At 55.0% G+C, this 57,671-nt stretch carries 54 protein-coding genes and 1 tRNA gene (1 of these 55 running past the window's edge); 31 read left to right on the forward strand and 24 right to left on the reverse strand.

The annotated features are described in order from the left end of the window. The 4 genes from ACR0BD_RS06040 to pedF form a co-directional block, all read right to left on the reverse strand. The coding region (locus ACR0BD_RS06040; protein ID WP_480829865.1) for a (2Fe-2S)-binding protein at positions 1-460 on the reverse strand (460 nt) is incomplete at its 3' end. A 24-nt stretch (positions 461-484) separates the two neighbouring features. Further along, on the reverse strand, positions 485-1,051 hold the full coding sequence (locus tag ACR0BD_RS06045; RefSeq protein ID WP_480829425.1) for an SRPBCC family protein: 567 nt from the start codon (positions 1,049-1,051) through the stop codon (positions 485-487). A gap of 70 nt (positions 1,052-1,121) precedes the next feature. Next, positions 1,122-2,018 carry a substrate-binding periplasmic protein gene (locus tag ACR0BD_RS06050; protein ID WP_480699858.1) on the reverse strand — a complete coding sequence of 299 codons (897 nt, stop codon included), beginning with the start codon at positions 2,016-2,018 and terminating at the stop codon, positions 1,122-1,124. Positions 2,019-2,036: 18 nt separating this feature from the next. Next, positions 2,037-2,717, reverse strand: coding sequence for a cytochrome c-550 PedF (gene pedF, locus ACR0BD_RS06055; protein ID WP_480829428.1), 681 nt, complete (start codon positions 2,715-2,717; stop codon positions 2,037-2,039). A gap of 159 nt (positions 2,718-2,876) precedes the next feature. On the opposite strand from pedF, the gene ACR0BD_RS06060 reads away from it, so the two are divergent. The 7 genes from ACR0BD_RS06060 (at position 2,877) to ACR0BD_RS06090 (ending at position 8,113) form a co-directional block, all read left to right on the forward strand. Further along, positions 2,877-4,043 carry an ABC transporter substrate-binding protein gene (locus tag ACR0BD_RS06060; RefSeq protein ID WP_480829430.1) on the forward strand — a complete coding sequence of 389 codons (1,167 nt, stop codon included), beginning with the start codon at positions 2,877-2,879 and terminating at the stop codon, positions 4,041-4,043. A gap of 5 nt (positions 4,044-4,048) precedes the next feature. Further along, positions 4,049-5,011 (forward strand): YVTN family beta-propeller repeat protein, encoded by a 963-nt coding sequence (locus tag ACR0BD_RS06065; RefSeq protein WP_480699855.1) that lies wholly within the window; start codon positions 4,049-4,051, stop codon positions 5,009-5,011. 21 nt (positions 5,012-5,032) lie between these two features. Next, on the forward strand, positions 5,033-5,479 hold the full coding sequence (locus ACR0BD_RS06070; RefSeq protein WP_480829431.1) for a cupredoxin domain-containing protein: 447 nt from the start codon (positions 5,033-5,035) through the stop codon (positions 5,477-5,479). Continuing rightward, entirely contained in the window at positions 5,476-6,195 is a 720-nt protein-coding gene (locus tag ACR0BD_RS06075) for an ABC transporter ATP-binding protein (protein ID WP_480829432.1), read from the forward strand. Before ACR0BD_RS06070 ends, ACR0BD_RS06075 begins: the two co-directional genes overlap by 4 nt. Next, on the forward strand, positions 6,192-6,983 hold the full coding sequence (locus ACR0BD_RS06080; RefSeq protein WP_480829433.1) for an ABC transporter permease: 792 nt from the start codon (positions 6,192-6,194) through the stop codon (positions 6,981-6,983). The genes ACR0BD_RS06075 and ACR0BD_RS06080 overlap by 4 nt, the downstream gene beginning before the upstream one ends. 84 nt (positions 6,984-7,067) lie before the next feature. Continuing rightward, positions 7,068-7,598: an SEL1-like repeat protein gene (locus tag ACR0BD_RS06085; RefSeq protein ID WP_480829434.1), complete on the forward strand. Its 531-nt coding sequence runs from the start codon at positions 7,068-7,070 to the stop codon at positions 7,596-7,598. A 122-nt stretch (positions 7,599-7,720) separates the two neighbouring features. Further along, positions 7,721-8,113: a c-type cytochrome gene (locus tag ACR0BD_RS06090; RefSeq protein ID WP_480699850.1), complete on the forward strand. Its 393-nt coding sequence runs from the start codon at positions 7,721-7,723 to the stop codon at positions 8,111-8,113. 4 nt (positions 8,114-8,117) lie between these two features. Here ACR0BD_RS06090 and ACR0BD_RS06095 read toward each other — a convergent pair whose 3' ends face one another. Continuing rightward, a complete protein-coding gene (locus ACR0BD_RS06095; protein WP_480829435.1) occupies positions 8,118-8,666 on the reverse strand; it encodes a hypothetical protein in 549 nt (182 codons plus the stop codon). A gap of 171 nt (positions 8,667-8,837) precedes the next feature. On the opposite strand from ACR0BD_RS06095, the gene ACR0BD_RS06100 reads away from it, so the two are divergent. From ACR0BD_RS06100 to ACR0BD_RS06115, 4 genes are all read left to right on the forward strand, one after another. Next, positions 8,838-10,604 carry a PQQ-dependent methanol/ethanol family dehydrogenase gene (locus tag ACR0BD_RS06100; protein WP_480699848.1) on the forward strand — a complete coding sequence of 589 codons (1,767 nt, stop codon included), beginning with the start codon at positions 8,838-8,840 and terminating at the stop codon, positions 10,602-10,604. Positions 10,605-10,742: 138 nt separating this feature from the next. Next, positions 10,743-11,426 carry a response regulator gene (locus ACR0BD_RS06105; RefSeq protein ID WP_480699847.1) on the forward strand — a complete coding sequence of 228 codons (684 nt, stop codon included), beginning with the start codon at positions 10,743-10,745 and terminating at the stop codon, positions 11,424-11,426. 44 nt (positions 11,427-11,470) lie between these two features. Next, positions 11,471-12,649: an FIST N-terminal domain-containing protein gene (locus tag ACR0BD_RS06110; RefSeq protein WP_480829437.1), complete on the forward strand. Its 1,179-nt coding sequence runs from the start codon at positions 11,471-11,473 to the stop codon at positions 12,647-12,649. After that, positions 12,642-14,861: a hybrid sensor histidine kinase/response regulator gene (locus tag ACR0BD_RS06115; RefSeq protein WP_480829438.1), complete on the forward strand. Its 2,220-nt coding sequence runs from the start codon at positions 12,642-12,644 to the stop codon at positions 14,859-14,861. Before ACR0BD_RS06110 ends, ACR0BD_RS06115 begins: the two co-directional genes overlap by 8 nt. A gap of 53 nt (positions 14,862-14,914) precedes the next feature. On the opposite strand, the gene ACR0BD_RS06120 is transcribed toward ACR0BD_RS06115, so the two are convergent. The 6 genes from ACR0BD_RS06120 to ACR0BD_RS06145 form a co-directional block, all read right to left on the reverse strand. Then, positions 14,915-16,270: a TRAP transporter large permease gene (locus tag ACR0BD_RS06120; protein ID WP_480699844.1), complete on the reverse strand. Its 1,356-nt coding sequence runs from the start codon at positions 16,268-16,270 to the stop codon at positions 14,915-14,917. Between the two features lie 3 nt (positions 16,271-16,273). Continuing rightward, positions 16,274-17,605 (reverse strand): TRAP transporter small permease subunit, encoded by a 1,332-nt coding sequence (locus ACR0BD_RS06125; RefSeq protein ID WP_480829441.1) that lies wholly within the window; start codon positions 17,603-17,605, stop codon positions 16,274-16,276. 76 nt (positions 17,606-17,681) lie between these two features. Beyond that, the gene (gene dctP / locus ACR0BD_RS06130) at positions 17,682-18,782 is read right to left on the reverse strand and encodes a TRAP transporter substrate-binding protein DctP (RefSeq protein ID WP_480699842.1); all 1,101 of its coding nucleotides are present in this window, start codon (positions 18,780-18,782) and stop codon (positions 17,682-17,684) included. Positions 18,783-19,243: 461 nt separating this feature from the next. Next, positions 19,244-21,136: a DEAD/DEAH box helicase gene (locus ACR0BD_RS06135; protein ID WP_480829443.1), complete on the reverse strand. Its 1,893-nt coding sequence runs from the start codon at positions 21,134-21,136 to the stop codon at positions 19,244-19,246. Between the two features lie 227 nt (positions 21,137-21,363). Continuing rightward, positions 21,364-21,440: transfer RNA gene (locus tag ACR0BD_RS06140), tRNA-Pro, on the reverse strand. An 87-nt stretch (positions 21,441-21,527) separates the two neighbouring features. Beyond that, on the reverse strand, positions 21,528-22,643 hold the full coding sequence (locus tag ACR0BD_RS06145; protein ID WP_480829444.1) for a THUMP domain-containing class I SAM-dependent RNA methyltransferase: 1,116 nt from the start codon (positions 22,641-22,643) through the stop codon (positions 21,528-21,530). 291 nt (positions 22,644-22,934) lie between these two features. Between ACR0BD_RS06145 and ACR0BD_RS06150 the strand changes: the two genes are divergently transcribed. From ACR0BD_RS06150 to nqrF, 6 genes are read left to right on the forward strand one after another with little or no spacing between them, the layout of a single operon-like run. Then, positions 22,935-24,278, forward strand: a complete 1,344-nt coding sequence (locus ACR0BD_RS06150) for a Na(+)-translocating NADH-quinone reductase subunit A (RefSeq protein ID WP_480829445.1) — start codon at positions 22,935-22,937, stop codon at positions 24,276-24,278. A gap of 5 nt (positions 24,279-24,283) precedes the next feature. Continuing rightward, a complete protein-coding gene (locus ACR0BD_RS06155) occupies positions 24,284-25,492 on the forward strand; it encodes an NADH:ubiquinone reductase (Na(+)-transporting) subunit B (protein WP_480829446.1) in 1,209 nt (402 codons plus the stop codon). Next, a complete protein-coding gene (locus ACR0BD_RS06160) occupies positions 25,485-26,312 on the forward strand; it encodes a Na(+)-translocating NADH-quinone reductase subunit C (protein WP_480699838.1) in 828 nt (275 codons plus the stop codon). Before ACR0BD_RS06155 ends, ACR0BD_RS06160 begins: the two co-directional genes overlap by 8 nt. After that, positions 26,312-26,965, forward strand: a complete 654-nt coding sequence (locus tag ACR0BD_RS06165) for an NADH:ubiquinone reductase (Na(+)-transporting) subunit D (protein WP_170495196.1) — start codon at positions 26,312-26,314, stop codon at positions 26,963-26,965. The genes ACR0BD_RS06160 and ACR0BD_RS06165 overlap by 1 nt, the downstream gene beginning before the upstream one ends. Next, entirely contained in the window at positions 26,965-27,573 is a 609-nt protein-coding gene (gene nqrE, locus ACR0BD_RS06170) for an NADH:ubiquinone reductase (Na(+)-transporting) subunit E (RefSeq protein ID WP_480520774.1), read from the forward strand. Before ACR0BD_RS06165 ends, nqrE begins: the two co-directional genes overlap by 1 nt. A 10-nt stretch (positions 27,574-27,583) precedes the next feature. Further along, positions 27,584-28,807, forward strand: a complete 1,224-nt coding sequence (gene nqrF / locus ACR0BD_RS06175) for an NADH:ubiquinone reductase (Na(+)-transporting) subunit F (RefSeq protein ID WP_480829447.1) — start codon at positions 27,584-27,586, stop codon at positions 28,805-28,807. A 36-nt stretch (positions 28,808-28,843) separates the two neighbouring features. Here nqrF and tviB read toward each other — a convergent pair whose 3' ends face one another. From tviB to ACR0BD_RS06190, 3 genes are all read right to left on the reverse strand, one after another. Next, positions 28,844-30,127, reverse strand: a complete 1,284-nt coding sequence (tviB, locus tag ACR0BD_RS06180) for a Vi polysaccharide biosynthesis UDP-N-acetylglucosamine C-6 dehydrogenase TviB (protein WP_480829448.1) — start codon at positions 30,125-30,127, stop codon at positions 28,844-28,846. Between the two features lie 5 nt (positions 30,128-30,132). After that, positions 30,133-31,146 (reverse strand): GDP-mannose 4,6-dehydratase, encoded by a 1,014-nt coding sequence (locus tag ACR0BD_RS06185; protein WP_480829450.1) that lies wholly within the window; start codon positions 31,144-31,146, stop codon positions 30,133-30,135. 85 nt (positions 31,147-31,231) lie between these two features. Next, positions 31,232-31,756, reverse strand: coding sequence for a CBS domain-containing protein (locus ACR0BD_RS06190; RefSeq protein WP_480699834.1), 525 nt, complete (start codon positions 31,754-31,756; stop codon positions 31,232-31,234). Positions 31,757-31,865: 109 nt separating this feature from the next. On the opposite strand from ACR0BD_RS06190, the gene ACR0BD_RS06195 reads away from it, so the two are divergent. The 7 genes from ACR0BD_RS06195 to ACR0BD_RS06225 all read left to right on the forward strand — a co-directional run bounded on the left by ACR0BD_RS06195 (position 31,866) and on the right by ACR0BD_RS06225 (position 39,235). Further along, positions 31,866-32,051, forward strand: a complete 186-nt coding sequence (locus tag ACR0BD_RS06195) for a hypothetical protein (RefSeq protein ID WP_480829451.1) — start codon at positions 31,866-31,868, stop codon at positions 32,049-32,051. Between the two features lie 67 nt (positions 32,052-32,118). Next, a complete protein-coding gene (locus ACR0BD_RS06200) occupies positions 32,119-33,144 on the forward strand; it encodes an FAD:protein FMN transferase (protein ID WP_480829453.1) in 1,026 nt (341 codons plus the stop codon). Positions 33,145-33,156: 12 nt separating this feature from the next. Then, positions 33,157-33,399: a (Na+)-NQR maturation NqrM gene (gene nqrM, locus ACR0BD_RS06205; protein ID WP_480699831.1), complete on the forward strand. Its 243-nt coding sequence runs from the start codon at positions 33,157-33,159 to the stop codon at positions 33,397-33,399. 65 nt (positions 33,400-33,464) lie between these two features. Continuing rightward, positions 33,465-35,138 carry a sulfatase-like hydrolase/transferase gene (locus tag ACR0BD_RS06210; protein WP_480829454.1) on the forward strand — a complete coding sequence of 558 codons (1,674 nt, stop codon included), beginning with the start codon at positions 33,465-33,467 and terminating at the stop codon, positions 35,136-35,138. 102 nt (positions 35,139-35,240) lie between these two features. Then, entirely contained in the window at positions 35,241-36,758 is a 1,518-nt protein-coding gene (gene gpmI, locus ACR0BD_RS06215) for a 2,3-bisphosphoglycerate-independent phosphoglycerate mutase (protein ID WP_480829455.1), read from the forward strand. Then, on the forward strand, positions 36,755-37,885 hold the full coding sequence (locus ACR0BD_RS06220; RefSeq protein WP_480829456.1) for a murein hydrolase activator EnvC family protein: 1,131 nt from the start codon (positions 36,755-36,757) through the stop codon (positions 37,883-37,885). The genes gpmI and ACR0BD_RS06220 overlap by 4 nt, the downstream gene beginning before the upstream one ends. 6 nt (positions 37,886-37,891) lie before the next feature. Further along, positions 37,892-39,235, forward strand: coding sequence for a S41 family peptidase (locus ACR0BD_RS06225; RefSeq protein ID WP_480699827.1), 1,344 nt, complete (start codon positions 37,892-37,894; stop codon positions 39,233-39,235). A gap of 42 nt (positions 39,236-39,277) precedes the next feature. Here ACR0BD_RS06225 and ACR0BD_RS06230 read toward each other — a convergent pair whose 3' ends face one another. From ACR0BD_RS06230 to ACR0BD_RS06240, 3 genes are all read right to left on the reverse strand, one after another. Further along, positions 39,278-40,804, reverse strand: a complete 1,527-nt coding sequence (locus ACR0BD_RS06230; RefSeq protein ID WP_480829460.1) for an MFS transporter — start codon at positions 40,802-40,804, stop codon at positions 39,278-39,280. 77 nt (positions 40,805-40,881) lie between these two features. Next, positions 40,882-41,241, reverse strand: a complete 360-nt coding sequence (locus tag ACR0BD_RS06235) for a hypothetical protein (protein ID WP_480829461.1) — start codon at positions 41,239-41,241, stop codon at positions 40,882-40,884. 11 nt (positions 41,242-41,252) lie between these two features. After that, entirely contained in the window at positions 41,253-42,014 is a 762-nt protein-coding gene (locus ACR0BD_RS06240) for a DUF6478 family protein (RefSeq protein WP_480829463.1), read from the reverse strand. A gap of 244 nt (positions 42,015-42,258) precedes the next feature. Between ACR0BD_RS06240 and ACR0BD_RS06245 the strand changes: the two genes are divergently transcribed. The 4 genes from ACR0BD_RS06245 to ACR0BD_RS06260 are packed head-to-tail and all read left to right on the forward strand — an operon-like array spanning position 42,259 to position 48,497. Further along, complete coding sequence (locus ACR0BD_RS06245; protein WP_480829465.1) at positions 42,259-45,351, forward strand: ABC transporter transmembrane domain-containing protein; 3,093 nt, start codon at positions 42,259-42,261, stop codon at positions 45,349-45,351. Beyond that, a complete protein-coding gene (locus tag ACR0BD_RS06250) occupies positions 45,338-46,234 on the forward strand; it encodes a CPBP family intramembrane glutamic endopeptidase (protein ID WP_480829466.1) in 897 nt (298 codons plus the stop codon). Before ACR0BD_RS06245 ends, ACR0BD_RS06250 begins: the two co-directional genes overlap by 14 nt. 59 nt (positions 46,235-46,293) lie before the next feature. After that, positions 46,294-47,226, forward strand: coding sequence for an acetyl-CoA carboxylase, carboxyltransferase subunit beta (accD, locus tag ACR0BD_RS06255; protein WP_480829467.1), 933 nt, complete (start codon positions 46,294-46,296; stop codon positions 47,224-47,226). Further along, entirely contained in the window at positions 47,223-48,497 is a 1,275-nt protein-coding gene (locus ACR0BD_RS06260) for a bifunctional folylpolyglutamate synthase/dihydrofolate synthase (protein ID WP_480829470.1), read from the forward strand. The genes accD and ACR0BD_RS06260 overlap by 4 nt, the downstream gene beginning before the upstream one ends. Before the next feature lie 62 nt (positions 48,498-48,559). On the opposite strand, the gene zapE is transcribed toward ACR0BD_RS06260, so the two are convergent. Beyond that, the gene (zapE, locus tag ACR0BD_RS06265) at positions 48,560-49,618 is read right to left on the reverse strand and encodes a cell division protein ZapE (protein ID WP_480829472.1); all 1,059 of its coding nucleotides are present in this window, start codon (positions 49,616-49,618) and stop codon (positions 48,560-48,562) included. Positions 49,619-49,764: 146 nt separating this feature from the next. Here zapE and ACR0BD_RS06270 point away from each other — a divergent pair, with 146 nt between their 5' ends. Next, a complete protein-coding gene (locus ACR0BD_RS06270; RefSeq protein ID WP_480829473.1) occupies positions 49,765-51,006 on the forward strand; it encodes an MFS transporter in 1,242 nt (413 codons plus the stop codon). On the opposite strand, the gene ACR0BD_RS06275 is transcribed toward ACR0BD_RS06270, so the two are convergent. The 6 genes from ACR0BD_RS06275 to ACR0BD_RS06300 form a co-directional block, all read right to left on the reverse strand. Then, on the reverse strand, positions 51,007-51,915 hold the full coding sequence (locus ACR0BD_RS06275) for an ornithine cyclodeaminase family protein (protein ID WP_480829475.1): 909 nt from the start codon (positions 51,913-51,915) through the stop codon (positions 51,007-51,009). Further along, on the reverse strand, positions 51,912-52,532 hold the full coding sequence (locus ACR0BD_RS06280) for an HAD family hydrolase (RefSeq protein ID WP_480829476.1): 621 nt from the start codon (positions 52,530-52,532) through the stop codon (positions 51,912-51,914). The genes ACR0BD_RS06275 and ACR0BD_RS06280 overlap by 4 nt, the downstream gene beginning before the upstream one ends. A 142-nt stretch (positions 52,533-52,674) precedes the next feature. After that, positions 52,675-53,130 (reverse strand): YaiI/YqxD family protein, encoded by a 456-nt coding sequence (locus ACR0BD_RS06285; protein ID WP_480829477.1) that lies wholly within the window; start codon positions 53,128-53,130, stop codon positions 52,675-52,677. Continuing rightward, entirely contained in the window at positions 53,127-54,575 is a 1,449-nt protein-coding gene (gene sthA, locus ACR0BD_RS06290; RefSeq protein WP_480699814.1) for a Si-specific NAD(P)(+) transhydrogenase, read from the reverse strand. Before sthA ends, ACR0BD_RS06285 begins: the two co-directional genes overlap by 4 nt. A gap of 3 nt (positions 54,576-54,578) precedes the next feature. Next, entirely contained in the window at positions 54,579-55,412 is an 834-nt protein-coding gene (fghA, locus tag ACR0BD_RS06295) for an S-formylglutathione hydrolase (protein WP_480699813.1), read from the reverse strand. A 105-nt stretch (positions 55,413-55,517) separates the two neighbouring features. After that, positions 55,518-56,447: an AEC family transporter gene (locus tag ACR0BD_RS06300; protein ID WP_480829478.1), complete on the reverse strand. Its 930-nt coding sequence runs from the start codon at positions 56,445-56,447 to the stop codon at positions 55,518-55,520. Positions 56,448-56,634: 187 nt separating this feature from the next. On the opposite strand from ACR0BD_RS06300, the gene ACR0BD_RS06305 reads away from it, so the two are divergent. Further along, positions 56,635-57,252 carry a TetR/AcrR family transcriptional regulator gene (locus ACR0BD_RS06305; RefSeq protein ID WP_480829479.1) on the forward strand — a complete coding sequence of 206 codons (618 nt, stop codon included), beginning with the start codon at positions 56,635-56,637 and terminating at the stop codon, positions 57,250-57,252. 166 nt (positions 57,253-57,418) lie between these two features. Next, positions 57,419-57,671, forward strand: partial view of a sugar phosphorylase gene (locus ACR0BD_RS06310; protein WP_480829480.1) — the 5' portion only. It continues 1,460 nt past the right edge of the window; 253 of the gene's 1,713 nt are visible here — the first part of the coding sequence; it begins with the start codon at positions 57,419-57,421; its stop codon lies beyond the right edge, outside the window.

A 57,671-nucleotide genomic window follows, 5' to 3' on the forward strand; every position in this document is an offset into this window, starting at 1 on the left:
CCTGACCCGATGCGGCCATGATCGCCTTGACGATGTTATGATAGCCCGTGCACCGGCACAGGTTGCCTTCCAGATAATGCCGGATCTCTCCCTCCGTCGGGCGCGGGTTCTCTTTCAACAGCGCCGCCGCACTCATCACCATGCCCGGCGTGCAGAACCCGCACTGAAGTCCGTGATGATCCTGAAACGCCTGCTGGATCACGTTCAGAGACCCATCCGCATTCGCCTGACCCTCAATCGTTCCAACATCCGCACCATCCGCCTCAAGCGCCAACATGTTGCACGACTTCACAGCCTCGCCATTCACATGCACAACACACGCACCACACTGCGCCGTGTCACACCCAACATGCGTCCCTGTCAAACTCAAATGATCACGCAAAAATCCAGACAATAACGTCCGACCCTCAACTTCACCGCTCACAGCTACGCCGTTCACAGTCATCGAAATCTTCATCAGATTTTCCTCCCTAGCATTCTCGGATCAACCGCCAAAAAGGCGCTTGAACCATCCTTTTTTCTCTTCCGGTGCCTCTGCTTTCTGAGCGGGCTCGGGTTCCTTGGCCGGTGCTGCAGGTTCAGGTGTTGCAGCGGTCTCTGCAGGCTGCTGTTCCTCTTCGACGGCACTTTGGAAGTTTTCAAAGAATTGATCGGCCATCTTTTTCGCGACGCCGTCGATTACCCGACCGCCAAGTTGTGCCAGCTTTCCTCCGACACGGGCATCAACGTTGTACGTCAGCAACGTCCCTTCCGGCACATCCGATAGCGTGACATCTGCAGCGCCTTTGGCAAATCCCGCGGCGCCGCCTTTGCCCTCGCCAGACAGTTTGACGCTTTCCTGAGACACCATGTCCGACAGCGTTACTGCGCCTTTGAACGTGGCCTTCACGGGGCCTACTTTTTGAACAACGGTGGCGTCGAACCCTTCCTCTGCTGTTCCGGACATCTCTTTGCATCCCGGCACACAGTCTTTCAGAACATCAGCAGATAGCAACGCGTCCCAAACTTTGGCGCGCGAAGCGGCGATGACGCGGCTGTCATGTAGCTCCATGTCACTCCCTCCAGTATTTTTGTTAAGCTAAGCGGTGTTATGCGCGCTGCCTATAAGACCTTGGGTGTAGTCAGCGCAGTTTCGGTGGCGAATGGGTCAGGCCATGGTCGGCGAAAATCTCGGCGATTCTGCCATCTTGCAAGGCCGCGTAAATAGCGTCGTCCACAGCATAGCTTAGACCGCGATAGGCGAAGTGAACGGCGACGCCGCTGGTCCAAGTGCTTACTGCGAAACCGGGTAGCGGTGGTGTATGAATCCCCAATTCCGATGTTAGTCCGGCTTCTAGTTGCGCGCGCGCGCCCATTGCGGCTTTCGTTTCTCCGGCCGCTAACGCTTGCATGGCTTCCTCAGCGGTGGGGAAACGGCGCATGTTCTGGGCAAGCTGACCCCCCGGAAAAGCAGACAGGTAAAAATCAGCGATCGAGTCGTTTTCAACCGCGACCGTATCGAACCTGAAATATGCGGGAATAGGGGGGTCCTCGGGGTATTCGTCAAGGCGAAAGGCGATCGCTATTTCTTCGTCATGGTACTGCCCGGTGAAGACGACTTGTTCCACGCGGCATGCAAATTCGCTGTCGTATGGTACATGCAGCATCACATTCGCCACGCGCCCGTTGATCAACGGACCTTTCCATATCCAGTTGCGAAGATCGGCTTCCAGGTCTTCGCCTGCTGCGACAAGATTGAAACGCGCGTCTACGCCAAGATCTGCGGCGATCAGTTTTCCGATCTCGATGTCGACACCTTGAATTTCGCCGTCCCGCTCAAAAGACCAAGGCGCAAAGTCTTCGTAAGCCGCGAATTCTATATAGCCGCGTTCGATGATCGTATCGAGGTCTGCCCCAACGATGTCCCGGCTGGTGTTTTGTGGCTTGGGTTGGGGCACATGATCTTCACACCGGGCCAGTGCCATTCCGGTTGAAAGGGTGGCGGCCAACAGGGAGAAAACGAAAAGGTGTCTGATCATGTGCCCCAGTCTGCCGCGCTATTGCGCAGCAGACAATCCGATCGTTAGTTGTTCGGCGGCTTCAGCGAAATTTGGTTCATCGCCTGAGATCAACACTGCGGCGCGCAACGCGACACTGTCGGCAACCGGCGCCCCGGAGCCGGTCTCGATGGTTTCGGCGATTTGCGTTAGCTCGGACTGCAACGCGTTAGCATCCCCGTCACCGCCTTCGGCCATTGCAGCCAGCAGATCGCGAATTTCCTTAAGGCGATCTGAATGGTCGTCGAGTGCCCCATCGTCAGGCCGGGTCTCAATATAGGTGCGGATGGCCCAAGCTGCTTTTTGTCCAAGCAGTTCACCAAATGCGGGCATCTTGGTGATACCGTTCTGCGTGTACCCTTCGCGGAACCGTTCAACGTACCATTCATCGCCGTATTCTTCGGCCTCGAGGTATCGCAGATCGGGGGCCAACCCACCCGACACCACTCCCAACCCGTGGCAGCGTGCGCAGTTCTGGTTGTACCCCGAATCTCCGATTTCGATCGCGGCTTGCCATACTTCTTCACCCTGGTCGCGATAGGGATTTTCGATCAACCACTCGTCCCCTACATCGGGTAGAGCATCCGTGTTCACCGGCTGTGGGGCGACATCGCCATGGGCCAGCGCCATACCTGCGGCGGTGATGGTGCCTAAGACTGCACCATAAAAACCTAGACGCATCTTCTCCTCCTATACGATGCTTTTCCCGGTGATAACGCAGACAGAATCGGTTCGAAATTCGACCTTGGTTGCAGACGTCGCAGGGCCTGCGACTAAGGTCGAATGGCTTGTCGCGCACTGGGGCGGTTTTACTGTTTCTGCCTGGGAGGAGGCACAACTATGAAGATAATTTCGCGCGCGGTCGCGGCTCTGCTTCTGATGCCGGGATTGGCTTGGGCTGATATCGGTATTTCAGTTACTTACCTGCAGCAGCAGGTCGACCGTCCGCCGGTTTTATCAAACCTCGATCCTGTGCCTGATGACCTAGGATATGCCGGGGCTGACCTCGCCCTTGCCGATAACCTGACGACGGCAAAATTCCTGGGCCATGACTATGAACTTACTGTGACGTCGGTGCCGCAAGACGGTGATTGGCTCGCCGCGGCACGACAAGCTTTGTCAGATAGCCCATATGTGATTCTGGATGCGCCAGCATCTGCGCAGCTGCAAGTGGCGGACCTGCCTGAGGCCGCAAACGCTGTCTTATTCAATGTGTCTGCCCCGGACTTGGACCTGCGTGATCAAGAATGTCGAGCGAACCTGCTGCATACTTTACCGTCGCACGTGATGCGTTCTGACGCGTTGGTTCAGTTTCTGGTTAAACGTCGCTGGGATGATGTGGTCATGATTTCGGGGGAACACCCCGGTGATCAGGCTTTCGCTTCGGCCATGAAACGATCGCTTGCGAAATTCCGACTGGAACTACAGGCCGAAAAGACATGGACGTTTGACGCGGACCTTCGGCGGAACGCTGCGCAAGAAGTTCCTCTCTTCACGCAGGAGTTCGGCGATTACGATGTTCTGCTGGTCGCCGATGAATTGGATGACTTCGGTCGGTACATCGAATTCAATACGTGGGAAGCGCGTCCTGTTGCTGGATCCGAAGGTCTGCAGCCGGTTACGTGGTCGCGCGTTGTTGAGCAATGGGGCGCTGTTCAGATGCAAAACCGTTTTCAGGAAATGGCAGGCAGGGCGATGCGCCCCAGAGACTATGCAGCCTGGGCTGCCTACAGAACTCTGGGTGAAGCAGTAACGCGCACGCAGTCGGATAATCCGGAGGTTTTGCGCGACTATATACTGTCTGATCAATTCGAACTGGCCGGCTTTAAGGGTCGTGCGATGAATTTCCGGCCATGGAATGGTCAATTGAGGCAACCGATCCCATTGGTCACAGATCGCGCAGTTGTCGCGATGGCACCGCTGGAGGGTTTCTTGCATCAACGCTCTGAACTGGACACGCTTGGCATTGATCAGGCGGAAAGCCAGTGTGGCGCTTTCAGGGAGTAATTGGAATGAGATTAACCGCCCTCTTGGGAACGATAGCGCTCTGCGCTCCGGCCTATGCAGATGAGATTTGGATTAGCAATGAAAAGGACGACACGCTAAGTGTGATCGACATCGAAACGCTTGAGGTCATCCGTACCATAGATACAGGTGAACGCCCTCGCGGGATCACATTCTCAAAAGACTATTCGGTGCTTTATATCTGTGCTTCTGACAGCGACGCGGTCCAAGTCATGGACCCCGAGACCGGAGAGATTTTGCACGATTTGCCATCGGGAGAGGACCCCGAACAGTTTGTTCTGCACCCAAACAACCGTCATCTTTATATAGCCAACGAAGATGACGCCATCACCACGGTTGTGGATACGGAAACCCGTCAGGTTATCGCGCAAATTGATGTTGGGATCGAGCCCGAGGGCATGGCGGTTTCTCCTGACGGGAAGATCGCAATCACGACCTCGGAAACGACCAATATGGCCCATTGGATCGACACCGAGACGCGCGAGCTTTTTGCGAATACCCTTGTCGACTCTCGCCCGCGTCATGCTGAGTTCGTCAAAGACGGAACCGAGCTTTGGGTCAGCTCTGAGATTGGCGGCACGATCACGGTATTCGACGTCGAAACTCAGACCGAAAAAGCCAAGATCGAATTCGAAGTGGAAGGTGTCCACCCAGATCGGGTTCAACCTGTCGGGTTTGAACTGTCCAACGGGGATGAAACCGCTTTTGTAGCACTTGGGCCGTCGAACCATATCGCGGCAGTCAACGCCGAGACGTACGAGGTTGAGGACTACATCCTAGTCGGTCGGCGCGTCTGGCATATGGATTTCAATGCGGACAAATCGTTGTTGTTCACCACGAATGGCGTGTCTGGTGATGTGACCGTTATTGACGTGGCCAAACGTGAGCCCATCAAAACAATCAAGGTCGGACGGTTCCCTTGGGGTGCAGCCTTCCGTCCGACAAACTAGAACAAAATAAGGAGATTTTAGATGAACCGGTTGATCCGTTTTGCTGCTGTGTTGGCACTGACGCTGCCGACAGCAGCGCTGGCAGATGATGATGACAATGGTTTTGGATTGGCAGGAATTCTGTCCGCCAAGAATAAAGAGGATTTACCGCCAATTACCTTATCCGCCGGCGTGCCTCTGGCCGAAGCCCCCTGGGAATTGAAATCTGGCACCTATTACGAATTCGAAATTCAGGGCGACGGCAGTCAGGAACTGGCCATTGTCGGGCCCGAGTTTTTCCGCGCTATCTGGGTGGACGAGATCGTCGTTGAAGGGTTGGAAATCCGCCCACTTGGGGTCGATTCCATCGAATTCGACGAAGCGGGGGAAATGGAAATAGGCTTTGTCGCGATCAAGCCGGGCAGTTACTATCTGAAAGTACCGGGAAGTACCGGCGAGACACAGCGACTGGAGATTACCATTAAGTGACCGGGCTTTCTGTCCGCAATGTCAGCTACACCTATGGTGAAAAACGCGCCCTTGATGACGTGAGCTTTCATGTCCCGAACGGCGCGTTTTGCGCGTTGTTGGGGCCGAACGGGGCAGGAAAATCCACTCTTTTTTCTTTACTGACGCGCCTGTTCACGACCGCCGAGGGTACGATCGAGATCGCGGGTTTCGATATTTCGAAAAATCCGCGCCGTGCGCTGGCTCAGATCGGGGTGGTGTTTCAGCAACCAACTTTGGACTTGGATCTGACTGTACACCGTAATCTAACTTATTTTGCGGCCTTGCACGGGTTGTCCGGCAAACAGGCAGATACCCGGATAGCCGCCGCGTTAGAGCGATTGGACATGGCTGAGCGCGCGCGTGAACGGACGCGCGATTTGAATGGCGGACATCGGCGGCGATTGGAAATCGCGCGATGTCTGATTCATTCGCCTTCGGTTCTTTTGCTGGACGAACCCACTGTTGGTTTGGACGCTGCGGCCAGAAACTCGATAACGAAACATGTGCATGATCTGTCCTCGCAAGACGGACTCACGGTCCTATGGGCCACCCATTTGACCGATGAGATAGAGCCTGACGACGACGTCGCCATTCTGCACAAAGGACGGATGCTCAAACGCGGCACATGCAATGAGATCACGCAGGGCGCACCGCTACAGCAGGTGTTTCTGACGCTCACAGGAGCCGCAGCATGAGGGCCGCTCTGATCGCCTTGCGCGCCATTCTGATCCGAGAGGCGTTGAGGTTTGTCCGTCAACGCAGCAGGTTTATCGCGGCTTTAGTGCGCCCTCTGGTTTGGTTGATTGTGTTCGCGGCAGGGTTTCGCGCCGCGCTGGGGCTGTCGATCACGCCGCCTTATCAGACCTACATCACTTACGAGATCTACATTGTGCCCGGCCTGTGCGGGATGATCATGCTGTTCAATGGGATGCAAAGCTCGCTTGGGCTTGTGTATGACCGCGAAATGGGGTCGATGCGTTTGCTTTTGACCAGCCCCTTGCCGCGTTGGTGGTTGTTGTTTTGTCGCCTATTGGCCAGTACCGCGATCTCTGTCCTGCAAGTGTATAGCTTTCTTGCCGTGGCCGCTGTCTATGGGATTGATATGCCGTGGTACGGCTATCTGTTTGTTTTACCTGCGCTGATTGTCAGCGGCCTGATGCTGGGTGCGTTGGGGTTGGCGCTGTCATCGGCCATCAAGCAACTAGAGAACTTTGCCGGTGTGATGAACTTTGTCATCTTTCCAATGTTCTTTCTTTCGTCGGCGCTCTACCCGTTGTGGAAAATGGCCGAAAGCTCAGCCATTTTGCGCGACATTTGTGCGGCCAACCCATTTACGCACGCGGTCGAATTGATCCGGTTTGCACTTTACGGGCAGTTCAACGCGTCTGCGTTGGGTTGGACCATTCTTGCTGGTGCGGTGTTTCTCGCCCTTGCTGTTTGGGGCTACAATCCTGCGCGCGGTATGAAAAGACCCAGGGGATGATTGCGTCTACGACCATGGCAGACGTGAAAAACAGTCAGTGATGCGCTATGCTGTAATCTATCGGAGGGTTCTGACATGTTCCGCATGGCGTCATTTTTTCTGTTCATAGCGTCCGCTTCCTTGGCTCAAACGGTCGAGGATGAATTCGGCACGCTAAACCCACAGGATACGGGATGGGGCAAAGTCCTGAGCAATATCGAAAACGGTATTACCGACATGACGACCTGTGCGTCGGGGTATTACATGACGAAATCGGGTCGTCATGATTTGGCGCGCACTTTGTTCAATACCTGCGCCGAGGCGGGATATACCGGTGCGATGACCTGGATGGGTCAACTGGATAACAACGGTTTGGGCGGTCCCTATGACCCGGATGCCGCGGCTGCCTGGGATAAGCGCGCAGCGGATCTGGGCGATCCTGTCGGGAAGTTCAACTACGGTCTGAACCTATTGCGGGGCCACGGTGTTCCCAAGGACGAACAGCTTGGCCGCGCTTATGTGGACGAGGCTGCGCGCGAGGGGTTGAAGGTTGCCAAACGGTTGCAGGAATCGGGCTATGATCCGAACGAAGTGACGCCGGATGCAGACGAATGGAAATACGCGCCTTTGTTCTGACCTAAGCTTAATCCCGATTTTCTACGACCAAAGGATGAGGTCCGGCATCTGATTACTTGATGTGCGTCAAGCCGGTGCTCACGCCGCAGAAAGTATACTTCGACAAACGTTCGGAGGATCTAATGAAACACGTCATCCTAACCCTTGGCCTTGCAACCCTTGCCAGTTATGCCTCGCCTGTTTTGGCCCAATCCACATTCGATCGGGTCAAGGTAGAAGCGGGAGAGACGCTGTTTTTATCCGAATGCCGACGGTGTCATGCTCAGGACGCAACTGATCCCAGTTATGGTCCGCCCTTGGATGGTGTTGTGGGACGTCGTGCCGGAACAGTAGATGGGTACACCTATTCCGAGGCGTTGGCCGGGTCGGGCATTGTTTGGACACCAGCCGCGTTGCGCGCCTGGATGGAAGACAACGATGGGTTCATGCCGGGAACCAAAATGCGACATGTGGGGATCGAAGATCGCACTGTGCAAGACTTTATTCTGGCTTACCTGAACAGTATTACCGAGTAAGCTGCTATTCGATTACGACCCGCGGAAGCCAATGGCTTTCCGGGTCGGATTCGTGGATATCAGCGGCAGAAACGGGTCTGAGATCACCCGCTTCGGGCGGGGCAGACAATAAGCCCATATCCATTTCATGAAGCGCCCCGACCAGACGATCTTCTTCAACCTGAAGGCGGTAATAAATACCGTTCCACATATCGATGCCATATTCGGTAGCGCCCTTGTGAATGAACAGAAGATCATATTCCAAATCGGTCAGGTCGTCAGGGGAAACCTCGCGTCTTAACTCGTAGGGGTAGGGGACATGGCACCAATGCTTTTCGGAACTTTCAAGACAACGAAAAGGGCGCATTGACAGAAAGTGTTCTGTGAAGGCGTCGCCGCTTAGATCGATTTCGTAAGCCACCCCTTCATTTTTTGGACTGAAATTCACATTACCAATCAACGTTTTATCGCCCGACCCGTCCTGTAGAAAAATCTGTTTCGGCCCAAGCAAAGGGTCCGCATATGCGCAAAGGCCAGAGGCGATCAGGATCATGGTTGCCGCAAACTGTTTCATGGCAAACTCCGAAAAAAACTTGGGCCAACCTAGTTGAAATTCAATTTTGGCACCCTACGACCATTGTGCAATTTCACCGATCTTCCTGCCTGCGAATAATACACGTGCCAACACTCCCGACGTGTCGGGGATTCGGCGTTGAGGAGAGACACAAGTCTAGGGAGGACACCGATGAGCCGGTTTATTATCGCGGCGGTTGCAAGCGTTTTGGCGACGGGAGCAGCATACGCAGAAGTTACCGAAGACGATCTGGCCAATGACCAAACGATCACCACGCAGGTCGTGACAAACGGCATGGGTCGGCATTTGCAGCGCTATAGCCCGCTGGACATGCTCAACAAGGAAAACGTGGATAACTTGCTGCCGGCATGGGCGTTCAGCCTTGGCGGTGAAAAGCAGCGCGGTCAGGAAACCCAGCCGCTGATCTACGACGGAATGATGTACATTACCGGGTCTTATTCGCGCCTTTACGCGATTGACCTGAAGACTGGCAAAGAGGTCTGGCAATACGACGCACGTTTGCCCGAAGGCATTCTGCCGTGCTGTGACGTGGTCAACCGAGGCGCCGCGATCTATGGCGACAAGATCTTTTTCGGAACGCTGGACGCGCGCATCGTGGCGCTGGATCTGAAAACCGGTGACGTGGTCTGGCGGGACAAAATCGCCGATTATAAGGCTGGCTATTCATATACCGCGGCTCCGCTGATCGTGGACGGACTTGTCGTCACAGGCAACTCGGGCGGTGAATTCGGGATTGTCGGTGAAGTACAGGCGCGGAACGCAGATACAGGCGACATCGTCTGGACCCGTCCGGTCATCGAAGGCCACATGGGCACGCTGAACGGCGAAGAAAGCACCATGACAGGCGAGCTGAACGCGACATGGCCCGGCGACATGTGGAAAACCGGCGGCGGCGCGACATGGTTGGGCGGTTCTTACGACGCAGACACCGACACGTTGGTATTTGGTGCTGGCAACCCGGCTCCTTGGAACAGCTGGCTGCGGAACGCGGGAACGCCGACCGAGGGCAACAAAGGTGACAACCTTTACGCCGCAAGCCGCATCGGGATTGACCCCAAAACCGGCGATATCAAATGGCACTTCCAGACCACCCCGCGTGAGGGTTGGGACTATGATGGTGTGAATGAAGTGGTTGCCTACACCGATCGCGAGGGCAATCAACGGTTCGCGACCGCCGACCGGAACGGGTTCTTTTATGTTCTGAACCGTGAAGATGGTGCCTTTGTATCAGCCAGCCCTTTCGTCAAGGACATTACATGGGCCGAAGGCGTGGATGAGACAGGTCGCCCGATCTTTGTCGAAAACAACCGCCCGGGTGACCCAACTGCGGCAGCCGATGGTAAGAAAGGTGAAGTGATCTTTGCGTCGCCTTCCTTCTTGGGTGGGAAGAACTGGATGCCGATGGCGTTCTCGCCCAAAACCGGTAATTTCTATGTGCCGTCGAACGAGTGGGGCATGGATATCTGGAACGAGCCGATCACCTACAAGAAAGGTGCCGCTTATCTGGGCGCGGGCTTTACCATCAAGCCAAACTACGAAGACCATATCGGCTCTCTCAAAGCCATTGACCCGGATACGGGCGAATGGAAATGGGAATACAAGAACGACGCGCCGCTTTGGTCAGGTGTTATGACAACGGCTGGTGGTCTGGTGTTCTTTGGCACCCCAGAAGGTGAGTTTATCGCGCTGGATGACGAAACCGGTGAGAAACTGTGGTCTTTCCAGACTGGGTCCGGCATCGTCGGTCAACCAGTTACATGGGAACAGGACGGCGAACAGTACGTCTCGGTGATTTCGGGCTGGGGTGGTGCTGTTCCACTGTGGGGCGGCGAAGTGGCCAAGAAGGTCAATTACCTCAACCAGGGTGGTACCTTGTGGACCTTCCGGTTGCCGAAAGAGCTGGCCTCGGCCAACTGATTTGAAACTGGAAACCTTTGAACGCGCGTCCTTTTGGGCGCGCGTTTTCGTGTATACGACTTTCCGACAGTAGGCGCGCTTCCATTCCCTTGCTAGGCTTCGTTAGGTTGGGGCGAATAATTGCAAAGGCCATTACCAATGCTTGCAAATGCCGTCGGGCGAAACGATTTCGAAAACGTGTTGATCGTCGATGATCACCCACTGTTCTGCGACGCGTTGTCGATGACGCTGAGGTCAGTCACGCATATCGGCGAGATTCATACGGCGGATAGGCTGGAGGATGCGCTTGAGCGTATTTCCGGCGGCTTGAAACCGGATGCGATCATGCTGGACCTTAACCTTCCCGACGTGGATGGTCTGGATGGGTTGGTCCGTCTGAAAACCATTGCGGATGCACCGGTGATCGTTGTGTCATCCATAACGGACAATCGTATGATCAGTCAGGTGATCCATGCCGGGGCCTCGGGCTATGTTCCGAAGCATAGCCAGCGGGATGTTTTCCGGACAGCGTTTGAAACCGTTCAGGCAGGGGATGTGTTTCTGCCGGACGGGTGTGTTTTGATCGAATCCGATGAAGAAGATGAACAGCAAGACGCAATCGCGCGTCTTGCGACGCTGACCAACCAGCAAGCGCGCATTCTGCAACTGATCTGCGAGGGCAAACTGAACAAGCAGATCGCCTATGATTTGACGATTGCCGAAACAACGGTCAAGGCTCATGTAACGGCGATCATGCGGAAACTTGGCGTACAAAGCCGGACGCAGGCTGTTTTGATTGCCAAGAAAGCGTCCTTTGCCAGCGTCTTGCAAGATTCGGGCTAAGCTGCATACTCTCCTAAATCGTCGCGCTTTAGGGAGGAGGCACGATGGACCAAGCTGTCGGGTGGGCACCGGCCCGTGCCGTTGCGCCAGGTATTGTAAAAACAGCTTTTGTAAGACATGACGCGGATGACGCGGTCATGGAACTTGCACGCGCATTGGGTGAGGACCCACTGGCCCTCGTCGTCCTGTTTGTCAGTGCTTGCGCGGATGCTGCAAAGGTCATCGAACAAGCGACGTCGGTGCTTGCACCAACGCCTGTTGTTGGGTGTACGACCGCTGGTGAGCTAACCGGTCAGGGTTACACCGAGGATCAGATCGTTGCGATCGGTCTGCCTGCATCTCATTTTTTGGCGCGCACGGTTTTCGTGCCAGACCTGAATGATTTCTCGGCGCCGGACCTCATTCATGAGATGATCCACAACCGAAACGAGATGACTTTGGCGGCCCCGGACTGGCACCATGAGTTTACCTTCTTGCTGATCGACGGGCTATCGACGAAAGAAGATGCGCTGACCTCCGAACTGGCTGTAGGATTGGGGCCAGTTCCGCTGTTCGGGGGGTCGGCCGGGGACGGGACCCGTTTTGAACAAACATATGTCTTGCATGATGGGCAGGCCTTGGAAAATGCTGCGATCTTGACGCAGGTTCGTACGCGGTGTCCGATCAAGGTGTTCAAGACCGACCACCTTATTCCAACGGTACAACGCATGGTCGTTACCAAGGCCGATCCCGCCAGACGAATTGTACACGAGATAAACGCTGAACCTGCCGCGCGCGAATACGCAAGAATCCTGGGCAAAGACCCTGAGCAATTGACGCCCTTCACCTTCGCAGCCCATCCAGTTGTTGTTCAAATTGGTGGCCAGCACCATGTACGCGCCATTCAACGTGTAGACGGAAACGGTGATCTTGTCTTCTTTTCGGCGATAGATGAGGGGCTTGTTCTTACTCTGGCGGAACCCTTGGATATGGTAACGCATCTGGATCGCGAGGTCGGTGCTCTGGCAGAGAAAGTGCAGCCCGACGCGATACTTGGATGTGATTGTATCTTGCGCCGGTTGGAGGCGCAGGAAAAGCAGATGACCGGCGCGTTGTCGAAAATCCTTTCGGATAACAGAGTTGTCGGGTTTTCAACCTATGGCGAGCAGTTCAACTCGATCCACGTCAACCAAACGCTGACCGGGGTGGCCATTTACCCTCCGGACGAGGCATCGCATGATTGAAGCCTTGATCAACCCCAATGATCCTCTGGATCGGCAAAACGAAAAGCTGCTGAAAATTGCCGAAGCATTGATGCGAAGGGTTGAAGAGTCCACCGATGCAAGCGGTGCTGCCTATGCCCAATTTCAAAGAGCTGCCGTGCTGGAACAAGAGGTTCGCTCCAGAACACTTGAACTGGAACATGCCCTTGAATTGCTCAACGATTCCAATGCCAGACTTGCACAAGCCAATCAGGAAACCGAAGCCGCCCGAGCGGACTTGGCAAACGCGATTGAGACGGTTCAGGAAGGGTTCGCTCTTTTTAATCTCGATGAAGAGCTGGTCCTGTGCAACAGCCGATTTGGTATGCACATGCCGGACATTCAAAGCCGTCTGACACCGGGGCTAAGATTCACGCAATACGTGGAACTGGTCAGTCAGTCCAAGTTCCTTTCGTTGCCTGAAGCCGTCTCTCCGCAGGATTGGGCCCGTCGACGTATGGCCCGGCATGCAGACGATCACGTGGTCTTTAACGTACGGCTGAATGGTAATCGTTGGACGCAGGTTTCGGAACATCGCACCCCGGATGGTGGCACCGTCATTCTTCAGACTGACGTCACTGACATCATGCGCGTCGAGCGTCAGGAGCGGGATCGTATCTTGGACGATCAAGCCCGGCTGATCCGTGCCACACTTGAACATATCGACCAAGGTGTGTGCATTTTTGACAGCAAGTTACGTCTGATTGGTTGGAACAACAGGGCCAGCGAGTTGTTGGCCATTCCAAACGCTCAATTCCAGATGGGTGCGCAGTTCAAGACGCTATTCAACCGTCTGAGTTCGACAATTCGGTTCGAAGGGGGCGTCAACGATGCCGACTTGCTTGCATGGGTAAACCGAACGGCCGAGCGCCCGCCGTTGCGGTTTCAGATGCACAGTGGGCGCATGAAAATCCTGTCTGTTTTTGCCCAGGAAATGGCTGACCGAGGGTTCGTGATTTCTTTCTCGGATGTGACTGCGGAAAGACAATCCGCGCAGGCATTGTACGAAGCGAAGGCGTTGCTGGAACAAAGGGTGGCTGCCCGAACGGAAGAGCTTGCAGATGCGCTGAACGAAGCCGAACGCGCCAACGCGTCAAAGTCCCGTTTCGTCGCTGCAGCCAGCCATGATCTGCTGCAACCTTTGTCAGCAGCGAAGCTATACGTCGCGACGCTTGGCAGCGGTTTGGATGAAACTGACGCCCGCAATGTCGCGGCCAAGGCTGAAAGCGCACTCAGCAGTGTAGAACACATACTCGAGGCGCTATTGGATATTTCAAAACTGGATTCAGGACGCGCCAAGGTCCACCTTTCGACCCTGCCTATTGGTAATTTGCTGTCGCAGCTGGAAGATTCTTTTCGCCCTGTCGCACAGGCAAAAGGACTTGAGTTGCGGATTGTTCAATCTGGTCTGCAAGTATCCAGCGACGCCAGCTATTTGAGACGTATCCTGCAAAACCTTTTGTCGAACGCGATCCGCTACACCGAGACGGGAAAAGTGGTTGTCGGGGTGCGTCGGCGCGGGGCTTCGGTCGCTGTTGAGGTTTGGGATACCGGCATTGGAATTGCTGCGGATCAGCGGGACATCGTATTCCAGGAATTCCAACGGTTACACGCCGACGCCAGCGCTGCCGAGGGCATGGGCCTTGGTTTGGCCATCGTTGAACGCGCATGCGGGCTGCTGAAACACCCCATAAATTTGCGGTCTGAGGTCGGAAAGGGCTCGGTCTTTTCGGTTGAAATCCCATTGGCCGAGGCGATCAGCCCTGGGTTAGACAAACCGCTGCAGCGCAAGCCGGCAGAGCTCAAGACGCTTAGCAGCACGGTCGCGTTGTTGATAGAGAATGACGAAAACCTGAGAACGGCTTTGACAATGACTATCGAAGCCTGGGGTGTACAGGTCTTGGAATGTGAAAGCGAAGCCGAGGCGATTAATTTGCTGCGTGAAATCGGTATCTTACCCGATATCATAGTCGCCGATTATCAGCTTAATCACGATATGACAGGGTTGGGGGCAATACGCGCGTTGCGGCGGGAATTCGGCAACTTGCCAGCGTGCGTTATCTCGGCCAACCGGTCGCCTGAATTGACGAAGCAATGTAAAAAAATGGGGCTTCCGCTGTTGCGAAAGCCCATTGATGCGCAAAGTCTAAAAGCCGTTTTCGAAACGGCGCTTGCGGACGAACCGACTGCTTAAACCGAATTGGTTTCGGGCGGGCAGAGCAATCATGCTCTACCCGCCGTTTTGATCTAACCATACACCAGATTTGGCAGCCACGTGACGACCCACGGAAACAGCATACAAATCACAAGGCCGACGATCTGCAGGAAAAGGAATGGCAGAGCGGCTTTGAAGATGTCTGTCATCGGTATTGACGGCGGAGCGACACCGCGCAAGTAGAACAATGCATATCCAAAGGGTGGCGAAAGGAAGCTCATCTGCATGTTAACGAGGTAGAGCACACCGAACCACAACACCAGATCGTTGGGATCGTCAAAGCCAAAGGCGGCTGCACCCAAGGCTTTGATAATCGGGACAAAGATAGGCACGCACAAAAGCAGAATGCCGACCCAATCAAGGAACATCCCCAGCACGACCAGCAGGATTTGCATTACGATCAGAATACCCCATGGGCCCAGACCCGCGCCCTGCATCGTCTCTTGCACGAATTGCTGGCCGCCTTCCAGAACGTAGAGCCCCACAAAGATCGTCGCACCAAACATGATCCAGATCACCATCGCCGAAGCTTTGAGTGTTGTCAGACATGCCTCGCGCACTGTGGGCCAATCCAATTTGTTGTGGATCGCAGCAACGATGAAGGCCCCAAAGGTGCCGATGCCCGCAGCCTCGACCGGAGTAGCAACACCCGAAAAGATCACGCCAAGAACGATGATGATTAGCGCGATAGGGGCGGACATCTTGCCCAGCAAACGCATCTTTTCGCGGTTCGAGATACGCTCATCCACCGGGATTGGCGGGCCAAGCACGGGGTTTATGTACGACCGCACGACCACGTAGATGATGTACATGCCCGACAACATCAGGCCCGGAATAACCGCGCCGATGAAAAGCTCACCCACCGATTGTTCGGCGACCACGGCGTAGATAATGGCTAGAATGGACGGTGGGATCAGAATACCCAGCGTACCCCCGGCCATGATCGAACCCATAGCAATCTTGGTGTCGTAGCCGCGTTTCAACATTGCAGGCAGTGCGATGATACCCATGGTGACCACCGCCGCACCGATCACACCAACCATGGCCGCCAGAACGGTCGATGCCAGAATGGTTGCGGCCGCCAATCCACCTTTCAGACCGCCCAGAACCTTATAGATCACATCGAACATGTCGTTGATGATCCCGGCCCTTTCGAGCATCGCGGCCATAAATATGAACAGGGGGATTGCCGATAGCTGATAGTTCGTCATCAGCGGGAAGATGCGGCTTGGAACGATGTTCAGGGCCCGCGCATCACCCAATATGAACAGGAAAACACAGGCCAGACCCCCGGTGACAAAGGCAAGCGGCAAGCCTGCCATCAACAGGACCAGCAACGATCCAAACATTACGAGCGTCAACAGCTCGATGGACATATCCAGACCCATCGGTCAGTACCCCCGTGCAATCGTTCGGATGTCTTTGGACAGTTTCGACACCCCTTGCAAAATCAACAGAACCGCGCCCACGACCATCATCCATTTCATTGGCCAAAGCGGGATTTCCCATTCGTTAAAGCTGATTTCGCCCCAACGGACATTCGGATCGGTCCAATCGCCGATGGTTAGCGCACCGAACATCTGGAAGAAGCTCAACTCTCCACGTGCCCAATCTGAAACGACCGAGTTCCCTGTGGGCACCGCGATCGCGTCCATCGCAAAGATGTAGGATGTTACGAGCAACGTACCTGCAAAGATAAAGAAGAAGATTGAAGTGAACAGATCTGCCCAAGCCCGTTTTGGCTTAGTCAATGGAGCGTAGAAGATATCGACGCGGACATGGCTTTCCGTCAGCATCGCATAAGATCCCGCGATCAGGTATTGCATGCCGAACATCAGGTACATGGATTCGTGCGCCCAGTTAGTGGGGGCGTTGAAGACGTACCGTACGATCACCTCGTAGTAATAGACGAACACCGCAATTACCGCCCAGTAACTGACGAACTCACCCGCGTAGAGTGACAGGCGGTCTATCCAGTTCTCGGCATATTCGTGGTCGGCCTTGCGTGCGCCGGGGTCCAGCTCAGCAGCGCGGGCGGCGGTTTCTTCGTCGATCTCCATCTCGGGTTCATGCGGTTCTGCATCTGCTTTGGCGCGCGCACTCGTGACGAGGCGCGGCAGCATTAATGCGTCAATCGCCATGAAAGCCAGGATTGTGAAGAAAGCGTAACGTGCAACGGAACCCCAGAATTCCCGGTTCGCGCCAGCGGCCTCGGCCAGCGGCTGCGCTTCGGTCAACGCTGTTTCGGACTCGACCAGTCGTTCGCGCCCGGTGGCTATAGCCTTTTCCGCGCGGTCTAGCGACCGTTCAGCACGGCGCTTTTGCAACGCTGTTCCGTCCTGAGCGGCCTCAACAGCGGCGCGCAGTTCATCGATGCCTTCTTCGGCCGATTGCACGCGTTCTGTTTCTCGCTCGATTGTCCGTTCGGCTTGTCGAACAACGTTCACGGCGTTGGAAAATTCGTTACGTGCGGTGCGTTCTTCGCCATTGGCGTAGAGGATCATCAGGAAGACTGGTAGATAAACCAATCCCAACAGGCTGCGCAGGTAAAACCGGTGCAGACCCAGCATTCCGCCTGTGACCAGTATAAGGTACCCCAAAGGCAGCCCATATGTCCGTTTTTCGGGTTGGGCTTTGCGTGCCAAGACCATTGCAAGGGCCGGAAAGGCAATCAGCCCGACCCAGTACAGCCAGTGTGGCAGCGTAAAATCGACGCTCGGCATGTTACGTTCCGAATTCCATAGAAAAGTCATGTCCGCGCAGAGACCTGCGCGGACTGTTGGTCAGTTGTTCCTTGGATTACAGATCCAGTGTTTGCCCTTCGATCATCTCTGGGGTCACATAACCCAGAGAACCGGACATCATGTAATCAAGCTGGATCTTGAAGACCCGCGCCGCATCTTTGTCGCGGTTGGCGTACTTGAACCAGATCGGCACTGCGACCTCGGTCATCAGTTCCACGTCGTCCTGTGACAGACGGGTGATCTGAGTACCTTCGGCCTCGAATTTCTTCCATGCTTCTTGGTCGGCGGCCTGAATTGCGGCGTGGTGCAGATCGGAATAGACGTGGGTTTCCATTTCCACGAATTCCTGCATCTGTGGGCTCAGCTTGTCCCACGCGGCCTTACCGACGGTGATGTCCATGATGTCAACGGGCTGATAGACTGACATGAAGCCCGGAGGTCCCATCACGATGTAATCGGTCACCTGGCTAAAGCCCAGAGCATGGTTCACCGCAGGTCCCACAAAGTCGGCCACGTCGATGGTGCCTTTTTCCAGCGCTGGGAAGATCTCGGACCCGGGCAGAACGGTTGTTTCAGCACCCAGTTCCGAGAAGACCTCGGCGACCATACCACCGGGCAGACGCATCTTACGTCCGGCAAAGTCATCGACCGAGCGGATCGGAACCTTCGAGTGGATGATGTTCGGGCCGTGGTGGACAGGTCCGACAAAGTGAAGACCTTGTGCCCCCAAAAGCTCGCGCGCAATTTCCAGACCGCCAAGACCGTAGTAGAACGTGTCATACTCATGCGGCTGACGCAGACCCAGCGGATAAGAGCTGAGGAATACTGCGGCAGGAATGATACCCTGATAGTAGATGGTGAACGGGTTGATCGCATCCAGAACGCCGTTTTTCACAGCATCCGCCAGTTGGAAATCACCTACGACGTCATTCGCGCCGAACGCCTGAAAGGCCAGCTCGCCCCCGGTCTTTTCCTCAATCGTGGCGCACCAGTCTTTGAAGACCTGCAAACCGATCCCACCGGGCCACGATGTTTGAATTTTCCAGGTCGTCCCTTCACCTGCAGCCGTCGCGATATGAGGCGCGGCCAAAGTTGCAGCACCGGCACCTGCAATAGTTCTAAACGCGCTGCGGCGCGTGATAAGCTTTTTGGTCATTTGTTCCTCCCTTTAGTCACCGCCACGCCGATACAGGGCAATGCCAGTGCCCTCTTAGCATAACCCGAACTTCTTAAATTGGTAATATTATTTTTCCAATTTATAACGGGCTCACTTTTGCGTGACGAAAAACGGCTGTTTTGGAGGTTCGCAAGCGCGCTCAGATTGCCAGATGGCGCTGTTCGCGCGCTTGGTTTTCTTGATACCATTGAAATGTAGCACGTTTTTTAGCGGAGTCGCTTAAAGCGGCGAGAAAAAACAATCGCGCGAAATGGCGGCCAGCGTTTTGCCAAAAATGGGTGTGCTCAACACCGCAAAGATTCTACCCGGCCAATACCGGTTGAATTAATTCTGTCAAAGTCACATAGTTAATTAGGCCGACACTTTTAGCGCGGCCTTTTAAGCAAGTGTGTGAATTCACGGCCCTTGGATGATGTTCAGAACTTCCGCTGGCGAACGCTTTATCTTTTGCGCTTTGGCATAGCATCGCCGCCTTTTGCTGCCGCTGCGCGCGCGCGGTTTTTCTTGCTGCTGGGCTTCCCTTTGGGCGGAGGAGGGCCCTTGGGGCGTCGGTCCGCCTTCTTACCGGGTGCGCTCGCGGATTTGCTGTCTCGCTTGGGTTTGCTTTCAGGCTTAGCTCCCTCAGAGGATCGGGCCTCTTTCTTTTGTCGGCCCTTTGCGGGTCTAGGCTCGACTTGGCGAGGTGGTCTCTGAGCGTTTTTCGATGGCGCGGCTTTTGGTTTTGGGCTCCACTTCGGGCCGGTTTTCAAGACTTTGGAAAGGTCGGGTGGTGTGTCCAAGCGTACAAGGTCTTTGGTACCTTCGATCTTCATCTCTGGTCCGATCGCGTCCAGGAACCCGTCCACGCTACTTTCGCGAATTTCAACATACGTCACATCATCAGCGATACGGATTGCGCCGATATCGGATTTGGTGATGTTACCCGCCTTGCAAACCATCGGTAGCAGATACCGAGGCGACGCGTTCTGATTGCGACCTTCAGATACCGAAAACCAGACACTGGGGCCAAATGGTGCGCTCGGTTTGGCGGTGGACGATTTGACGTCGCTCAACTCTTCGGGCGCGGAATGCAAGCGTCTGTATTGGCGAACATAGGCCGTTGCCAATTGTTCTGGCGAGTATTTCGCAACCAGTTCGTCTACTGACGCACGCTCGCTCTCCAGCGGATCGGTTTGCCACTCTTCGGCGCTGAACATACGCTGCAAATCCTGCGCGTTCACTTCTTCGGCGGAAGGCGCTGCGCCCCAATCAGCCGTCAATTTGGCGAATTTCAGTAAACGTTGCGCCTTTTTGAACGATGATGGTGCGACTATTAATGCGCTGACACCCTTTCGCCCAGCTCGCCCAGTTCGACCAGACCGGTGCAACAGAGTTTCGTGGCTGTTTGGCAGCTCGGCGTGGATCACCAGATCCAGGTTCGGTAGGTCGATACCACGTGCGGCCACATCTGTCGCCACACAAACCCGGGCACGCCCGTCTCGCATCGCTTGCAAAGCATTGGACCGTTCGCTCTGGGTCAGTTCGCCTGACAAAGCAACGACAGAAAACCCCCGGTTCGACAGCCGGGCGGTCAGACGCGCGACCATGGCACGCGTGTTGCAGAACACAATGGCGTTCGGCGCCTCATAATAGCGCAACACGTTGATGATCGCGTTTTCTCCGTCGCGGGGGGCAACGTTCAACGCTCTGTATTCGATATCGGCGTGTTGCGTACGCTCACTGACAGTGCTCACCCGTTCCGCGTCACGCTGGTAACGTGTGGCGAGGGACGCAATGGCATTTGGCACTGTGGCCGAAAAAAGCAGTGTCTGGCGATCCGTCGGTGTCTCGTCGAGGATGAACTCAAGGTCCTCGCGGAACCCAAGATCAAGCATCTCGTCGGCCTCATCCAGAACCACGGAACGCACCGACGTCAAATCGATCGAGCCACGCATGATATGGTCGCGCAGACGTCCAGGTGTGGCGACCACGATATGCGCGCCGCGGGATAGCGCGCGGCGCTCATCACGCATGTCCATCCCACCCACACAAGAGGTGATGTATGCACCTGCATCGGCATATAGCCACCCCAGTTCGCGTTTTACCTGCAAGGCGAGCTCTCTTGTCGGGGCAATGACCAAGGCGAGGGGCGCTGCGCTGCGGTCAAATGCCTCTGCATCGCCCAATATGACTGGCGCAATTGCAAGCCCGAATCCGATTGTTTTCCCTGATCCGGTCTGCGCCGAAACCAACAGGTCGCGGCCTTCCAGATTTGGTGCAGACACGGCCTCTTGGACCGGTGTTAGAGTAACATATCCTTTGCGTTTCAGCGCATCGGCGAGTGTTTGTTTCATGGATCGGTTCTCTTGGGTGATGCTGTCACCCTCAGAGCGCTCAACACACGTTTCATAATCAAAGCTGGGTCCATAGCGAGAGAATAAAGGGATGTATAGAGCAGAAGGTGCATATCCGCGCGACAACGTCGGATCAGTAGTAAATCGTCCTGCTACGCGGGTCATACTTTGGGGAGTTTGGTGAGTCTTAAGAGGAAAAAACAGAACCCGAGGGGACTGTTTTTTATTGGTCGGAGTGAGAGGATTCGAACCTCCGACCCCTGCCTCCCGAAGGCAGTGCTCTACCAGGCTGAGCTACACTCCGACCGTGGCGGGTGATCTATACGGGGTATACTGGATGTGCAAGGGGGATTTTGCCCACGCGCAGCGCGTAAAAACGCGCTGATCTAACCTAGGGCAATGGGTCTGTACGATAGAGACGCACTTTGGTTCCACCGTGATCAACAACCGGCCCGTCGGGCAAGAGAGGGAGCCGCGTTGCGCGTGCCAGAGCAGGTGCGCTTGTCACGATTCCAACACGCCATCCTGTAAATTTTGACATCAGCACAGTACCAAGTGAGCCATATAGAGACCGTAACCCTTTTTCTTCACCGATCCGGGCACCATAGGGTGGGTTGACGATGATCAGACCGGGCTTGCTGGTTGCCGGTTCAATTTCGCTGACGGCGCGGGTCTGAAAATGCGTGTGATCCGATACGCCCGCGTGGTCGGCGTTTGCTATGGCAGCCTGAACAGCGCCACTGTTGCGATCTGATCCTTCAAAGACAAGGTCCGTCGTTTTTGAATTGGTGGCTTGCCGCATATTCGTCCACACTTCTGGGTCAAAGCCTTTCAGGTGTTCGAATGTGAAAGGACGACTTCGCCCGGGGTTTAGCCCAAGCGCAATCTCGGCCGCTTCGAGAACAAACGTGCCGGATCCGCACATCGGGTCCAGCAAGGGTTCTTTCCCTTTGAAACCGCATTCACGCAGGAACATGGCCGCCATCGTCTCGCGCATGGGGGCTTTGGCAACGGCGGGTTTGTGACCGCGCTTGTGTAGTGGCTCGCCAGATGTATCAACCGATAAGGTGCAGACGTCCTTTTCGATTCGCAGCAAAACGCGCACATCCGCCTCAGCAGAGATTGGAGCGCCCAATGTATCGGCGATCGCGCTTTCGATCCGCTGACGCGCGGCGCCAGCGTGGTAAATTCGAGACTTACGGCTGGTAGCTTCGATTTTGATCGCCACGTTTGCGCGCAGGAATTCGGACCAGGGAAATTTACGAGCGCGCTTGTCCAGCTGAGATAGGTGTGCAGCCGGAAAGCTACCCATCCGAACCAGAACCTTGTTGGCACCGCGTAGGCAAAGGTTGGCCCGCCAGACTTCGGACCAGGGACCGGTACAGACCACGCCGCCCGGCACAAGCTTTGCGCCCTTGAACCCGTTTTCGATGACCTCGGCACGCAATGGGCCTTCTAGACCGGGCGTGGCCACCAGAAAGATTTCCAATTTGTTGGTCTGTTCCATTCCTGCTGCTTACACCGGACATGCTTTGGGCGCGACAAGCAAATTTATCTGAGTAATTATGGGGCGGATCATAGGAAAGTGACCTTCAAGTGCCACTTTGGGCGGTAACAGGTTTGCGTTTGGCACCATCCCCGCGTAAAGGGTCCCTGATCTATTAAAAGCCAAGGGTCGGCAACAAGCGTCAGGCGCTGCTCTTCGTTCTTTGGCTCACACGTTTTGCCCTGCCTTGTGCCGCTGCAGAGGTCACAAGGCAATGTGGTGCAGGAAAGAGGCTTGGAAGACCGAAGCGACATGCAAACTTTCAAACTGAAAAAAGGGTTGGAGCTGCCAGTTCAAGGGGCACCTGACCAAAACATCAAACCGGGCCCTGAGTTTTCAACCGTGGGCGTTTTGGGATCCGACTATCTTGGTCTGAAACCTCGAATGCTGGTTCAGGAAGGGGATGACGTTCAACGCGGAACGCCTTTGTTCTGTCATAAGGACGCACCCGACGCGATGATGGTCGCGCCAGTCACCGGAAAAGTTGTCGCTATCAATCGGGGCGCACGGCGTGTTTTGCAAAGCGTCGTGATCCAAGTGACCGATGCCAATGACACCGGCGTTGATTTCTCAGAAGTTGGGGATACGGACACGGCAGAAGGTGTCACTGCCAAACTCTGTGCTTCGGGTCTTTGGACTTCGTTCCGGACGCGACCCTATTCCAAGATGCCGGTTCCCGGCAGCACACCCGGCGCGATTTTTGTGACCGCTATGGACAGTGAACCTTTGTCGGCGGACGCGGATGTCATCATTGCTGATGCCGGGGATGCTTTTGCTGCTGGTCTTTCCGCGGTATCCAAATTGACCGAGGGGAACACCTACCTGTGCCAAGCGGAGGGTGACACCATTCCTGGGTCTGACCTGCCGGGTGTTCAGGCTGCAGGATTTTCGGGTCCTCACCCCGCTGGGCTGGCCGGGACGCATATCCATTTTCTGGAACCATTGGCGGGCGATAAGCAGGTCTGGACAATCGGTTATCAGGACGTGATTGCGATTGGCCGTCTTATGCAGACAGGTCACCTGGATCCCAACATTGTAATTGCCCTTTCAGGTCCCGGCGCGCGCGATCCTCGATTGATCCGCACCGTCATGGGCGCCTCAACGGATGATCTGACGCGTGATGAGGTGAACGTGGACGGCACCGCTCGGATCATTTCGGGCTCTATCCTGTCTGGTAAGCACGCAGACGGGCCAACGGCGTATCTGGGCCGATTTGCGCGGCAAGTCACGATTATCCGAGAGGATGCTGACCAGATTCCGATGGGTTGGATCAGGCCAATGCCATCCAAATTTGCTGTACAACCGGTTCTGGGTTCGGCGTTCGCCAAAAAGCTGTATGCATTCACATCAAATCTGAACGGTGGCCGCCGCGCGATGGTGCCGACCGGCACATTCGAAGAGCTGATGCCGCAGGACTATCTGCCGACGCAATTGCTGCGGGCTTTGCTTGTGATGGATACCGACACAGCTCAGGCATTGGGCGCGCTGGAGCTCGACGAAGAAGATCTGGGTCTGGTTGGTTTTGCCTGCCCTGCAAAATATGAATACGGGCTGGCGCTGCGCGACTGCCTGACAAAGATTGAAAAGGAGGGCTGATCCAAATGGGTTTGCGCAGCTTCTTCGATCGGATCGAGCCGAACTTTACCAAGGGCGGCAAGTACGAAAAGTACTTCCCCATCTACGAGATGGTGGAAAGCTTTATCTACACTCCGAAAACGGTAACGACTGTTGCGCCGCACGCGCGGTCATACGTGGATATGAAGCGGATCATGACCTATGTCGTGATCGCGACGATCCCCTGTATTCTGTGGGGGATGTATAATACCGGCTATCAGGCCAATTCAGCCATAGCTGCGTTGGGCCCGGATTCGGCGACAGGATGGCGCATCGCATTTCTGCAGGCATTTGGCATCTCGCTGAACCCTGACAGCATTTTCGCCAACGTAATGCATGGTTTGATGTATTTCTTGCCGATCTACATCACGACGCTTGTTGCAGGCGGTATTTTCGAGGTTATCTTTGCGACCGTCCGCGGACACGAAGTGAACGAAGGTTTCCTTGTGACCTCAATGCTATACACGTTGATTATGCCTGCTACGGCCCCTTTGTGGCAGGTTGCATTGGGCATCATTTTCGGCGTTGTGATTGGTAAAGAAGTCTTCGGTGGAACGGGTAAGAACTTCCTTAACCCTGCACTTGTGGGTCGCGCTTTCCTCTACTTTGCTTATCCCGCTCAGATGTCAGGGGATTCGGTCTGGACACCGGTTGACGGCTTTTCCGGTGCAACAGCGCTGGGTATCACCGCAGCCCAGGGCGTACAGGCGCTGGCGGCCGATGGGATCACTTGGGCCAACGCATTCTTTGGCCAAATACAGGGCAGTTTTGGTGAGACATCGACGCTTGCTTGTATGATCGGTCTTGCCTTTTTGCTGACGACCAAAATAGCCAATTACCGACTGATCGTGGGGTGTTTGGCGGGTACTATCGGTTTCTCGCTGCTGCTGAACCTCATTGGATCGGACACCAACCCGATGTTTGCCATGCCATGGTACTGGCACATCGTTCTGGGCGGCTACGCCTTTGGTCTGGCCTTCATGGTGACCGAGCCGGTTTCGGCCAGCCACACCAACATGGGCCGCTACATCTATGGTGCGCTGATTGGTATCATGGTTGTGATGATCCGCGTCATTAACCCTGCTTTCCCAGAAGGTATGATGCTGGCAATTCTGTTCGGGAACGTCTTTGCACCGCTGATCGACTATTTTGTCGTTCAGGCCAACATCAAACGGAGGGCGCGTCGCCATGTCTGATACGCAATCCCCAGATAACAACGAGGCGCCGAAGGGCGCGCTCGCCAAGTTCCTGGCGGCCTCGCCAGATGCTGTCGGCAAGACAATCATTGTTGCGGTTGCCGTTTGCCTTGTCGCGTCAATGGTTGTCTCGGCTGCCGCGGTAAGCTTGCGCCCAGTGCAAGAGGCCAATGCGCTGAAGGACAAGCAAGTTAACGTCTTGCAGGTCGCGGGTGTTTATGAGCCCGGTGTCGACGTCAGCGAAGCCTTCGCCGCGTTCGAACCGCATGTGCTGGAACTGGCCACGGGTGAGTTTGCTGACGACCAGTTCGATCCGGCAACCTTTGATGACATCGCTGCCGCCAGCGACCCTGACCTCAGCGTCGCTCTGGACAACGACCCGGCAGGTATCGGGCGCAAGTCGAAATATCGGGTCGTCTATTTGTTACGCGACGATGCTGGTGCTTTGGACAAAGCCATCCTGCCGCTGCATGGCTATGGGCTTTGGTCCACGCTCTATGGCTTTATCGCCCTGGAAAACAACGGCAACGATATCTACGGTCTCCAATTCTATCAGCACGGTGAAACCCCGGGCCTCGGGGCCGAGGTGGACAACCCCCGCTGGAAAGCGCTGTGGAATGGCAAACGTCTGCGCGATGATGCGGGTGAGTTGCAAATCACCGTTGCCAAATCGCAGCCCGCCGCTGGACCCGACTTTTACGTCGACGCGCTGGCCGGGGCGACGCTGACCTCGGTGGGGGTCGATAACCTTGTACGGTTCTGGATGGGGGATGCGGGTTACGCTCCGTTCCTGGCCAAACTGCAAGCAGGAGAATTCTGATGTCTCAGACCAAGAAAGAGATGCTGGTCGACCCGCTTGTCGACAACAACCCGATCACCCTGCAGGTGCTGGGCATCTGTTCCGCACTAGCGGTGACTTCGTCGCTGCAGGTATCATTTGTGATGGCGCTGGCGGTGACATTTGTGACGTCGTTCTCGTCCTTCTTCATCTCGTGCCTGCGCAACCAGATCCCCGGTTCGATCCGGATCATCGTGCAGATGGTGATCATCGCCTCGCTGGTGATCCTGGTGGATCAGGTGCTGAAAGCCTATGCGTTTGAAATCTCGAAAACCCTGTCGGTTTTTGTGGGTTTGATCATCACCAACTGTATCGTGATGGGCCGGGCTGAGGCGTTTGCCATGAAGAACCCGCCCGTAGCGTCGTTCATCGACGGCTTGGGTAACGGCATGGGCTATGGCCTGATCCTGCTGTTGGTCGGCTTCATTCGCGAGCTGTTCGGAGCAGGCTCGCTATTTGGTGTTACCATCCTGCAGACGGTCAACAACGGCGGTTGGTATGTGCCCAACGGGATGCTGCTGCTGCCGCCTTCGGCGTTTTTCATCATCGGTCTGATCATCTGGGCCTTCCGCACATGGAAGCCGAACCAGGTGGAAGAGCGTGAATACAAAATTCAGCAGGTAGAGGCCCACTGATGGAAGCCCTGATTTCACTGGCCGTAAAGGCCATCTTTGTCGAAAACCTTGCGCTCAGCTTCTTTCTGGGGATGTGTACCTTCATCGCCGTATCCAAGAAGATTTCGACCGCGCTGGGTCTGGGCATCTCGGTCATGGTCGTGCAGGCTATCACCGTGCCTGCCAACAACCTGCTGCTGAACTATCTGCTGAAACCGGGCGCGCTGGCCTGGGCAGGCTTTCCGGATGTGGACCTGACCTTCCTTGGTCTGATTTCATATATCGGTGTAATCGCCGCGATGGTTCAGATCCTTGAGATGGTTTTGGATAAGTATTTCCCGCCGCTCTACAACGCGTTGGGGATCTTCTTGCCGCTAATCACGGTGAACTGCGCCATCTTGGGTGGATCGCTGTTCATGGTGGAACGCGACTACAACTTTGCCGAGGCGACGACCTATGGCCTTTCCTCTGGCTTTGGTTGGGCGTTGGCGATTACCGCAATGGCGGGTGTTCGGGAAAAGCTTAAATATTCTGACATTCCCGACGGCCTGCAGGGGTTGGGTATCACCTTCATCACCGCGGGTCTGATGGCGATGGCCTTCATGTCCTTCTCGGGCGTGAAACTGTAAGGAGGGGCGCATGGAAACCTTTAGCTTAGGCGTCGTTCTTTTCACCCTGATCGTTCTGGGCCTTGTGGCGATCATCATGGCGGCAAGGTCGCGTCTGGTGTCCACCGGGAACGTGAACATAACTATTAACGGTGAAAAAACCGTGTCTGTCCCGGCGGGCGGCAAATTGCTGCAAACTCTGGCGGCCGAGAAATTGTTCGTCCCCTCTGCTTGTGGCGGCGGTGGTACTTGTGCTCAGTGCCGGGTGCGCGTGCATTCGGGTGGCGGCTCAATCCTGCCGACCGAGGAAAGCCATATCACCAAGCGCGAGGCAGCCTGCGGCGACCGTCTGTCCTGTCAGGTCGCGGTGAAACAGGACATGGACATTGAAGTCCCGGAAGAGGTCTTTGGCGTTAAGAAATGGGAATGCACCGTTCGCTCAAATGAAAACGTGGCGACCTTTATCAAAGCCTTGACGCTGGACTTGCCAGAGGGCGAGGATGTGAACTTCCGCGCTGGTGGTTACATTCAGATCGAAGCCCCCGCGCATGCGTTGAAATACACCGATTTCGACGTGGAAGACGAGTATCGCGAGGATTGGGACAAGTTCAATCTGTGGCAATACGAGTCCGTGGTGGCGGAACCGATTGAACGCGCTTATTCCATGGCTAACTACCCGGACGAAAAGGGCATGATCATGCTCAACGTCCGCGTCGCCTCGCCGCCGCCCGGGTCTGATGGAATTCCTCCGGGTCAGATGTCCTCGTACATCTTCAACCTGAAACCGGGTGACAAAGTTACAATTTCGGGCCCGTTTGGGGAATTCTTCGCGCGCGAAACAGAAAAAGAGATGGTGTTCATTGGCGGTGGCGCAGGCATGGCGCCAATGCGCAGTCATATCTTTGACCAGTTAAAGCGTCTTGAGAACCGCAATCGCAAGATCACATTCTGGTACGGTGCGCGCTCGAAGAAAGAGATGTTCTTTGTCGAAGACTTTGACCAACTGGCCGAAGAGTTTGACAATTTCGAATGGCATGTCGCCCTGTCGGACGCGCAGCCTGAGGACGATTGGAAGGGCTATACGGGCTTTATCCACAACGTTCTGTTCGATGAATACCTCAAGAACCACCCCGCGCCCGAAGATTGTGAGTTTTACATGTGCGGCCCGCCGATCATGAACCAGTCAGTCATTAACATGCTGTTGGATCTGGGCGTGGATCGCGAAGACATCATGCTCGACGATTTCGGCGGGTAAGAAACGAAAAATCGGCGCATCCTGCGTCGGTTTTTTTTACAGCCGCAGATCGCTGAATTCTTTAGGCAAACAGGATTTCACATCGAATACCACGCTTTGCTGTTTGCCGTAGCCACGTATCACCTTGGGCTCCAGCGATAGAAACTCCTGATGTGCGACAGCCAGAACAACCGCGTCGTAAGCACCCTGTTCCGGCTCGGCAGTCAATGATATTCCATATTCCCGTTGCGCCGCGCCCGAATCCGCATGTGGGTCATGAACATCGACCGTGACGCCATAGCTGTCGAGTTCGGTCACGATATCAATGACACGCGTATTGCGCAGATCCGGGCAGTTTTCCTTAAAGGTCAGGCCCAGCACGAGCACTCTTGCGGCGCTGACATTGATCCCCTCACGCGTCATCCGTTTGACCAATTGGGAAACAACGTAACCACCCATGCTGTCATTCAGTCGCCTGCCGGCAAGAATGATTTGTGGGTGATGGCCCACGGCTTCGGCTTTGTGGGTCAGGTAATAGGGATCGACCCCGATACAGTGCCCACCCACCAGACCCGGTCGGAAAGGAAGGAAGTTCCATTTGGTCCCCGCCGCGCGCAACACAGCATCCGTGTCGATATCAAGCCGGCCGAAGATCATGGCGAGTTCGTTCACCAAGGCGATATTGAGGTCTCGTTGGGTGTTCTCGATCACTTTCGCGGCTTCGGCCACCCGAATGCTTTCGGCCTTGTGTGTGCCAGCCATTATTATTCTGGCATAGAGAGCATCTACCAGTTCTGCCACTTCTGGGGTCGAGCCGGATGTAACCTTGCAGATATCGGCTATTCGATGGGCCTTGTCCCCCGGGTTGATCCGTTCGGGGCTGTAGCCTGCATAGAAATCCGAGTTGAAGACAAGCCCAGAAACCTGTTCCAGGATCGGCACACAGTCTTCTTCAGTGGCACCTGGGTAAACAGTCGACTCGTAGATCACCAGATCCCCGGGTTTTAGAACCCGCCCGACAGTTTCAGAAGCACGCAGCAAGGGCGTCAGGTCCGGTTGTTTGCCAGCTGTGATGGGGGTCGGGACAGTAACAATATATGTGTCGCATTCGGCTATATCGGCAGCATCGTCGGTAAAGCTCAGACCTGCGGCTTCAGTCAGGTCCTGTGGCTCCACCTCGTGCGTTTCGTCTATTCCGCGACGCAGGGCATCAATTCGAGCGTGATTGATATCAAATCCCACCACGGGTCCGATTTTACCAAAGGCTACGGCCAGCGGCAGACCCACGTAGCCCAAGCCAATAACAGCGATCTTTCGGGCTTCCGGTTTCGTTTCAAGCATCTTCTTTATTTACCGTGATAGTCCCGGAACCAGGCGACAAAGCTGGCAATACCGTCTTTGAAATCGGTTTGCGGTCGATAGCCCGTCAGACGCTGAAGCAGATTATTGTCGGCCCATGTTGCCGGGACATCACCCATTTGCATAGGCATGTAGTTGCGAATGGCTTTCTTTCCGATGGCGTCTTCGATTGCTTCGATGAAATCCATCAACCTTACCTTGTCCCCATTGCCGATATTAACCACGCGCCACGGCGCTGCAGGCGACAGGCTGTCCCCATCCTCAATTTCATCGGCATTTTCTGGTCGTACGGGCGGTACGTCGATTAGCAATCGTATGCCGCGCACAAGGTCTTCGACATTGGTAAAGTCCCGGTACATGTCACCGTGGTTGTAGATATCAATCGGTCGATCATCCAAAATCGCGTCTACAAATTTATAAAGGGCCAAGTCCGGACGACCCCAAGGACCGTAAACCGTGAAAAAGCGGAACATTGTCGTCGGCAGATTCCACAAGTGGGCGTAGGAATGCCCCATCGCTTCATTCGCTTTTTTGGTCGCAGCGTAGATGGTTAGGGGGGTGTCGGCTTTTTCCACCTCGGTAAACGGCATCTCTTCGTTCGCGCCATAAACCGACGACGTCGAAGCCATCAGCAAATGGTCCACCTTGTGAATCCGCGCCAATTCCATGACGTTGAAGGTGCCAACAACGTTCGAATTGATATAGCTGCGCGGATCCTCGAGGCTGTAACGGACCCCGGCTTGCGCCGCGAGGTGCACAATGACCTCTGGCTGAAATTCCTCTGCGACTTGCAAAAGTCGATCATGATTTTCCAGCAGGTCTTCTGTCGCCGAAAACCCGGGATTTTGCAAAAGCATTTGGTGGCGTCTTTGCTTGAGGGTGACGTCGTAATAATCCGTCATCCCATCATAGCCATGAACCCGAAAGCCCTCGGACAACAACAGCTTGGCAAGGTGAAACCCGATAAACCCTGCTGTCCCGGTGACCAGAACCCGTTTCATGCAATCCTCGATCCTTTAGCGAACTGATGGTGCATCAGGGATACTCTCGCAAGGGTAAGGTCAAGGAGATTTTCGACGCAGCACGTCAGCCGACGATCATCTGTTTCATCCGCAACGCTTCGTATTCCAACTCTTTCAGACGGAAATGGACCACATCGCCGATGGTGATGACCCCGCGCAGATGCCCATCGCTGAGCACCGGCATGTGTCGGAACCGTCCCTCTGTCATGGTTTTAAGGACATCATTAAGCAGGTCGCCGGGTGAGCAGGTTTTCACATCGCGTGTCATCAGGTCTTCGACCGCTTGGGGCAGGGTCTGACCAGGGGTGTCGGCCATCCGGCGCACGATATCGCGTTCAGACAAGATCCCCTGCAAAGCTCCATTCTGGTCCGTTACCAGAACTGCACCAATGCGTTTTTCCTTGAGTGTATTGACTACAGAGTGGATGGTGTCGTTCGGACGAACAGAAAATACTGCATCGCCTTTCCCCTCCAGCAGTTTTGCCACCGTCGTTTGTGAATGGGACAAGTTCGAATCAACCGACTGGCTGCGTGTGGACGTATCAGCCTTGTCGCCGCGTGTCGGGGGCTGGTAAGAGCTTGGGGCCATGGGCAATCTCCTCTAGTATTGCCTTTACCTTACCGCAGCCAGTCTACCTGTATAGGGTGCAATTGCCCTGCATGGGCAAAACTGACAGAACCCAGAGATTTTTGGCCCATTGTCTGACCTTTACCTGACCCCTCCGATTGCTGCGCTGATCTTTTTTTTCGTGGTCATTTGTGGCCACAATTTTCGCATGGCGTGGAAGCAGCAGGCAGAAGGCTGGAAGCGAAAAGCGTGGCTTTTTGGGGTGCCCGCCGGCGCGGGATTACTTGTGCTTGGCTTCCTTCCGCTGAAACTGTGAAGCCAGTTTGACTCCGATAGGGGGCGCTGGCATATGCCGGGCACGTTTACCCTCGGGAGAATACCCTATGCGCCTATTGCTTGTATTGGCCATTGCAACCCTCGTTTCCGGCTGTTTGTTCGATAAAGAGCCCGAGGTGCTGCGCCTGTCTGGCGAGACGATGGGAACGACCTTTAACATCACAGCGATTGGCGAGGACTTGGACGAGGACGCTCTGGCCGCTGCGGTCGAGGAAACCTTGGCCCGGGTCAATGCTAAAATGTCGAACTGGGATCCCAATTCTGAGGTTTCGACCTTCTCAGCAGCCACCAACACCGATCCTATACCTGTTTCTGCTGAATTTGCGTTGGTCATCAACGCAGCAAACGACGTTCACAAGAAAAGCGGTGGCCTCTTCGACGTCACGCTTGGCCCGCTGATCGAGCTGTGGGGCTTTGGCCCGAGGACCCCGGAAGACCCGGTGCCCTCAGATGCAGAGATTGCCACCGCCCTCGACGGCGTAGATCAATCACGGTTGCTGGCGCTGGACGCCGAAGCCGGTACGCTGGCCAAGGCCGATCCGTCTGTCGGGATTAACTTGTCTGCCATTGCCAAGGGATACGGTATCGACGCCGTGGCCGAGACCTTGCGGGATGCGGGGATCGAGAACTATCTGGTCGAGATCGGCGGCGATCTTGTAACAATGGGCCAGAACGACAAGGGCGAGACGTGGCGCATCGGCATAGAAAAGCCGCAAGCTGGCGCGCAAACACCACAGTTGATCGTGTCGGTCAGCGATTTGGGAATGGCCAGCTCGGGCGACTACAAAAATTTCTTCGAGCAGGACGGTGTGCGTTATTCACACATCATCGACCCAACGACGGGCCGTCCGATCACGCACAGAACCACCTCGGTCACTGTTCTGGCGGAAAACGCGATGATGGCAGACGCCTGGGCCACGGCTATGCTTGCGCTGGGGCAGGAAAAGGGTCTGGAACTTGCTGAAAAGCATAAACTTGCCGTGTATTTCATCTCGCGGGATGTGACAGGTGGCGAAGATGCCTATATCACGGTACATAGCACTGCGTTCAAGGACGCATTGGGCACCAACTGACGGGTAAACACCATGAGCACCTTTATTCTGGCCTTCATACTGCTGGCGCTTGTTATGGTCGGCATGTCGTTGGGTGTGATGCTGATGGGTAAGACCATCAAGGGTAGTTGTGGTGGTCTGAATGCAATCTCGGGTGCCGACAAATGCGTCGTTTGTCAAAAAGACATCGACCCGGACAGCCCGTTGCGCGACCAGCTGCAATGTAAACGCGCCAAAAAGATGTTGGAGCAGATGGAGCGCGAAGCGCAGACTTAATTTCTGCTTCGCCATTTCCTGAGTTTTGGCTAGCTTGAGCCCCTGAAGACCTGAGGGGCATTGTGGTGACCAAAGCCAAAAACATCTTGTTCATAATGTTCGATCAACTGCGGTGGGATTACCTCAGCTGCTACGGTCATCCTCATCTGCATACTCCAAACATTGATCGTCTGGCTGAGCGCGGAGTGCGCTTTGACCGCGCCTATATTCAATCCCCTATTTGCGGCTCGTCTCGCATGTCTACTTATACGGGGCGTTACGTGCATTCTCACGGTGCGTCTTGGAACGGCATCCCTCTGAAGGTCGGAGAGATGACGATGGGGGATCATTTGCGCAAAGCCGGGATGGATTGCTGGCTGGTCGGCAAGACCCATATGCGGGCAGACGCCGAAGGTATGGCGCGGCTGGGCTTGGAGCCTGACAGCTTGATTGGCGCTCGGGTTGCGGAATGCGGGTTCGACGTGTTCGAGCGCGACGACGGAATGCTACCGGAAGGACCGGATGGCTACTATGACCCTGATGGGGCCAAGGAATATAACAAGTATCTGGCATCAAAAGGGTACGACAGTGACAATCCTTGGCATGACTTTGCAAACTCGGGCCTCGACGATGATGGGAACGTTCTATCTGGATGGTTTCTGAAAAACTCGACTGAGGCCGCCAATATTGCCGAGGAAGACAGCGAAACGCCGTACCTGACCGGTCGTGGGATTGAATTCATGGAAACCCATGATGGTCCATGGTGTTGTCACCTAAGCTTTATCAAACCGCATTGGCCCTACATCGTGCCAGACCCTTATGCGTCGATGTATGGCCCGCAACACGTCAAGTCTGTTGTCCGGTCGGATGCTGAATACCAGCATGCGCACCCGGTGTTAAAGGCTTTCATGGATACTAAAGTTGGCGAAGCCTTTTCGCGTCAGGATGTGCGTGACGCCGTGATTCCCGCTTATATGGGATTGATAAAACAAGCTGATGTCCAGATGGGGCGCTTGTTTGACTGGATGGAGCGCACCGGTCGGATGCAAGACACAATGATCGTGCTGACCTCGGACCACGGCGATTTTCTGGGTGATCATTGGATGGGTGAAAAGACCTTTTTCCAGGATGCCTCTACAAGAGTTCCCTTGATTATCTACGACCCTTCGCACGAGGCAGACGCAACACGCGGCACAGTCAGTGACGCACTGGTGGAATCCATCGACCTAGCCCCGACTTTCGTCGAGGTCGCGGGTGGTGACGTGGCGTCTCATATCCTTGAGGGGCACTCTTTGATCCCGATCCTACACGGGCAGCAGCAAGAGACGCCGAGGGATGTCGTGATTTGCGAATACGACTATTCGGCCTCGCCCATTGCCGACAAATTGCATGCCTCTGTCCGTGATGCCGTTATGTTCATGGTTGCTGACAAAAAGTGGAAGCTTATCCATTGCGAAGGAGAATATCGGCCTCTGCTCTTCGACCTTGAGAACGACCCGGATGAGTTGCAGGACCTGGGCGATAGCGCGGACCACACGGCAATCATCGAGATGATGTACGATCACCTGTTCACCTGGACGCGCCGCCCATCGCAGCGAACCACAAGGTCCGAAGCCCAATTGATCGAGATGCGCACCAAGAGCCGGGGTAGGGGCGTTGTCGTTGGCGTATATGACGAAAATGACGCACCACTTGAATTGACCGTTAAGTATCGTGGGCGGAAAAATCGGCCATTTCGGGATCAAATCTGCAAAGATTGATGGCGCTTTGATTAATTTGGCCTGAACAAGGCGAAAGACGGTTCACCAGAGGAAGGGCAGGCAGTAAAAGACCTGCACGAGCAGAAAATCTGGAGAGCTTTAATGTCCGCCCCCAAACCCGTCGTTCTTTGTATTCTTGATGGATGGGGTCTGTCAGATGACACCAAGGCGAACGCGCCGTATCTGGCCAACACACCCACATTTGACGCGATTATGGCCAATGGCCCGCACGCCACGCTTATTACGCATGGCCCTGACGTCGGGCTGCCCAGTGGACAAATGGGGAATTCCGAAGTCGGCCATACAAATATCGGCGCGGGCCGTGTTGTTGCGATGGACCTTGGGCAGATCGACTTGGCTATCGAGGACGGTTCGTTCTTTCAGAACACCGCGTTGCAGGACTTCATAGCGCGTGTGAAAGCCGCAGGCGGTACAGCACATATGATGGGGCTGGTTTCTGATGGTGGTGTACATGGTCATGTGAACCACATCGTCGCGGCGGCCAAGGCTGTGACAGATGCCGGTATCCCGGTTGCGCTGCACGCGGTAACAGATGGGCGCGATGTTGCCCCCAAATCCGCTTTTGAGTTCATTGCCCAGTTGGAAAACCGTCTGCCTGACGGGGCGCGTGTCGTGACCGTATGTGGTCGGTACTATGCGATGGATCGCGACAATCGTTGGGAACGGGTCAGCGAAGCATACGCGGCAATGATCAATGCAAAAGGTCGCCTTGCCAGCTCTTCGCAAGAGGCTGTTGAACAAGCTTATCAGAAATCTGAGACTGATGAGTTTATCGTTCCGACGGTTCTGGATGGGTATTCCGGTGTCAAAGACGGTGACGGGTTCTTTTGCCTCAATTTCAGAGCGGATCGCGCGCGTGAGATTCTGCGTGCAATCGGTGAGCCAGACTTCAACGATTTCAAAACAGGCCCACGCCCGGATTTGTCGGGCCTTTTGGGTATGGTTGAGTATTCGGATGGCCACAACGCCTACATGACAACGGTTTTTCCCAAACGGGATATCGTGAACACATTGGGGGAATGGGTCGCGAAGCAAGGTTTACGCCAGTTCCGGCTGGCCGAAACTGAAAAATACCCACATGTAACGTTCTTTTTGAATGGCGGGAAAGAGACGCCCGAACAGGGCGAAGATCGCTTTATGCCAAAATCCCCCAAAGTCGCGACATATGATCTGCAACCCGAGATGTCTTCGGCCGAAGTTACTGCCAAGTTCGTCGAGGCGATAGAGGCCGGCTACGATCTGATCGTGACCAACTATGCCAATCCAGATATGGTGGGGCATACTGGTGACCTTGGGGCCGCGATCAAAGCCTGCGAAGCGGTTGACCAAGGGCTGGCCCAAGTTGTGAAGGCTTTGGAAAAAGTCGGTGGTGCGATGATCGTGACCGCGGATCACGGTAACTGCGAAGTTATGTTCGATCCGGAAACAGGTGGGCCGCACACTGCACACACGTTGAACCCTGTTCCTGTCGCTTTGGTTGGTGGCCCCGAAGGCGCTGCTTTGCGGGATGGGCGCTTGTCTGACCTGGCACCGACACTGCTTGCTTTGATGGAACTGGATCAGCCGGTGGAAATGACGGGGCAGAGCTTGCTGTCATGAGATTGTGCGCCGCCCTTCTTGCGCTTGTTATGGCTTGGCCTGCATTTGCGCAGACTGACCCCTCGACTGCGGCGCTAAACGCGGCGCGGCAACTTGAACAGGCCTCGATCGGGTTGACCGAAGCAGAAAGCGCACGTGATCGGGTGCGTGCTTTGACGGTGACGATTCAGGCTTATGAGGCAGGGTTAACGGCCATGCGCGATGGGTTGCGACAGGCCGCCACGCGTGAAGCACAGCTAAGCGCCGAGCTGCGCGCACGTGAAAAGGACGTGGCTCAGTTACTGGGTGTTCTGCAAACCATAGAAACGACGACACCACCAGTTTTGCTGCTGCACCCTTCTGGGCCTCTGGGGTCTGCCCGGGCCGGAATGATGTTGTCAGAGGTCACGCCTGGACTGAATGCCCGCGCGCAAGCGTTGGCCGAAGACTTGCGCGAAATTCAGACACTTCGGCTTTTGCAACAAAGCGCGTCTGAAACACTGGTCGAAGGTTTGACAGGGGTGCAAACCGCTCGCACCCGCCTAAGCGAAGCGATTGCAGACCGTACCGACCTGCCGCGGCGGTTTGTCGAAGACCCAATTCGCACAGCTATCCTGATCTCTTCGACGGAAACACTGGACGGGTTTGCAAGCGGGCTTTCGTTGATTTCAGAAGGTGAAATCGCTGAAACCGGCGCGGACGTGTCAGACCGGGCTGGTCAGTTGGAGTTGCCGACGCAAGGTGTCATCCTGCATCAGGCGAACGATACGGATGCAGCAGGTGTGACACGCCCGGGCATTGTGCTTGCGACCCGTCCACGAGCAATTGTTACATCGCCAACCGCGGCCACGATCCGGTATCGCGGCCCGCTGTTGGATCTGGGGAATCTGGTCATACTGGAACCCCAGCCGGGTCTTTTGTTTGTCTTTTCCGGCCTTCAGGAAATCTATGGTGAGACCGGTCAGGTCATCCCTGAGGGCACTCCGGTCGGGCTTATGCCCGGTGAAACGCCAGAAATCGGCGCTATTTTGTCAACAAGCGGTGAAGGCACTGGAACTGACCGATCAGAAACGCTCTATATAGAGGTAAGACAAGATAACAGCCCCGTGGACCCGGAATCGTGGTTTCGGACCGACAAGGATGGATAACCGAGTATGAAGAAAATTCTGATGGCCAGTGTGGCCGGAACAGTGGCAGGCATAATTGCAACGACGCAGATCGCAGGTCCGTTGTTGGCGCAAGAGGCTGCTAATAAGGCCAGTGTCTACGAACAATTGGATTTGTTTGGCGATATTTTCGAACGTATCCGCGCGCAATATGTCGAAGAAGTTGAACCCGAAGAGCTGATCGAAGCCGCCATTGACGGGATGCTGACTTCGCTGGATCCACACTCGAGCTATCTGTCGCCTGACGACGCCGAACAGATGCGTGTTCAAACGCGTGGTGAGTTTGGCGGTCTGGGGATTGAAGTCACGCAGGAAGAGGGCTTTGTCAAAGTCGTCTCGCCTATTGATGACACCCCTGCGGATGAAGCCGGAATCGAAGCGGGTGATTTCATCACGCATGTAGATGGCGAAAGCATTCTTGGCCTGACATTGGACAAGGCCGTCGATCTGATGCGGGGTCCGGTCGGATCCGAGATTATCATTACCGTTGTGCGCGAGGGCGAGCCTGATCCGTTCGACATCACAATCATTCGCGACACGATCAAACTAACCGCAGTTCGCGCCAGAACCGAAGGCACCAGTGTCGTACTGCGGGTGACAACCTTTAACGACCAGACGTTCCCAAACCTGCAAGCCGGTTTGAACGAACAAATCGAAGAAATCGGTGGGATCGACAAGGTAAACGGCGTTGTGCTTGATCTGCGCAACAATCCTGGCGGTCTGCTGACCCAAGCGATCAAGGTTTCTGATGCATTCCTGAACGAAGGTGAGATTGTGTCGACTCGTGGTCGTGATCCGGGCGACGGCGAACGTTTCAACGCAACTGTCGGTGATCTGGCCGAAGGTAAGCCTATCGTCGTTCTCATCAACGGCGGCTCGGCTTCTGCGTCCGAGATTGTTGCGGGTGCATTGCAGGATCACCGCCGTGCCATTGTCGTGGGCACCAAGAGCTTTGGTAAGGGGTCCGTGCAGACCGTTATGCCGCTGCGGGGTGACGGGGCGATGCGTCTGACAACGTCGCGGTATTACACGCCGTCTGGTCGCTCGATCCAGGCGTTGGGTGTCAGCCCTGACATCATTGTTGAGCAACCCCGCCCAACGGCTTCGGAAAACGAAGAAGAAGAAACAAATGCACGCACACGGTCCGAGGCTGATCTGCGTGGCAGCCTGAACAACGATAGCCTCAGCGACGATGAAATCCGCCAGATCGAGGAAGATCGCGCCAAGGCCGAGGCGACCGCAGAGCTGCGCGAAGAGGATTATCAATTGGCTTATGCCATCGACATCCTCAAGGGCCTCTCTGCGTTTAACCCGAACGGGCCGTCGCAATAAGTCACAAGGGCCGCCATCAGGGCGGCCCTTTTCTTTTGAGGATCAGCTTTCCACTTTACGTAGCTTTTCTTCATCCAGCAAAATCGCCAAAATCAAACCCACGGCAACTGACGCAGCGGCGAAAATAAAGGCTGTTTGCATACCTGTATCAAAGGCGGCGGCTATTGCTGACCTGACTTTTTCGACCTCTGCCGGTTCAAGCTTATCTAACACGGCCTTAGCAGATTCAGTTGTAAGCGTGCTTCCGTTGATTGCCCGCTGATCTGCTGCTGTCATGCTGATCCCGTCTGCCACTAGTTGCTTGCCAAGACTGGTCAGGCTGGTCACGTACACGATGGCTGTCGCGCAAGCGACCGAGATAGCACCGTAAACCAGATGCGTCATAAAGCTTAGGCCGCCAACCAGCCCCGCGCGCTCGGGTTTTACCGCATTCACAGCTGCCGTACCGGAAGGACCGACGGTTAGTGTCGCCCCCAACCCAATCATGGTCATTCCGGGCAAGATCTGGAAATACCCAAGGCCCGAAGGCATCAGAACGATGCTGATGGCACCGATGGTTGCAATCAGGTACCCCCAGAACAGTAATCGTTTGGGCCCAAAATCGTTGTATAATGTGCCCGAGATAATCGAGCCGACGGCAAGTAAAATGGTCAGTGGTGCCAAACCAAGAGCGGACTGGAACACAGACCACCCCAGAACCTTTTGCATGTATTGCGGGAAATACAACAGCCCGACAAACACCGCCGAGACATTGAACATGTTCAGCCCCAACGTGATCCGAAATTCACGGTTCTGCATCAGCTGCGGCAGAATCAGGGGCTCTTTGACGCGTTTCTCGACCTTTGGAAAAAAGAAAAACAGGGCGGCGCTGACGAAAAATAGCATCAGCAAAGGTACAGAGCCCCATCCCCAATCGGCCCCCACGTCCAGGGCATAAAGCAGCAAAAGTACCGCGAAGGACAAAACGGCCATGCCAGCAAAGTCGAGGTGTTCACCCTGCTTGTGTTGGGTTTCGCGCTCCATCAACAGCAAGGCTGTGGCCATCGAGAGCGTTGAGAAAACAACATTCGCCAGAAAGAACAACCTCCAATCCCCAAAACTGACGGCGGCACCGCTTATCAGGGGCCCAAAAACGTTGCCCGAAGTAACGCCTGCAAGAATAAGGCCCATGATTAGTGCACGATGCTCGGGTTTGGATACCTTGGTTGCGCCATAAGCTAGCGCACAGGGCCAGACACATCCTGTTCCGATGCCTTGTAACGCTCTGGAAATGATTAGAAAATCAAGACTTGGAGATACAAAGCACATGATTGAGGCAAAAAGGAATATCGACAGGCCGATCAACATCATCTTGCGGTGGCCGAACATATCTCCCATGCGACCGCCGGCGACCATGGTCATGGCGAAAAACAGGGCGTAAATATTCAGAACCCACTGGGTACTGGTTATATCCGCGTCAAAGCTGTTTTCAATCGCGGGAACCAGGATAAGAGCGCCGGTAAAATCTATCCCGATCCCAAACCCTGTGATCATCAGGGCAATGACTTTGACTATGCTGGTGCGATCCATAATTGTGCTCAACCCGCTGGAAATAGCGAATATGATGCACAAATTCCGTTTCAAAGATAGGGAACGGGACGCGGACGTCAGGTTTCCGAATTGCGCGCATGTCGGAAAGCGAGCTTCAACATGTCTAGTTCAGCGCGCAACAGGTCTAACTCGGCCCGAAGATCGTTTTCAGCTGGGCTTCCGGCGATGATAGAAAAATCGGCCAGCTTCTGAGATGTTGAGCTATCCATCACGACAAAAGTATGGACGCCATCCGACAAGGCCGTTTTTGGCACCGGAACATGCAAATGCCATCCATCAGGAGCTTCTGTCAGGGTAACGTCTTCTAAAACCTGATCGCGGTAATGAACTTTTAAATCAGGCTGGGCGCTTGCGGCCACATGGGCCAGCCAGATACCGTTTTCCAGACGAAGGGGCGTAAGTACAAGTTGCGTCATTGTCCGGTATCTCACAGGTCAGCGCGATGGTGGCGGCAGAATGTCAAATCACGCACAACCACACGATTCATCGACGGTTTTTCGTATATCAGGTCCAGCCAGACTTTGGTGATGCGCTGCTCATTCAAAGGCAGGTGGGCTAAGTCAAAATCGACTGCGCTTGAGGATGACGAAAGATCGAATGCGCGTAGGACACTGTCCGTATTCGGACCGTGTTGGATGTTGAGGCGAGCTGTAACTGTCAGCATGCGCTCAGTTTCGATATGCGTGTCGACACGTATGAGGTGCTGTTTGGTCAAACCCTTCGCAACGTCATGGGGCAAGTCGATCGACACGGACAGAAATGAGCCCTCAAAGGCAAAAACCTCAGTGCTCAGCCCAAACGGGGCAAGATCTTTTTCCCGGGTGTTGCGGATTTGACGTGCCGCAATCTGACACAAGCCACAATCATGGAACAAGGTCACCTGATCGCCCAAGGGTGCTTTGCGTGGGGCGGAGGCAACGCCGGGGCTGGACAGGGGACCGCGCCAGAGATCCGGACGCCAACTCCAATCGGTTCCAAGTGGTTTGGGAAACTGTGACGAGCCAACAAGCGGTCGTTGCAACCTTCCGTCGGCCTGATGGATCAACCTGTCCAGATGTATGCGCAGTTTGCGCGCCTCGTCTCGCTGTTTTCGCAATTGCTGTACTGCCACTTCGGGCGCGTCTTGCGCGGCTTGTTGCCAGCGCGCAAGAACCCTGCGGTGAATGATGCGATCCAGAAGTCTGCCCATGGTCCAATCGTTTGTCCTTGCCCTTCTTTAGTCAAAGAGCATGCAGGGGATAAAGCTGATTTCGAGGGTTTTATGAATTAATTGTCAGAATTGAGAGAACAGTTTTTTCTGGGCAGGCGGTTTCAGGCCTGCTAGGTCGTTGGCTGTTCTTGCATTCAGGCGGGCCAGTGCGTACCGTCCGGCACCTGATTGCCGTGGATCATCCGAAAAACCGCGTACCTAATTTTTGAGGCAAAGCCGGGGCATGGAACCCACTCTTTTCGCATTCATCTGGAAATACTCGAAAAAGCAACAGCTTGTGTTGCTGATTCTGACCGTTCTGTCATTTCCGTTTCTCTACGCATCGCTAGAGCTACCCAAGCAAATCATCAATGACGCGATTGGTGCGCCTGCAGAGACCGTGACTGTATTGGGCATCACGGTGACACAAATCCAGTACCTTATGATCTTGTGTTTCGCGTTTTTGGCCACCGTGATTGTCAGCGGCCTTATGAAAATGCGCATCAACACGATGAAGGGTGTTCTGGCCGAACGCATGCTGCGCCGATTGCGTTATACACTTATCCACCGCACCATGCGGTTCCCAAGGTCTTATTTTGCCACCACCAGCCAAGGTGAGCTGGTATCGATGATCACGTCAGAGGCCGAGCCGATGGGCGGCTTGATGGGCGATGCGATCGCTCAGCCCGTTTTTCAGTTTGGGCAGATGATGACCATCGTGACTTTCTTGTTCATGCAAAGCGTCTGGTTCGGTCTGGCTAGTATTGCGTTGATCCCGTTGCAGGCCTGGTTAATCCCCAAGCTGCAAAGACAGATCAACTTGCTGAACAAGGATCGAATTCAGCAGGTACGGCAGCTAAGCTCTGAAATCGGCGAAAGCGCAGCGGGCATCAGCGATTTACGCGCAAATGGTGGCTGGCGTTATCGTCTGGCCCAATTCAGCCATCGCCTAGGAACCTTGTTCGAGATCCGCTTCAAGATCTACAACAAGAAATTCTTCATGAAGTTCATCAACAACCTGATCACGCAGATGACTCCGTTTCTGTTCTATTCAGTCGGTGGATATTTGGCGATCAAGGGCGAGGTGACGGTTGGTGCGCTTGTGGCCGCATTGGGTGCTTACAAGGATCTTAGCGGCCCGTGGAAAGACTTGCTGACCTACTACAATCAGGTGCAGGACATGTCTCTGCGCTGGGAAATCGTTACGGAACGGTTTGCACCCGACAACATGATCCCCGAGGAGCTTTTCACCGGAGAACCCGATTCAATTCCCCATCTGGCAGGCGATATTCAGCTGCAGAACGTGACCGTTCGGGACAATGACGGGAAAACCATTCTGGAAGACATCGATTTGGTCATCCCCAAAGGGGCACGGGTTGCAATCCAATCATCAAGCGCGGCCGAACGCAGTGCTTTGGCGCAATTGCTCACGCGTGAGCTGTTGCCGGTGCAAGGGGATGTCATCGTTGCAGGGCACGACCTGCAAGAGTTGCATCAGGCCGTCATCGCTGCCCGGATCGGGTATGCTTACTCTCGGCCTTATCTGTTCGATGGCACACTGGGTGATAACCTGTTGATGCCTCTGCGCACCCGACCACAGCACGAGGTCGAAGCCCAAAAAGCTCCGTCTCGATGGCAGGTCGAAGCCGAGCGCGCCGGTAATCCGATCGACTCGCTCGAAGATGAGTGGATTGATCCGGGGCTGGCAGGTCTTGAGGATATCGAAGACATCCGGGACTGGTGGTTTCAACTGGTCGAAGCGATGGGTATCGACGAATTCATGTTCCGCCGCACTTTACGGACGCAATTCGATCCGGTTCAGCATCCGATGCTGGCACGAGATATCGTTTCTTTGCGAGATCTTGTGGCTGAACGCCTCAAAGAAAAAGGGCTGGACAGATACGTTTATCGCTTTGATCCAGAACGCTTTAACCCCGCGGTCCCCCTTGGGGGTAACTTGCTATATGCGGCCCCGTCACATGACATTTCTCCGGATATTCTGGCGGGTGACGGACGCTTTATGACCATGCTGCGCGCGCATGATCTGGATGATGACGCGATGGGCATTTCAACGGCGGTGCTGAAGACACTGAATCAAACCTTTGGCCGTGACGGAACGGATCACCCGCTGTTCTTGCGATTGGGTATGACGAAGGACATGTATTACCGCCTTTTGGACATTGAGGACCGGCGCAAGGCAAAGGGTGACGACGCCATCTCAGAACGCGAACGGGCTTTGCTTTTGACAGTTCCGTTTTTGTTGACTGCCGAACAGATCGGACCGGACTTTCCTGACAAATACAAAGAAAAGATTTTGTCTATTCGAAGTGGTCAGGCGGATCGGTTGCGGGACTCGATGGACGGCATGTTTATTCCGGTGACACCGGACGCTTATATTGATCGCATGACCGTTATGGAAAACGCGCTGTTCGGTCGTATCTCGCTGATGGCAGGTGCGCATGCTGATGAGATCGAGGATGTTGTTGCCGAAGCCATGAACGAGGCCGGGCTGCGCCGTCGGGCAGCCGCTATCATTTACGACCTGCCTTCGGGTCTGGGTGGGAACAATCTGCCAACCGTATTCCAAGAGCGCGCATCATTCTCGCGGGCGGGCATAAAACGGCCGGATGTATTGATACTGGACAAGGCATTGGCCAGCCACGATTCGGAAAGCCGGTTACGTACACGTTTGAAACTGCGCGAGCTTTTGCCGGATTCGATCATGATCTTTATGGAAGATCACTTTGCGCACCCAGAAGCCTATGATCTGTTTGTCGAAATCAAAGACGGCAGGATTGATGGCGTCTCAAAAACCCATACCGAAGACGAGGTTGGCGCCACCGAGGACCTGAGCCGCAAACTCAAGATCATTTCGTCGACTGAACTGTTTTCAGGCATCGACGGGCGAAACCAACGCCTATTGGCTTTTTCCGCGCAATGGTATGATGCGGCACCTGGTCAGGTTATTTTTTCACGCGGACAAGCGGCTGACGCGGCCTATCTTTGCATTGCAGGCAAGGCGCGACTGGAGTGGCCAGCAGAAAACGGTGAAGAGGCCCGCCCGATATCCGACGTCGAACCGGGCCGCTTGATTGGTGATCTGTCGGTGATCACAAAAGATCCGCGGCAACTGGATCTTGTCGCCGTCAGCGACTGTTCCTTCCTTCGGATCGGCGCGGAAGAACTGCGCGCTGTTGTCGAGAGCGATGCGGGCGTTGCAACGCAACTCCTTGAAACTGTTGCCGGGTATCTCACATCGCTCGCCAATCGCGTCAATGCTGAGAACGCGTCTCTTTTCCTCGAGGTTAATGCTGAGGGCGAGAATGAACGTGCCTGACCAGACCGACTATTCCGCGCACGAACGCCTTGTGCATGAGGCGCGTGAAAAGCCTCAACTCTGGCGTCTTTTCGCTGGCCTGGGGATAGTGGTGGTTCTTGTTACCGTTTTGAACCTGGTGCTGTTTGCCATTCTGTCTGGCATAGGGTCACAGAGTCTGGCGGTGGGTCTTCTCAGAGGATCTTCTCCTGCTGCGATGCTGGTGCTTCTTGGCAGCTTCGGTTTTGTCACGCTGGGCGTGTCTTTGGCCGCCCGGTCTGTGCAAAAACGGTCGTTGCAGTCGATTATTGGACCCATACCGCTGAGCCTTCGGCAATTTTGGCGCGTTTTCAGGGCCTTGCTCATTCTCGGGGTGGTCGTAGCCATCTTGCCTCCGTACGGGATGGGCGAAACTTTGACGCCGAATCTGGCCATGTCCAAATGGCTGATCCTTTTACCTGTTTCGCTTTTAGCCGTGTTGATTCAGACCAGCGCCGAAGAGGTGCTGTTTCGGGGATACATGCAGCAAAGCCTCGCTGCGCGATTCCGCTCTCCTTTTGTTTGGATGGGTGTGCCGTCAGTCTTGTTCGCCGCCGGTCACTATGCGCCTAGTGCGGCCGGTGAAAACGCAGGGCTGATCGCGCTGTGGTCTTGCATGTTTGGTCTTCTGGCTGCTGATTTGACCGCTCGGGCCGGCACCTTGGGGCCTGCTATAGCATTGCATTTCTTCAATAATATGATCGCGCTTTTGTTTATTTCGCTGCCCGATAACCTGAACGGGCTGGCCCTGTTTTTGTTGCCATATGATATGTCTGATGCTGCAGCCTTGCGGCCTTGGTTGTTCGTCGATTTCGCGATGATGATTGCAGGTTGGCTGACAGCACGGATTGCGCTCAGGCGCTGATTGCATTTCTTTCCGTTGCGTCTTATTTGACGTCAAAGCCGCACTAGCAAGGTTCCGACATGAACTGGATCACAAACTACGTCCGTCCCCGGATCAACTCGATCTTCTCGCGCCGGGAGGTGCCGGAAAACCTTTGGCACAAGTGCGGCGAGTGCGGGACAATGCTGTTCCACCGCGAACTGGCTGAGAACCAGAACGTATGCACCCAGTGTGATCACCACATGGCAATCACGCCACGGGATCGTTTCAGACACCTGTTTGATGGCGGGATTTTCACAGAGGTTGATGTTCCTGCCCCCAAAGACGATCCGCTGCAGTTCCGGGATCAAAAGAAATACCCCGACCGAATGAAGTCGGCCCAGAAAAAGACCGGCGAGAAAGAGGCGATGCTGGTCGTCAAGGGTGAAATCGGGCGGACACCGATCATCGCAGCGGCGCAGGACTTTTCGTTCATGGGCGGGTCGATGGGCATGTATGTTGGAAACGCCATCATTGCAGCCGCCCAAGAAGCGGTAAAACTAAAGCGTCCACTCATCTTGTTTTCGGCTGCTGGCGGTGCCCGAATGCAAGAAGGTATCCTCAGCCTGATGCAAATGCCGCGTACGACTGTGGCGGTCGAGATGCTGAAAGAAGCCAACCTGCCATATATCGTTGTATTGACCCACCCGACCACGGGCGGCGTAACGGCGTCCTACGCGATGTTGGGTGACGTGCACATTTCAGAGCCGAATGCCCTGATTTGTTTTGCCGGTCCACGCGTTATTGAACAAACCATTCGGGAAAAACTGCCCGAAGGTTTCCAGCGGGCTGAATACTTGCTGGATCACGGTATGCTGGACCGTGTGACCAAGCGCACCGAAATGCGGGATGAGCTGATTACGATCACCCGTATGCTGATGAACCAGCCTCCTGCGGTGAAAGGTGATCTTCCTGCGCCAAAACCAGCGGAAGTTGAAGTGCCGGAACCGGCTGAAACCTCGGACGAAAAATGACATCACAGTCTTCTGACGTCATCCTGGAAAGAATGATGGCGCTGCATCCCAAGATCATTGATCTGACCTTGGACCGTGTCTGGCGTTTGTTGGCGGCGCTGGACAACCCTCAGACCAAGCTGCCCCCGGTTATTCACATTGCCGGAACCAACGGCAAGGGATCCACGCAAGCCATGATCCGGGCTGGCCTGGAAGGGGCGGGACTGTCCGCGCACGCGTATACATCCCCTCATCTCGCGCGCTTTCACGAACGCATCCGTCTGGCAGGAGAGCTGATTTCCGAGGCTGCTTTGACCGCGGTTCTGGATGAATGCTATGCGGCGAATGGCGGCGAGAATATTACGTATTTTGAAATCACGACCTGCGCTGCGTTGCTGGCGTTTGCCCGGACGCAGGCAGATTATACCCTGCTCGAGGTCGGGTTGGGTGGCCGACTGGACGCGACCAATGTGATCCATGAACCGGCCGTTACGGTGATTACCCCGGTGTCGATAGACCACGAACAGTTTCTGGGAAATACGCTTGGGAAAATCGCGGCTGAAAAGGCCGGTGTCATAAAGGCGGGGGTCCCTTGCATCGTCGGGCCGCAAGAAGACGAAGCGCTAGAGGTCATCGAATACACAGCCGCCCGTCTGGGGGCTCCATTGCTGATCCACGGGCAGCACTGGCACGTGACGGAAGAAAATGGACGGTTGATCTATCAGGACGAAATCGGCTTGCGCGATCTGCCTTTGCCCAACCTTTTGGGCGCGCATCAAATACAAAATGCCGGTGCGGCCCTCGCCGTGTTGCGCCATCGTGAACTTGGTGACGACGCGTATGAGGCCGCAGTCAGCAACGCGCACTGGCCTGCGCGTATGCAACGCTTGAAAACGGGGCCACTGGTTGAACAGGCTCCGCAGGCCGAGGTCTGGTTGGATGGCGGACACAACGCCGCTGCCGGTGCCGCACTGGCCGACGTATTGGCAAAGCTGCCTAAACGCCCAACTCACATGATCTGCGGCATGCTGAACACCAAAGATGTCTCTGGGTATCTCTCACCGCTGGCAAAACAGGCCCAAAGCCTGACCGCAGTTTCGATTCCGGGTGAAACGGCCACTCTGAGCGCTGAAGACACCGCCAAAGCGGCTACCCAGATCGGCATGAGCACCACGACAGCTGACAGTGTTGATGCGGCTTTGCATCAAATTATTGCAGCGGATCCGCAGGCCAGGGTACTTATCTGCGGCTCATTGTATCTCGCCGGAAATATCCTGCGCGAAAACGGCTAATACTTCACCTGGCTTGAAATATCCCGGGGGAGGGGCGCAAAGCGCACCGGGGGCAGAGCCCCCTATTTCCCCCAGTTCTGATCCTGCATCTCACGGAGCCGCGACGCCGTACGCTCAAATTCAAAAGTTCCTTCGCCTTCGACATACAGCATTTCCGGTTCCGCAGCCGCCGAACAGATCAGTCGAACGCGCGCTTCGTATAGCGCATCAATCAGCGTCACAAACCGTTTTGCCTCATTGAAGTTGTTACGCGAAAGGCGAGGTATGTCTTCCAGCACAAGGACTTTGATCGCCTCTGCAATGGCAAGATAGTCCGCGGGACCCAGCATGCGCCCACACAAGTCGTAAAAACTTGCCCGCGCAACACCATTTCGGAACGCGGGCAACTCAACCGTGCGCCCTTTGACATGTAAAACCAAAGGGTCAGCCTTTCCGCCGGACAAGTCATTCCATACGGCGCGCAGGCTCTGCCGTGCTTCAGGCCCGATCGGAGAAAAATAGACTGGCGCCCCCTCCAGCCTGTTTTGCCGATAGTCCGTAGGTGAGACCAGCTCCCAAACCTGTAACTGCTCTTTGATATGAGCAATGAAAGGCAAGAAAAGCTGCCGATTCAAACCGTCCTTGTAAAGATCATCTGGATGTCGATTTGACGTCGTGATTACGACCACACCACCCTCGTAAAGAAGGTCAAACAGACGCCCGACAATCATTGCATCTGTGATGTCGGTGATCTGCATTTCATCGAAGGCTAACAGCTTAACGGATTTCACCACGCTCTGGGCGACAGGTGCCAGCGCATCCTCGACGCCTTCGTTGCGCGCCTTATGCATGCCCGCATGGATTTCCTGCATGAAGGCGTGAAAATGGACACGGCGCGCCGGCACGTCGTCCAGCGCATCGACGAACATATCCATCAACATCGACTTGCCGCGACCCACACCGCCCCAAAGATATAGACCTTTGGGTGGCGGAGGTGCTTTGCGAAACAAACCACGCTTGACCGGCGCTGCGAGCGCAGCCCGGATACGCTCAAATTGCGGTAGAACGGCCTCCTGCGCGTCGTCGCGGGTCAATGTGCCGTCGGCGATGCGCGCTTCGTATAGCGAAATTAAATCCGTCATACCCCGAGGCATACCTTTCGGTTTGAGTGTTGAAAAGCGGCCTTTTTACCGTCGCATCAGATTTGCTTAACCGTGGCGTCAAAACTCATGAATTGACCCGCGGTGGAATTCGGATACCGTCCGTATTCCACCGCTCTGAGGTTTCCATGCCCCAAACCGCTCGTCTCTTGAACCCGATCCTGATTGTCGGGTGCATTATCATCACTGTCAGCTTTGCTGTTCGTGCGTCGTTTGGTGTTTTCCAGATACCGATTGCTGACGAGTTTGGATGGCTGCGCACCGATTTCTCAATGGCAATTGCCATCCAAAATCTGGCGTGGGGCATAGGCCAGCCGATTTTTGGCGCTATAGCTGAGAAAATTGGCGACAGACGCGCGATTGTTTTGGGTGCTCTCACTTACGCGGCCGGGATGCTGCTTACGGCTTGGTCCGTCACACCATTTGAGCATCAGATGTACGCATGGCTAGTGGGCTTTGGCATCGCGGGAACCGGTTTTGGTGTGGTTTTGGCCGTGGTTGGTCGAGCTTCGTCGGATGAGAACCGATCGATGTCACTGGCCATAGTCACCGCAGCGGGCAGCTTTGGGCAAGTTCTGGGTGCCCCGGCAGCCGAGTGGATGTTGTCATTTCTTCCATGGCAGCATGTTTTCATTATTTTCGCTGCCGCGATCCTTGCCCTTGTTCTGACCTTGCCGTTCATGCGTGCACCACAGGCGGCAATGAGAGCCGAAATCGAAGAGAGCATGGGCCATGTCGTAAGGAAAGCGATCAAAGATCCGTCCTACGCTTTGATCTTTCTTGGGTTCTTCAGCTGCGGTTACCAACTTGGCTTCATCACAGCGCATTTCCCCGCATTTGTGACCGAGATGTGCGGCCCGATCCAACCCGGCGGGATATTGCACTCGGTTGGTATCACCACGACTTCGGCCCTGGGGGCTATGGCCATCTCATTGATTGGTCTGGCTAATATTGGGGGCACGCTGATTGCCGGTTGGGCTGGTAAACACTTCTCAAAGAAGTATCTGCTGGCGGGCATCTACACGGCCAGAACGCTTGCGGCGGCGGTCTTTATCATCTTTCCCATCACGCCCGTTTCGGTGGTTGTATTTTCATTGGTTATGGGTTCGCTCTGGCTGGCTACAATCCCGTTGACGTCGGGCCTTGTCGCGCATCTCTATGGGCTGCGCTACATGGGAACGCTGTACGGCATCATCTTCCTAAGTCACCAACTGGGCAGTTTTTTAGGCATCTGGCTTGGCGGCCGTATGTATGATCAATATGGGGACTACACGTTTGTGTGGTGGATCGGAGTAGCCATCGGCGCATTCAGCGCGATCGTTCATCTACCCATCCGCGAGAACCGGCCAGCAGCGGTTGCTGCGGCATGATCAAGCGCGAAATTTCTCGATGATGTACTGACTTGTCATCAGGTCCAGATGCGCGCCGCCGCCATTTTTGAACAAGGTGATGGCTGATGGATCCGGCTTGAACCGGTCCATCGAATAGTAATCTGCAATAAGATCGTCCTGTGTAATCACACCCTGCGCGATAGGTATTTTAACCTCGCCAATGTGATCGACGGTCGTGTCAAAGCTATCGATGAAAATCCGCGCGCGCCTTAGAGCCGTATCATCGGCCTCGCGCATATCGGGTCTATACGCGCCGACCAAATTCAAATGCTGTCCCGGGCGCAACCACTCGCCCTTGATGAATGGTTGGCTGCTCATTGTCGCTGAAACAATGATATCTGCACCGTTCACCGCATCAGGTAAATCTGGCGCAACGCTTACAAAACCTAACCGATCGGCCAAGGCTTCCGCCTTGGCGCTTGTCCGGTTCCATAGTCGTATTTGGGCTTCCGGATATCCGGCTGTAAATGCCTCGCACAATGACTCGGCGACTGGTCCGGCACCGATTACCAGTATTTCCTTGCTCAGGGGGTTGGCCAGCTTCAACGCGCCTAACAGGCTGTCCCCAGCCGTTTTCCATTTCGTGACAAGGAAAAAGTCTACAAGCGCGGTCAAACGACCATCTTTGTCGTCATACAAGCTGACCGAGCCATCGATGACGGGGCGGTCATCCTTGGTATTTTCGGGAAAAATGGTTGTTGATTTGACTGCAATGCCCAACCCGTCGATCCATGCAGATCTGGTCAGCAGCGTATCCGCGCCGCGATACAAAAAACTGTCCTGGATCTTTGCCTTGGGCAACTGATGCCCGGCTTCAAATGCTGCAGCTAGTTCGAGCCAGTTCAGATTGGCTTCGCCTTCGGCAAAGGGAATTTGCAATACGTTCACTTTGCCTCGCTTTCGGTCAGCAAACCTTCGGCTACCAAGCGATCCGCCCAGCCTTGTGAGCCGTCAAACAGATGAGTTTTCCAGCCCCTCGCCCGCGCGGTTTCGATGTTTTCGATCCGGTCATCGGCAAACAGCAAGGTTTCGGGCGCCAAACCGCAATCTTCTTCGACCATTTGATAGATCGGGGGATGCGGTTTCACAGTCTTCATTCTGCCCGAAACATATTGGCGGTCAAAATCGTTCAGGAATGGATAAATACCTGTTGCATAGTCAAAGTTTTGCACTCCGAAATTGGTTAAGGCAAAAACAGGCACGCCTTTTTCTCGCAATGCGCGCTGCAGGCGAACCGAATGTGGAATGGCCGGAGATGCAAGTTCAATCCAGTTGTCATGCCACATTCGGATTTCATCGCCCCAATCGGGGTATTTTTCCGCCCAGTTGTAAATCGTGTCCGTAAAGTGATGACCCTGATCCACCAGATCATTCATCCCATGCAAATCTACTTCTGTGAACATGGCTCGGCGTCGTTCTTCGCCGATTGTTCGATCATAATAGCGCTCTGGCTGCCATTCGATCAGCACGTTTCCAATATCGAAAATCACAGCCTCAATAGGCATAGAGCCACCTTTTCATTCAAAACGCTTTTTAATGACTGAACCAATCACGGCTTGATTATTCAAGACCCAAACGCAGCGCGAAGCGCTGCCCGGCCCAACTGTCGAGGTCGCATCTTTGATGCGCCCTTGCCAGGCGGGAGACCTACCGTTTTTTAGCTGCCCGCAACTCACGTTCCAGCGCGTCCAGAAACCTTGAGCGATCCGCTTTCGCAAATGGTTTTCCACCCCCACCCGCGCCCAACGGGTTAGCAGCTCGCAAATCTGCCATAAGGTCGCGCATTGCCAATTGCTGTCCAATATTGGCCGCTGTAAAAGCCTCGCCGTTGGGGCGAAGGACTTGAGCACCGGCTTCAATGCACTTGGATGCCAGGGGAATATCGGATGTTACAACGACGTCGCCCTCGCCACAGCGTTCAGCAATCCATTTGTCCGCTTCGTCGGCGCCTTGTGAAACAACGACTACTTGTACCAACGGGTTCTGCGACGGCCTCAGACCTCCATTCGACACCAACGCCATTGGTATTCCGTGCCGTGTTGCAACGCGTTCGGCTTCGGCTTTTACCGGGCAGGCGTCGGCGTCAATATAGACCGTAGTCACGCCTTTTTTGCCTGTTTCGCGGCAGGCTTTTTCTTGACCTTGAATTCATCGGGGATGGGCATCCTGTTAAACGCATCCAGCCCGGCAATCTTATAAGCCTCGGCCAGGGTCGGATAGTTAAACGTGTTCTGCACAAAATAGTCGACGGTGCCTTTAAGGTTCAGAACGGCCTGCGCGATATGGATGAGTTCTGTCGCGCCCTCACCGACGATCTGAACGCCCAGAACCCGGCGGGTTTTCAGCGAAAAGAGCATCTTCAGCATTCCATGCTCGAGCCCCATGATATGCCCGCGTGAGGTTTCGCGAAACCGCGCCACGCCTACTTCGTAGGGGATGCCTCGTTCCTGAAGTTCTTCTTCGGACATTCCACAGGTTGATATTTCGGGAACCGAATAGATGCCGTATGGGTACCACGGGCTTTCCGGCAGTGTTGGCGTCTCCAGGGCATGACATGCCGCGACACGCCCTTGTTGCAGGGATGTTGACGCCAGCGAAGGGTGGCCGATGACGTCGCCTGTCGCATAGATGTGCGGCACAGAAGTCTGGTAGGTTTTTCGGTCGACTTCGATCCGATTCCGGTGGTCGGTTTGCAACCCGACCGCATCCAGATTAAGCGCCGAAGTCGCGCCCATGCGCCCTGCCGCAAACAACAGCATCTCTGCCCGCACATGGCGCCCGTTTTCAAGCGTCACCTCAACATGACCGCCTGCGTCTTCGATCTTTTCAACAGCAGAGCCCAGCCGCAAGTCGACACCATTTTCCCGAATCTGGTGTGTGAAATCATGGATCAGGCGGCTATCGATGAAATCCAAAAAGGTGTCGCGTGGCTCGATCAAAGTGACCCGGACATCCAGCGCTGAGAACATTGTCGCATACTCGACCCCGATAACGCCGGCACCGATCACGCACAATGACCGGGGAATAGCGGCCATTTCCAAGAACTCATCCCCATCTACAACGGTCGTGCCGTTGAACGGGACGTAATCAGGGCGGTAGGTTTTGGTTCCAGTGGCAATCAGGAACTTGGCTGCCGTGACGCGTGTCGTGTCCCCGGCGTCGGTAGCAACCTCAACCTCATGCGGGCCTACAAACCGCGCCAGACCGTTCAGGGTCTCTACGTGGTTTCGGTTGAACTGATGCTCCAGCACGTCAACTTCGTGGTCCAGCGTCATATGCAACCGCGCCTTGAGATCTTCGGCGCGGATATGATCTTTTACCCGGTACGAACGGCCGTAAAAGCTCCGCTCGCGCCAACCTGACAGGTTCAACACGGTTTCGCGCAGCGTTTTCGATGGGATGGTTCCGGTATGCACCGAGACACCGCCCAGCCGATCTTTGCGGTCAATCACCAAAACACGTCTTTGCAGCTTTCCGGCTTGAATGGCCGCTGCCCGCCCAGAGGGTCCGGATCCAATGATGATCAGGTCGTAGTCATATTTTCTCATGCCTCAGTCTCCGTACAGCGCCTCGGCGTGGAATGTGATGTGGTCTTCCATGAAGGTGGACACGAAGAAATAGGAATGGTCATAGCCCGGCTGAAGCCGGTAAGTTGCCTGCTGACGGCGTTCAGCAATTGCCTGTGCCAGTGCTTCGGGGCGCAAAAGATCGATGAATTGGTCATTGGCACCCGTGTCGATCAACACCGGGCCGTCAAATCCGGTATCCTTCATGACAAGCGCAGCATCATGCTTTGCCCAGGCTGCTTCATCCGTTCCGAGGTAAGCGCTCAACTGTTTGCGCCCCCAGTCCGCGCCGGTAGGGTTCGAGATTGGAGCAAAGGCTGAAACCGAACGATACCGACCCGGCAGGTTCATCGCCAAAGTAAGCGCGCCGTGACCACCCATGGAGTGCCCCGTGATGGCCTGACGGTCGGAATCGATTGCAAAGTTCTCGGCCAATAAGGCGGGCAATTCCTCGGCCACATAGTCCCACATCTTGAAATGTGGGGCCCAGGGTTCTTGTGTTGCGTTTACGTAAAAACCGGCGCCCTGACCCAGATCGTAGTCGTCATGGTCTGCCACGCCCTCTCCGCGCGGGGATGTGTCGGGGAACACGACCGCGATCCCCTGTTCAGCAGCCCATGCCTGCGCGCCCGCTTTGGTCATCGCATTCTCATGGGTGCAGGTCAGACCGGACAAATACCACAAAACCGGTACGGGACCGTCTTTCGCTTCGGCGGGTAGAAACAGGCCAAAAGTCATGTCGCATTGGCACGCAGTCGAAGCGTGGCGGTAGACGCCCTGAACGCCTCCGAAACAGGCATTTTCCGAAACGGTTTCCATTTGGCATATGTCCTTAAGTTGAGTTTGCGCCATGGCTAACCGCACAAGGCGCGTGCGTAAAGCCTGTGCGCGGCAGGTAACGGGGATTTTTCGGCAGGGTCAGGATCAGGGTGTTCCGACCCACGCGATAACCAGAGGAACGGTTAAAATACTGGCAGCTGTCGATAGCAGAATGGCGGCTGAAGCCCGGTGTGGGGCCACACCGTAGTGAGCGGCCAGCATATAGACGTTCCCGGCAACCGGTAGTGCCGCCGCTGCTATGGCGACGGTCGCTGGAAATGCCTGAACCGGGACAATCCAAATAAGCGCAACTGCGACGCAGGCCGGGTGCACGACCAATTTACAGAAACTCAACCAGCCTGCTACCTGAACACGCTCGGCTGACTTGCTGGCCAACGAGGCTCCGATCGCAAATAAAGCCCCCGGCGTTGCGGCCCCACCTAGGATTGTCAGAAAATCGTTCAAAGGGGCAGGGACCGGAACCTGAAACGCGGACCACAACATACCGGCCGAGATCGATACGATCATCGGGTTTTGCACCAAACCTTTTCCGATTTGACGAAATGTTGCTGGCGTCAGTTTGCCATCTCGACCGCCATTGATCAGGATTACAATCAGGGATGAAAAGACAACCAGATCGACGGTCAGCAAGAGCATTACAGGCCCGATGGCAGCTTCGGTGAACAACAGGGCCAGCATTGGCAGCCCCAGAAACCCGACATTCCCGATCGCGGCGCATTGTGCCTCGACCGCAGCGGTCGGGACATCAAGCCCCCGTATCCAAGCCACAACAGTCGCTAAAACATAAACGACGACCGTTCCCATCAGATAGCCGACGACCAGGCGGGCGTTGAATATTTCGTCAAAGGGCAACGTGGCCGCGAACCGAAACAGCATCGCCGACAGGGCAAAATAGAATACAAATTTGGTTAGATAGGCGGTGGCTTCCTCGGTAAAAAAGCGGGTGCGGCCCGCCCAGTAACCCAAGCCGATGATCGCGAAAAAAGGAAGTGTACGCAGAAAGATATCGACCATGCCCGAAGTGTTAGCATGGTTTGGCCGCGCGACAAGCCCGGCGCGAACGCAATTTGGCATTGTCACGGCACGCAGGTCAGGCGAGATTTTATAACTTCTGTCGCTTCATGCTGCGCAAAACGTGCGAGAATCCTTGTATCTGAACTGACCGGTTTATAAACTTACAACCAGACCGCCAGGAGACGCCATGACTGAAACAGCCACCATTTTGCGCACCGGCCGCAAATTCGATCAGGTTCTAAAGGGCGCCCGAGAGGTGTTCATGGCAGACGGGTTCGAGGGCGCAAGCGTTGATGAAATCGCCCGTGTTGCAGGTGTATCCAAGGCGACTCTCTACAGTTATTTCCCGGATAAGCGCCTGCTTTTCATGGAAGTTGCTCAGAATGAATGTACGCGAATGGCAGAGAAAGTTGTCTCAATGGTGGATGAGACACTGCCCGCGCGTGAGGTTCTGACAATCACGGCGACCCAATTGACAGGATTTCTGGTGTCCGAGTTCGCACAACAGGTTTTCCGTATCTGCGTGGCCGAGCGGGACCGGTTCCCGGAACTGGGTCAGGCGTTCTACGAAGCTGGTCCAAAACACGGCACTGGGCACATTGCCGAATATTTGAACAAGGCCGTCCAAAAAGGAGAGTTGGTGATCGAAGACGCCCAACTCGCGGCCGAGCAGTTCTCGGAATTGTGTAAGGTTCGGATCTGGACGCGATCCGCTTTTGGCATCCAGACCAGCTTTTCTCCGGCCGAGATCGATGAAATCGCGCTGCAGGCTGTTGATATGTTCATGGCGCGATATGGTGCCTGACGGCATGAAGCGCAAAGCCGTGGTCAAAAATTAAGCGTTTTTGTGCATAAGGCATGTGTCTTTGCCCCTTAGATTTGACAGGCTATTCATTCTAAAGAACCCTCGGGCCGACAAAGTGAAGGGCGTGTGAATTTTGACCAGTGAAAATACCAGTTTTTCCCGGCGTTTGAACGAATTGCTTGTGCAGATTTACCCCGACCACGATCAGTCCGAGCTGGCCGGGAAGATTACGGATGCGTTCTGGCCACTTCACACGCACAAGCGCAAGCAGGGGCGAAAGCCCGGCAATAAGCTGTGGTCGGAAAAAGACAGTGTTCTAATTACCTACGGCAATTCAATAGAGGATCAGGTGCACAAGCCGCTTGATCTACTTCATGATTTTCTGGTTCGCCACCTGACGGGTGTCGTCAACGGTGTTC

The sequence above is a fragment of the Ruegeria sp. G5 genome (assembly GCF_056533365.1).

Excerpts from the sequence above, each read along its gene's own strand:
- ACR0BD_RS06045 (WP_480829425.1), bottom strand. The coding sequence starts at position 1,051 with ATGGAGCTACATGACAGCCGCGTCATCGCCGCTTCGCGCGCCAAAGTT.
- ACR0BD_RS06050 (WP_480699858.1), bottom strand. The coding sequence starts at position 2,018 with ATGATCAGACACCTTTTCGTTTTCTCCCTGTTGGCCGCCACCCTTTCA.
- pedF (WP_480829428.1), bottom strand. The coding sequence starts at position 2,717 with ATGCGTCTAGGTTTTTATGGTGCAGTCTTAGGCACCATCACCGCCGCA.
- ACR0BD_RS06060 (WP_480829430.1), top strand. The coding sequence starts at position 2,877 with ATGAAGATAATTTCGCGCGCGGTCGCGGCTCTGCTTCTGATGCCGGGA.
- ACR0BD_RS06065 (WP_480699855.1), top strand. The coding sequence starts at position 4,049 with ATGAGATTAACCGCCCTCTTGGGAACGATAGCGCTCTGCGCTCCGGCC.
- ACR0BD_RS06070 (WP_480829431.1), top strand. The coding sequence starts at position 5,033 with ATGAACCGGTTGATCCGTTTTGCTGCTGTGTTGGCACTGACGCTGCCG.
- ACR0BD_RS06080 (WP_480829433.1), top strand. The coding sequence starts at position 6,192 with ATGAGGGCCGCTCTGATCGCCTTGCGCGCCATTCTGATCCGAGAGGCG.
- ACR0BD_RS06085 (WP_480829434.1), top strand. The coding sequence starts at position 7,068 with ATGGCGTCATTTTTTCTGTTCATAGCGTCCGCTTCCTTGGCTCAAACG.
- ACR0BD_RS06090 (WP_480699850.1), top strand. The coding sequence starts at position 7,721 with ATGAAACACGTCATCCTAACCCTTGGCCTTGCAACCCTTGCCAGTTAT.
- ACR0BD_RS06095 (WP_480829435.1), bottom strand. The coding sequence starts at position 8,666 with ATGAAACAGTTTGCGGCAACCATGATCCTGATCGCCTCTGGCCTTTGC.
- ACR0BD_RS06100 (WP_480699848.1), top strand. The coding sequence starts at position 8,838 with ATGAGCCGGTTTATTATCGCGGCGGTTGCAAGCGTTTTGGCGACGGGA.
- ACR0BD_RS06105 (WP_480699847.1), top strand. The coding sequence starts at position 10,743 with ATGCTTGCAAATGCCGTCGGGCGAAACGATTTCGAAAACGTGTTGATC.
- ACR0BD_RS06110 (WP_480829437.1), top strand. The coding sequence starts at position 11,471 with ATGGACCAAGCTGTCGGGTGGGCACCGGCCCGTGCCGTTGCGCCAGGT.
- ACR0BD_RS06115 (WP_480829438.1), top strand. The coding sequence starts at position 12,642 with ATGATTGAAGCCTTGATCAACCCCAATGATCCTCTGGATCGGCAAAAC.
- ACR0BD_RS06120 (WP_480699844.1), bottom strand. The coding sequence starts at position 16,270 with ATGGGTCTGGATATGTCCATCGAGCTGTTGACGCTCGTAATGTTTGGA.
- ACR0BD_RS06125 (WP_480829441.1), bottom strand. The coding sequence starts at position 17,605 with ATGCCGAGCGTCGATTTTACGCTGCCACACTGGCTGTACTGGGTCGGG.
- dctP (WP_480699842.1), bottom strand. The coding sequence starts at position 18,782 with ATGACCAAAAAGCTTATCACGCGCCGCAGCGCGTTTAGAACTATTGCA.
- ACR0BD_RS06135 (WP_480829443.1), bottom strand. The coding sequence starts at position 21,136 with ATGAAACAAACACTCGCCGATGCGCTGAAACGCAAAGGATATGTTACT.
- ACR0BD_RS06145 (WP_480829444.1), bottom strand. The coding sequence starts at position 22,643 with ATGGAACAGACCAACAAATTGGAAATCTTTCTGGTGGCCACGCCCGGT.
- ACR0BD_RS06150 (WP_480829445.1), top strand. The coding sequence starts at position 22,935 with ATGCAAACTTTCAAACTGAAAAAAGGGTTGGAGCTGCCAGTTCAAGGG.
- ACR0BD_RS06155 (WP_480829446.1), top strand. The coding sequence starts at position 24,284 with ATGGGTTTGCGCAGCTTCTTCGATCGGATCGAGCCGAACTTTACCAAG.
- ACR0BD_RS06160 (WP_480699838.1), top strand. The coding sequence starts at position 25,485 with ATGTCTGATACGCAATCCCCAGATAACAACGAGGCGCCGAAGGGCGCG.
- ACR0BD_RS06165 (WP_170495196.1), top strand. The coding sequence starts at position 26,312 with ATGTCTCAGACCAAGAAAGAGATGCTGGTCGACCCGCTTGTCGACAAC.
- nqrE (WP_480520774.1), top strand. The coding sequence starts at position 26,965 with ATGGAAGCCCTGATTTCACTGGCCGTAAAGGCCATCTTTGTCGAAAAC.
- nqrF (WP_480829447.1), top strand. The coding sequence starts at position 27,584 with ATGGAAACCTTTAGCTTAGGCGTCGTTCTTTTCACCCTGATCGTTCTG.
- tviB (WP_480829448.1), bottom strand. The coding sequence starts at position 30,127 with ATGCTTGAAACGAAACCGGAAGCCCGAAAGATCGCTGTTATTGGCTTG.
- ACR0BD_RS06185 (WP_480829450.1), bottom strand. The coding sequence starts at position 31,146 with ATGAAACGGGTTCTGGTCACCGGGACAGCAGGGTTTATCGGGTTTCAC.
- ACR0BD_RS06190 (WP_480699834.1), bottom strand. The coding sequence starts at position 31,756 with ATGGCCCCAAGCTCTTACCAGCCCCCGACACGCGGCGACAAGGCTGAT.
- ACR0BD_RS06200 (WP_480829453.1), top strand. The coding sequence starts at position 32,119 with ATGCGCCTATTGCTTGTATTGGCCATTGCAACCCTCGTTTCCGGCTGT.
- nqrM (WP_480699831.1), top strand. The coding sequence starts at position 33,157 with ATGAGCACCTTTATTCTGGCCTTCATACTGCTGGCGCTTGTTATGGTC.
- gpmI (WP_480829455.1), top strand. The coding sequence starts at position 35,241 with ATGTCCGCCCCCAAACCCGTCGTTCTTTGTATTCTTGATGGATGGGGT.
- ACR0BD_RS06220 (WP_480829456.1), top strand. The coding sequence starts at position 36,755 with ATGAGATTGTGCGCCGCCCTTCTTGCGCTTGTTATGGCTTGGCCTGCA.
- ACR0BD_RS06225 (WP_480699827.1), top strand. The coding sequence starts at position 37,892 with ATGAAGAAAATTCTGATGGCCAGTGTGGCCGGAACAGTGGCAGGCATA.
- ACR0BD_RS06230 (WP_480829460.1), bottom strand. The coding sequence starts at position 40,804 with ATGGATCGCACCAGCATAGTCAAAGTCATTGCCCTGATGATCACAGGG.
- ACR0BD_RS06235 (WP_480829461.1), bottom strand. The coding sequence starts at position 41,241 with ATGACGCAACTTGTACTTACGCCCCTTCGTCTGGAAAACGGTATCTGG.
- ACR0BD_RS06240 (WP_480829463.1), bottom strand. The coding sequence starts at position 42,014 with ATGGGCAGACTTCTGGATCGCATCATTCACCGCAGGGTTCTTGCGCGC.
- ACR0BD_RS06245 (WP_480829465.1), top strand. The coding sequence starts at position 42,259 with ATGGAACCCACTCTTTTCGCATTCATCTGGAAATACTCGAAAAAGCAA.
- ACR0BD_RS06250 (WP_480829466.1), top strand. The coding sequence starts at position 45,338 with ATGAACGTGCCTGACCAGACCGACTATTCCGCGCACGAACGCCTTGTG.
- accD (WP_480829467.1), top strand. The coding sequence starts at position 46,294 with ATGAACTGGATCACAAACTACGTCCGTCCCCGGATCAACTCGATCTTC.
- ACR0BD_RS06260 (WP_480829470.1), top strand. The coding sequence starts at position 47,223 with ATGACATCACAGTCTTCTGACGTCATCCTGGAAAGAATGATGGCGCTG.
- zapE (WP_480829472.1), bottom strand. The coding sequence starts at position 49,618 with ATGACGGATTTAATTTCGCTATACGAAGCGCGCATCGCCGACGGCACA.
- ACR0BD_RS06270 (WP_480829473.1), top strand. The coding sequence starts at position 49,765 with ATGCCCCAAACCGCTCGTCTCTTGAACCCGATCCTGATTGTCGGGTGC.
- ACR0BD_RS06280 (WP_480829476.1), bottom strand. The coding sequence starts at position 52,532 with ATGCCTATTGAGGCTGTGATTTTCGATATTGGAAACGTGCTGATCGAA.
- sthA (WP_480699814.1), bottom strand. The coding sequence starts at position 54,575 with ATGAGAAAATATGACTACGACCTGATCATCATTGGATCCGGACCCTCT.
- fghA (WP_480699813.1), bottom strand. The coding sequence starts at position 55,412 with ATGGAAACCGTTTCGGAAAATGCCTGTTTCGGAGGCGTTCAGGGCGTC.
- ACR0BD_RS06300 (WP_480829478.1), bottom strand. The coding sequence starts at position 56,447 with ATGGTCGATATCTTTCTGCGTACACTTCCTTTTTTCGCGATCATCGGC.
- ACR0BD_RS06305 (WP_480829479.1), top strand. The coding sequence starts at position 56,635 with ATGACTGAAACAGCCACCATTTTGCGCACCGGCCGCAAATTCGATCAG.